This is a genomic window from Bacillus sp. KH172YL63 (genome assembly GCF_011398925.1).
Taxonomy (GTDB): Bacteria; Bacillota; Bacilli; order Bacillales; family Bacillaceae_B; genus Rossellomorea.
On the sequence record NZ_AP022842.1, the window covers coordinates 936,081 to 992,895 of the forward strand.

At 46.0% G+C, this 56,815-nt stretch carries 54 protein-coding genes, 16 tRNA genes and 3 rRNA genes (2 of these 73 only partly in view); 57 read left to right on the top strand and 16 right to left on the bottom strand.

Translation table 11 applies throughout. The annotated features are described in order from the left end of the window. The 3 genes from KH172YL63_RS04600 to KH172YL63_RS04610 all read left to right on the top strand — a co-directional run. Positions 1-1,858, top strand: partial view of a catalase gene (locus tag KH172YL63_RS04600; RefSeq protein ID WP_173105011.1) — the 3' portion only. Its footprint begins 194 nt before the window's first position; 1,858 of the gene's 2,052 nt are visible here — the last part of the coding sequence; the start codon falls outside the window, past its left edge; the stop codon is at positions 1,856-1,858. A 429-nt stretch (positions 1,859-2,287) separates the two neighbouring features. Next, positions 2,288-2,677 carry a hypothetical protein gene (locus KH172YL63_RS04605; RefSeq protein WP_173105012.1) on the top strand — a complete coding sequence of 130 codons (390 nt, stop codon included), beginning with the start codon at positions 2,288-2,290 and terminating at the stop codon, positions 2,675-2,677. 255 nt (positions 2,678-2,932) lie between these two features. Beyond that, positions 2,933-5,056, top strand: a complete 2,124-nt coding sequence (locus KH172YL63_RS04610; RefSeq protein WP_173105013.1) for an ATP-dependent Clp protease ATP-binding subunit — start codon at positions 2,933-2,935, stop codon at positions 5,054-5,056. 150 nt (positions 5,057-5,206) lie between these two features. On the opposite strand, the gene KH172YL63_RS04615 is transcribed toward KH172YL63_RS04610, so the two are convergent. Together KH172YL63_RS04615 and KH172YL63_RS04620 are read right to left on the bottom strand one after the other, a co-directional pair. Continuing rightward, on the bottom strand, positions 5,207-5,719 hold the full coding sequence (locus tag KH172YL63_RS04615; protein ID WP_173105014.1) for a CBO0543 family protein: 513 nt from the start codon (positions 5,717-5,719) through the stop codon (positions 5,207-5,209). Positions 5,720-5,833: 114 nt separating this feature from the next. Continuing rightward, on the bottom strand, positions 5,834-6,577 hold the full coding sequence (locus tag KH172YL63_RS04620) for a Cof-type HAD-IIB family hydrolase (RefSeq protein WP_173105015.1): 744 nt from the start codon (positions 6,575-6,577) through the stop codon (positions 5,834-5,836). Between the two features lie 149 nt (positions 6,578-6,726). Between KH172YL63_RS04620 and KH172YL63_RS04625 the strand changes: the two genes are divergently transcribed. After that, positions 6,727-8,490, top strand: a complete 1,764-nt coding sequence (locus tag KH172YL63_RS04625; RefSeq protein ID WP_173105016.1) for an ABC transporter ATP-binding protein — start codon at positions 6,727-6,729, stop codon at positions 8,488-8,490. Positions 8,491-8,492: 2 nt separating this feature from the next. Beyond that, the gene (locus KH172YL63_RS04630) at positions 8,493-8,825 is read left to right on the top strand and encodes an MGMT family protein (RefSeq protein ID WP_173105017.1); all 333 of its coding nucleotides are present in this window, start codon (positions 8,493-8,495) and stop codon (positions 8,823-8,825) included. Between the two features lie 466 nt (positions 8,826-9,291). On the opposite strand, the gene KH172YL63_RS04635 is transcribed toward KH172YL63_RS04630, so the two are convergent. Next, positions 9,292-10,914: an ABC1 kinase family protein gene (locus tag KH172YL63_RS04635; RefSeq protein WP_173105018.1), complete on the bottom strand. Its 1,623-nt coding sequence runs from the start codon at positions 10,912-10,914 to the stop codon at positions 9,292-9,294. 141 nt (positions 10,915-11,055) lie between these two features. Between KH172YL63_RS04635 and KH172YL63_RS04640 the strand changes: the two genes are divergently transcribed. Then, entirely contained in the window at positions 11,056-11,301 is a 246-nt protein-coding gene (locus KH172YL63_RS04640) for a hypothetical protein (RefSeq protein ID WP_173105019.1), read from the top strand. 72 nt (positions 11,302-11,373) lie between these two features. On the opposite strand, the gene KH172YL63_RS04645 is transcribed toward KH172YL63_RS04640, so the two are convergent. Beyond that, complete coding sequence (locus KH172YL63_RS04645) at positions 11,374-11,556, bottom strand: hypothetical protein (protein ID WP_173105020.1); 183 nt, start codon at positions 11,554-11,556, stop codon at positions 11,374-11,376. A 315-nt stretch (positions 11,557-11,871) separates the two neighbouring features. Here KH172YL63_RS04645 and KH172YL63_RS04650 point away from each other — a divergent pair, with 315 nt between their 5' ends. Then, complete coding sequence (locus KH172YL63_RS04650) at positions 11,872-12,363, top strand: DoxX family protein (protein WP_173105021.1); 492 nt, start codon at positions 11,872-11,874, stop codon at positions 12,361-12,363. A 90-nt stretch (positions 12,364-12,453) separates the two neighbouring features. On the opposite strand, the gene KH172YL63_RS04655 is transcribed toward KH172YL63_RS04650, so the two are convergent. The 3 genes from KH172YL63_RS04655 to KH172YL63_RS04665 form a co-directional block, all read right to left on the bottom strand. Next, positions 12,454-12,648 (bottom strand): YfhD family protein, encoded by a 195-nt coding sequence (locus tag KH172YL63_RS04655; RefSeq protein WP_442858771.1) that lies wholly within the window; start codon positions 12,646-12,648, stop codon positions 12,454-12,456. Between the two features lie 91 nt (positions 12,649-12,739). Beyond that, on the bottom strand, positions 12,740-12,865 hold the full coding sequence (locus KH172YL63_RS04660) for a YfhE family protein (RefSeq protein WP_173105023.1): 126 nt from the start codon (positions 12,863-12,865) through the stop codon (positions 12,740-12,742). 70 nt (positions 12,866-12,935) lie between these two features. Then, the gene (locus tag KH172YL63_RS04665; RefSeq protein ID WP_173105024.1) at positions 12,936-13,841 is read right to left on the bottom strand and encodes a TIGR01777 family oxidoreductase; all 906 of its coding nucleotides are present in this window, start codon (positions 13,839-13,841) and stop codon (positions 12,936-12,938) included. Between the two features lie 91 nt (positions 13,842-13,932). Here KH172YL63_RS04665 and recX point away from each other — a divergent pair, with 91 nt between their 5' ends. Continuing rightward, on the top strand, positions 13,933-14,739 hold the full coding sequence (recX, locus tag KH172YL63_RS04670; protein WP_173105025.1) for a recombination regulator RecX: 807 nt from the start codon (positions 13,933-13,935) through the stop codon (positions 14,737-14,739). Between the two features lie 40 nt (positions 14,740-14,779). Further along, complete coding sequence (locus KH172YL63_RS04675; RefSeq protein WP_173105026.1) at positions 14,780-15,193, top strand: hypothetical protein; 414 nt, start codon at positions 14,780-14,782, stop codon at positions 15,191-15,193. Between the two features lie 227 nt (positions 15,194-15,420). On the opposite strand, the gene KH172YL63_RS04680 is transcribed toward KH172YL63_RS04675, so the two are convergent. Both KH172YL63_RS04680 and KH172YL63_RS04685 read right to left on the bottom strand, forming a co-directional pair. Next, positions 15,421-16,389: a nuclease-related domain-containing protein gene (locus KH172YL63_RS04680; RefSeq protein ID WP_173105027.1), complete on the bottom strand. Its 969-nt coding sequence runs from the start codon at positions 16,387-16,389 to the stop codon at positions 15,421-15,423. Positions 16,390-16,794: 405 nt separating this feature from the next. Then, positions 16,795-17,466, bottom strand: a complete 672-nt coding sequence (locus tag KH172YL63_RS04685) for an SDR family NAD(P)-dependent oxidoreductase (protein WP_173105028.1) — start codon at positions 17,464-17,466, stop codon at positions 16,795-16,797. 303 nt (positions 17,467-17,769) lie between these two features. On the opposite strand from KH172YL63_RS04685, the gene KH172YL63_RS04690 reads away from it, so the two are divergent. Further along, on the top strand, positions 17,770-18,096 hold the full coding sequence (locus KH172YL63_RS04690) for a YfhH family protein (protein WP_173105029.1): 327 nt from the start codon (positions 17,770-17,772) through the stop codon (positions 18,094-18,096). Between the two features lie 37 nt (positions 18,097-18,133). Here the strand turns inward: KH172YL63_RS04690 and KH172YL63_RS04695 are convergent, their stop codons facing one another. After that, complete coding sequence (locus KH172YL63_RS04695; RefSeq protein ID WP_082051311.1) at positions 18,134-18,292, bottom strand: YpzG family protein; 159 nt, start codon at positions 18,290-18,292, stop codon at positions 18,134-18,136. Between the two features lie 31 nt (positions 18,293-18,323). Further along, positions 18,324-18,488, bottom strand: a complete 165-nt coding sequence (locus tag KH172YL63_RS04700) for a small, acid-soluble spore protein K (RefSeq protein WP_173105030.1) — start codon at positions 18,486-18,488, stop codon at positions 18,324-18,326. 151 nt (positions 18,489-18,639) lie between these two features. Between KH172YL63_RS04700 and KH172YL63_RS04705 the strand changes: the two genes are divergently transcribed. Beyond that, entirely contained in the window at positions 18,640-18,912 is a 273-nt protein-coding gene (locus KH172YL63_RS04705) for a YfhJ family protein (protein WP_173105031.1), read from the top strand. Between the two features lie 47 nt (positions 18,913-18,959). Here KH172YL63_RS04705 and KH172YL63_RS04710 read toward each other — a convergent pair whose 3' ends face one another. Further along, positions 18,960-19,946, bottom strand: a complete 987-nt coding sequence (locus KH172YL63_RS04710) for a metal-dependent hydrolase (RefSeq protein ID WP_173105032.1) — start codon at positions 19,944-19,946, stop codon at positions 18,960-18,962. A gap of 91 nt (positions 19,947-20,037) precedes the next feature. On the opposite strand from KH172YL63_RS04710, the gene KH172YL63_RS04715 reads away from it, so the two are divergent. Next, a complete protein-coding gene (locus tag KH172YL63_RS04715) occupies positions 20,038-20,346 on the top strand; it encodes a hypothetical protein (protein WP_173105033.1) in 309 nt (102 codons plus the stop codon). A gap of 49 nt (positions 20,347-20,395) precedes the next feature. Beyond that, positions 20,396-21,496, top strand: coding sequence for an A/G-specific adenine glycosylase (gene mutY, locus KH172YL63_RS04720; RefSeq protein WP_173105034.1), 1,101 nt, complete (start codon positions 20,396-20,398; stop codon positions 21,494-21,496). 49 nt (positions 21,497-21,545) lie between these two features. On the opposite strand, the gene KH172YL63_RS04725 is transcribed toward mutY, so the two are convergent. Then, positions 21,546-21,770, bottom strand: a complete 225-nt coding sequence (locus KH172YL63_RS04725) for a hypothetical protein (RefSeq protein WP_173105035.1) — start codon at positions 21,768-21,770, stop codon at positions 21,546-21,548. Positions 21,771-21,873: 103 nt separating this feature from the next. Here KH172YL63_RS04725 and fabL point away from each other — a divergent pair, with 103 nt between their 5' ends. The 10 genes from fabL (at position 21,874) to nikC (ending at position 32,267) form a co-directional block, all read left to right on the top strand. Beyond that, positions 21,874-22,617, top strand: a complete 744-nt coding sequence (gene fabL, locus KH172YL63_RS04730; protein ID WP_173105036.1) for an enoyl-[acyl-carrier-protein] reductase FabL — start codon at positions 21,874-21,876, stop codon at positions 22,615-22,617. 76 nt (positions 22,618-22,693) lie between these two features. Beyond that, positions 22,694-22,894 (top strand): gamma-type small acid-soluble spore protein, encoded by a 201-nt coding sequence (locus KH172YL63_RS04735; protein ID WP_173105037.1) that lies wholly within the window; start codon positions 22,694-22,696, stop codon positions 22,892-22,894. Positions 22,895-23,147: 253 nt separating this feature from the next. Continuing rightward, a complete protein-coding gene (locus tag KH172YL63_RS04740) occupies positions 23,148-23,408 on the top strand; it encodes a YgaB family protein (RefSeq protein WP_173105038.1) in 261 nt (86 codons plus the stop codon). A gap of 185 nt (positions 23,409-23,593) precedes the next feature. After that, complete coding sequence (ntdP, locus tag KH172YL63_RS04745; RefSeq protein WP_173108059.1) at positions 23,594-24,124, top strand: nucleoside tri-diphosphate phosphatase; 531 nt, start codon at positions 23,594-23,596, stop codon at positions 24,122-24,124. A gap of 144 nt (positions 24,125-24,268) precedes the next feature. Beyond that, positions 24,269-26,017, top strand: a complete 1,749-nt coding sequence (locus tag KH172YL63_RS04750) for an ABC transporter ATP-binding protein (RefSeq protein WP_173105039.1) — start codon at positions 24,269-24,271, stop codon at positions 26,015-26,017. A 308-nt stretch (positions 26,018-26,325) separates the two neighbouring features. Then, positions 26,326-27,342, top strand: a complete 1,017-nt coding sequence (locus KH172YL63_RS04755) for an ABC transporter ATP-binding protein (protein WP_173105040.1) — start codon at positions 26,326-26,328, stop codon at positions 27,340-27,342. Then, the gene (locus KH172YL63_RS04760; RefSeq protein ID WP_173105041.1) at positions 27,317-28,282 is read left to right on the top strand and encodes an ABC transporter ATP-binding protein; all 966 of its coding nucleotides are present in this window, start codon (positions 27,317-27,319) and stop codon (positions 28,280-28,282) included. The genes KH172YL63_RS04755 and KH172YL63_RS04760 overlap by 26 nt, the downstream gene beginning before the upstream one ends. A gap of 74 nt (positions 28,283-28,356) precedes the next feature. After that, positions 28,357-29,946 carry an ABC transporter substrate-binding protein gene (locus KH172YL63_RS04765; protein ID WP_173108060.1) on the top strand — a complete coding sequence of 530 codons (1,590 nt, stop codon included), beginning with the start codon at positions 28,357-28,359 and terminating at the stop codon, positions 29,944-29,946. A 391-nt stretch (positions 29,947-30,337) separates the two neighbouring features. Then, positions 30,338-31,342: an ABC transporter permease gene (locus KH172YL63_RS04770; protein WP_173108061.1), complete on the top strand. Its 1,005-nt coding sequence runs from the start codon at positions 30,338-30,340 to the stop codon at positions 31,340-31,342. Positions 31,343-31,370: 28 nt separating this feature from the next. After that, entirely contained in the window at positions 31,371-32,267 is an 897-nt protein-coding gene (gene nikC, locus KH172YL63_RS04775; RefSeq protein WP_173105042.1) for a nickel transporter permease, read from the top strand. Positions 32,268-32,319: 52 nt separating this feature from the next. Here the strand turns inward: nikC and KH172YL63_RS04780 are convergent, their stop codons facing one another. Further along, positions 32,320-33,402: an FUSC family protein gene (locus tag KH172YL63_RS04780; protein ID WP_173105043.1), complete on the bottom strand. Its 1,083-nt coding sequence runs from the start codon at positions 33,400-33,402 to the stop codon at positions 32,320-32,322. A 239-nt stretch (positions 33,403-33,641) separates the two neighbouring features. Next, entirely contained in the window at positions 33,642-34,928 is a 1,287-nt protein-coding gene (locus KH172YL63_RS04785) for a glutamate-1-semialdehyde 2,1-aminomutase (RefSeq protein WP_173105044.1), read from the bottom strand. A 199-nt stretch (positions 34,929-35,127) separates the two neighbouring features. Here KH172YL63_RS04785 and KH172YL63_RS04790 point away from each other — a divergent pair, with 199 nt between their 5' ends. From KH172YL63_RS04790 to perR, 8 genes are all read left to right on the top strand, one after another. Further along, a complete protein-coding gene (locus tag KH172YL63_RS04790; RefSeq protein WP_173105045.1) occupies positions 35,128-36,138 on the top strand; it encodes an ABC transporter ATP-binding protein in 1,011 nt (336 codons plus the stop codon). A gap of 48 nt (positions 36,139-36,186) precedes the next feature. Continuing rightward, the gene (locus tag KH172YL63_RS04795) at positions 36,187-36,978 is read left to right on the top strand and encodes an ABC transporter permease (protein ID WP_173105046.1); all 792 of its coding nucleotides are present in this window, start codon (positions 36,187-36,189) and stop codon (positions 36,976-36,978) included. A gap of 3 nt (positions 36,979-36,981) precedes the next feature. Then, positions 36,982-37,767, top strand: a complete 786-nt coding sequence (locus KH172YL63_RS04800) for an ABC transporter permease (RefSeq protein WP_173105047.1) — start codon at positions 36,982-36,984, stop codon at positions 37,765-37,767. A gap of 60 nt (positions 37,768-37,827) precedes the next feature. Further along, positions 37,828-38,232: a two pore domain potassium channel family protein gene (locus KH172YL63_RS04805; protein WP_173105048.1), complete on the top strand. Its 405-nt coding sequence runs from the start codon at positions 37,828-37,830 to the stop codon at positions 38,230-38,232. Between the two features lie 73 nt (positions 38,233-38,305). Beyond that, positions 38,306-38,770 carry a thioredoxin-dependent thiol peroxidase gene (gene bcp / locus KH172YL63_RS04810; protein WP_173105049.1) on the top strand — a complete coding sequence of 155 codons (465 nt, stop codon included), beginning with the start codon at positions 38,306-38,308 and terminating at the stop codon, positions 38,768-38,770. Between the two features lie 227 nt (positions 38,771-38,997). Further along, positions 38,998-39,948: a D-2-hydroxyacid dehydrogenase gene (locus KH172YL63_RS04815; RefSeq protein WP_173105050.1), complete on the top strand. Its 951-nt coding sequence runs from the start codon at positions 38,998-39,000 to the stop codon at positions 39,946-39,948. Position 39,949: 1 nt separating this feature from the next. Further along, positions 39,950-40,498 carry a cob(I)yrinic acid a,c-diamide adenosyltransferase gene (locus KH172YL63_RS04820; protein WP_173105051.1) on the top strand — a complete coding sequence of 183 codons (549 nt, stop codon included), beginning with the start codon at positions 39,950-39,952 and terminating at the stop codon, positions 40,496-40,498. 93 nt (positions 40,499-40,591) lie between these two features. Continuing rightward, entirely contained in the window at positions 40,592-41,032 is a 441-nt protein-coding gene (perR, locus tag KH172YL63_RS04825; RefSeq protein WP_269475192.1) for a peroxide-responsive transcriptional repressor PerR, read from the top strand. Positions 41,033-41,115: 83 nt separating this feature from the next. Here perR and KH172YL63_RS04830 read toward each other — a convergent pair whose 3' ends face one another. Then, complete coding sequence (locus tag KH172YL63_RS04830) at positions 41,116-41,466, bottom strand: YgzB family protein (RefSeq protein WP_173105053.1); 351 nt, start codon at positions 41,464-41,466, stop codon at positions 41,116-41,118. A gap of 154 nt (positions 41,467-41,620) precedes the next feature. Between KH172YL63_RS04830 and KH172YL63_RS04835 the strand changes: the two genes are divergently transcribed. The 26 genes from KH172YL63_RS04835 to KH172YL63_RS04960 all read left to right on the top strand — a co-directional run. Then, positions 41,621-42,487 carry a nucleotidyltransferase-like protein gene (locus KH172YL63_RS04835; RefSeq protein WP_173105054.1) on the top strand — a complete coding sequence of 289 codons (867 nt, stop codon included), beginning with the start codon at positions 41,621-41,623 and terminating at the stop codon, positions 42,485-42,487. A 261-nt stretch (positions 42,488-42,748) separates the two neighbouring features. Then, positions 42,749-44,297: ribosomal RNA gene (locus KH172YL63_RS04840) — 16S ribosomal RNA — on the top strand. A gap of 193 nt (positions 44,298-44,490) precedes the next feature. Next, positions 44,491-47,425, top strand: a 23S ribosomal RNA gene (locus KH172YL63_RS04845). 166 nt (positions 47,426-47,591) lie between these two features. Further along, positions 47,592-47,708, top strand: a 5S ribosomal RNA gene (gene rrf / locus KH172YL63_RS04850). Together the 16S, 23S and 5S rRNA genes with 16 tRNA genes alongside form the textbook arrangement of a ribosomal RNA operon. 7 nt (positions 47,709-47,715) lie before the next feature. Next, a tRNA-Asn gene (locus tag KH172YL63_RS04855) sits at positions 47,716-47,790 on the top strand. Positions 47,791-47,796: 6 nt separating this feature from the next. Further along, positions 47,797-47,888: transfer RNA gene (locus tag KH172YL63_RS04860), tRNA-Ser, on the top strand. Between the two features lie 24 nt (positions 47,889-47,912). Continuing rightward, positions 47,913-47,987 (top strand) — tRNA-Glu (locus KH172YL63_RS04865). A gap of 23 nt (positions 47,988-48,010) precedes the next feature. Then, a tRNA-Val gene (locus KH172YL63_RS04870) sits at positions 48,011-48,086 on the top strand. Between the two features lie 9 nt (positions 48,087-48,095). Beyond that, positions 48,096-48,169, top strand: a tRNA-Met gene (locus KH172YL63_RS04875). Between the two features lie 79 nt (positions 48,170-48,248). Next, a tRNA-Asp gene (locus KH172YL63_RS04880) sits at positions 48,249-48,325 on the top strand. Positions 48,326-48,367: 42 nt separating this feature from the next. Then, positions 48,368-48,443, top strand: a tRNA-Phe gene (locus KH172YL63_RS04885). 15 nt (positions 48,444-48,458) lie between these two features. After that, positions 48,459-48,534: transfer RNA gene (locus KH172YL63_RS04890), tRNA-Thr, on the top strand. A 17-nt stretch (positions 48,535-48,551) separates the two neighbouring features. After that, a tRNA-Tyr gene (locus KH172YL63_RS04895) sits at positions 48,552-48,635 on the top strand. A gap of 10 nt (positions 48,636-48,645) precedes the next feature. Further along, positions 48,646-48,719, top strand: a tRNA-Trp gene (locus KH172YL63_RS04900). Between the two features lie 11 nt (positions 48,720-48,730). Beyond that, positions 48,731-48,806, top strand: a tRNA-His gene (locus tag KH172YL63_RS04905). A gap of 39 nt (positions 48,807-48,845) precedes the next feature. Next, positions 48,846-48,917 (top strand) — tRNA-Gln (locus KH172YL63_RS04910). 4 nt (positions 48,918-48,921) lie between these two features. Beyond that, positions 48,922-48,996 (top strand) — tRNA-Gly (locus KH172YL63_RS04915). A 7-nt stretch (positions 48,997-49,003) separates the two neighbouring features. Further along, positions 49,004-49,077: transfer RNA gene (locus KH172YL63_RS04920), tRNA-Cys, on the top strand. Positions 49,078-49,085: 8 nt separating this feature from the next. Continuing rightward, a tRNA-Leu gene (locus KH172YL63_RS04925) sits at positions 49,086-49,169 on the top strand. Between the two features lie 4 nt (positions 49,170-49,173). Beyond that, positions 49,174-49,247: transfer RNA gene (locus tag KH172YL63_RS04930), tRNA-Gly, on the top strand. A 509-nt stretch (positions 49,248-49,756) separates the two neighbouring features. Beyond that, a complete protein-coding gene (locus tag KH172YL63_RS04935) occupies positions 49,757-50,698 on the top strand; it encodes a carbohydrate ABC transporter permease (RefSeq protein ID WP_173105055.1) in 942 nt (313 codons plus the stop codon). After that, the gene (locus KH172YL63_RS04940; RefSeq protein ID WP_173105056.1) at positions 50,698-51,525 is read left to right on the top strand and encodes a carbohydrate ABC transporter permease; all 828 of its coding nucleotides are present in this window, start codon (positions 50,698-50,700) and stop codon (positions 51,523-51,525) included. Before KH172YL63_RS04935 ends, KH172YL63_RS04940 begins: the two co-directional genes overlap by 1 nt. Before the next feature lie 80 nt (positions 51,526-51,605). After that, a complete protein-coding gene (locus KH172YL63_RS04945) occupies positions 51,606-52,883 on the top strand; it encodes an ABC transporter substrate-binding protein (protein ID WP_173105057.1) in 1,278 nt (425 codons plus the stop codon). Between the two features lie 142 nt (positions 52,884-53,025). Next, positions 53,026-54,837, top strand: a complete 1,812-nt coding sequence (locus KH172YL63_RS04950) for a sensor histidine kinase (RefSeq protein WP_173105058.1) — start codon at positions 53,026-53,028, stop codon at positions 54,835-54,837. Further along, positions 54,818-56,389 (top strand): response regulator transcription factor, encoded by a 1,572-nt coding sequence (locus KH172YL63_RS04955; protein ID WP_173105059.1) that lies wholly within the window; start codon positions 54,818-54,820, stop codon positions 56,387-56,389. The genes KH172YL63_RS04950 and KH172YL63_RS04955 overlap by 20 nt, the downstream gene beginning before the upstream one ends. A gap of 15 nt (positions 56,390-56,404) precedes the next feature. Next, positions 56,405-56,815, top strand: the 5' portion of a protein-coding gene (locus KH172YL63_RS04960; RefSeq protein WP_173105060.1) for a ThuA domain-containing protein. 315 nt of this gene lie beyond the right edge of the window; 411 of the gene's 726 nt are visible here — the first part of the coding sequence; its start codon is at positions 56,405-56,407; its stop codon lies off the right edge, out of view.

The following is a 56,815-nucleotide window of genomic DNA, read 5'->3' on the forward strand; positions in this document are numbered from 1 at the left end:
TCACTTTGACCATGAACGGATTCCTGAACGGATCGTCCATGCACGGGGATTTGCGGCTCATGGTGAATTCGAACTCTATGATTCAATGAAAGAATATACAAGGGCGAAATTTCTTCAGGATACGTCGAAGAAAACACCTGTGTTTGTCCGCTTTTCAACAGTGGCTGGATCCAAGGGTTCTGCTGAAACTGTTCGGGATGCCCGCGGATTCGCTACGAAGTTTTACACAGAAGAAGGGAATTATGACCTTGTAGGGAACAATATTCCGGTCTTCTTCATCCAGGATGCGATCAAGTTCCCGGACCTGATCCATGCTGTCAAACCTGAACCGCATAATGAAATGCCGCAGGCGGCTTCTGCACATGATACTTTCTGGGATTTCGTTGCAAACAACCAGGAGTCTGCACATATGGTGATGTGGGCCATGTCAGACCGTGCCATCCCACGGAGCTTCAGGATGATGGAAGGCTTCGGTGTTCACACATTCCGACTGGTGAACGAGGAAGGAAAGGCCCACTTTGTGAAATTCCATTGGAAGCCTGTACTGGGTACCCATTCACTTGTCTGGGATGAAGCACAGAAAATCAACGGTAAAGATCCTGACTTCCACCGCCGTGATCTGTATGAATCCATTGAAAACGGAGACTACCCTGAATATGAGCTTGGTATCCAACTGATCAAGGAAGAAGACGAGTTCAATTTTGATTTTGACGTCCTCGATCCAACCAAGCTGTGGCCGGAAGAAGAGGTACCGGTCAAGATCGTAGGAAAAATGACATTGAATCGTAATGTGGACAATGTGTTCGCTGAAACGGAGCAAGCGGCCTTCCATCCTGGATCTGTCGTACCAGGAATCGATTTTTCCAATGATCCGTTATTACAAGGAAGACTATTTTCTTATACCGATACCCAGTTGATCCGTCTTGGCGGACCGAACTTCCATGAACTCCCGATTAACCGTCCTGTGTGTCCATTCCATAACAATCAGCGTGATGGATATGGCCGTCATACGATTAATAAAGGCCAGGTAAGCTATCATAAAAACTCACTTGCCCACAATACACCTGCCCCAGCTTCCAAGGAAGAGGGAGGATACACCCACTATCAAGAAAAGATGGAAGGAAGGAAAGTACGGGCAAGAAGTGAAAGCTTCAAAGACCATTTCTCTCAAGCCACCCTTTTCTGGAACAGCATGAGCGAGCCGGAGAAAGAGCATATTATCCAAGCTTTCAGTTTTGAACTCGGGAAGGTAATGAGCAAATCGGTTCAAAAACAAGTGGTTGATATGTTCGCAAACGTCAGCATGGATCTGGCTAAAGGATTTGCAGAAGCAATCAACGTAGAAGTTCCGAATGGAGAAGATTCTAAAGTAACGAAATCTTCTCCCGCGTTAAGCCAGGAAAACACAGTCAAGAAGCCCGATACCCGTAAAGTAGGTGTCATCGTTGCTGACGGCTTCAACGGAGAAGAAGTGACGAAGGTCCTTTCCCTTCTGAAAGAGGAAGGTGCGCAGCCTGAAATCATCAGTAACAAGCTGGGAATGAGAAAAGGAAAGGACGGCTCGGAACTCGAAGTCGACCACACCTTCTTGACAGGAGAGTCGGTACTATTTGACAGCCTGTATGTTGTCGGCGGGGAGGATGTTGATAAAAAGTTCTCTCAAGACACTTCATACTTCGTGAAGGAAGCTTATTCACACTTTAAACCGATCGGCGCGACTCATGAAGGGATCAAATGGTTAGAAGAAGCTTCTATCAGCGGTCCTGGTGTCGTAACCGGAGATGACATGCATTCATTTGCGAAAGCATTCGCAGCTGCCATTGCAGAGCATCGCCATTGGAATCGGGAAATCGTATAAAACCTATATTGAATAGAAGAAATGCTAGGCCTGTCCAGACAGGTCTAGTATTTTTTTTGTAAGAGCCTTTTTTTACGAGGAATAGACGTTTCTATCAGACGAAACTATCAATTCATACATATGATAACGATGTAAAGTACTTTACGAGTACTGTATAAGTGAGGTGATATTAGATGAATAAATGTCATTCTCAAGACAAATTTGATTTTTTCAGTTTGTTATTGGTTCTATTGCTGTTAGTTTTTCTGATCTTTTTAGCACTAGGAAAATTTTTAGCTGCCATCTTCATTGCGATCGTGCTACTAATTTTATTAATCGTTTACGCGATTATGTAACAAATCATTAAAATGAAAGTCCTTGGAAACGTTTAGGCCTACCGTTTTCAGGGAGAATGAATGAGATTTTTTTACTAGGAATGGGGGGAAAACAATGAGTGAAAAAAATAATCCACTTGAAGGTATCATGGATTTAATCAAACAGTATACTGGTGAAGATTTAAGTAAATTTGAAGCTGCTAAAGATCAGTTAAGCTCCTTATTGGACACTGGTGTTCTTAAAGATTTTTTTGAGTCAGAAGGAAAAGGACTGGATAATCTTGATCAATTGGCGAACATGATGAATGTTCTTCCGATGGTTGAGAGAGTGGTGGGGCAACGGATGGATCGCAAACAACAAGGTTGCCACAAAAAAGACAAGCATGAACAAAAGGGTATCGAAAAATTATTGAAAGAGATCTTAGACGAACTAAAGCATATTAAAAAATGTACTTGCCACAAAAAACACCGTTGCCATAAAGAACACTGGGAGCACTGGTATTAAAAAAGGAAAGCTGGGATAACCCCGGCTTTTTTTGTGTTTATTATTTATATAAACTGTGAAATCCAAAGGCTATTATCCCAAACTCTTAGGAAAAATAACCAACATTTACCTTAATCATATAAGTTGAAAGTCAAAGAAGGTCAAAGTATACTGAGATTGTAAGGTCAAAGATAGTCAAAGTGTACTGCAAGAGACCTTACTAAAAAAACGAATAAATAAATGAAATATATATGAATCTACAGGAGGTTATGTTCAATGAAATGCCAAGTATGTCAGCACAACCAGGCAACAATCGAAGTATATACGCAAGTGAATGAAAAGAAGTCAAGAATGAAGATGTGTTCTGCTTGCTTTCAAAAACAGCAGACCCCTTCTGGCATCCACGGCGGATTTCCTTTCGATGAATGGTTAAAGGGAATGAGCATGGGTGCTGCTCAGGGAAATCAAGCAGGTCAACCTTCGCCCGCATCAGAAAGTGGCCGGGGGAACAACGGTGTTCTTGACCAGTTCGGCCGTAATGTGACAGCTGCTGCGAGAGCAGGGTTGATCGACCCGGTCATTGGCCGTGATAAGGAAGTTGAACGGGTCATTGAAATTCTCAACCGCCGCAATAAAAACAATCCGGTGCTGATCGGTGAGCCCGGTGTCGGTAAAACCGCCATTGCTGAAGGTCTCGCACGGAAAATCGTAGCTGGGGAAGTACCGTCGAAACTTCTGAATAAGGAAGTGTATGTGATTGATGTTGCCTCGTTGACTGCAGGTACCGGGGTAAGGGGATCCTTCGAAGAGCGTTTGAAGAGCATCATCAACGAATTGCAAAATCGAAAGAATGTCATGCTCTTCATAGACGAAATCCACCAGCTGGTAGGGGCCGGTTCGGCAGAAGGCTCCATGGATGCGGGGAACATCCTGAAGCCGTCACTTGCCCGCGGCGAGCTGCAGGTGATCGGTGCGACAACCCTGAAAGAATACAGACAAATCGAAAAGGATGCAGCCCTGGAACGTCGTTTTCAGCCGGTGATGGTCAATGAGCCGAGCCTTGAGGAAGCCGTCGAGATCCTGAAGGGATTGAAAGGCCGTTATGAGGAATATCATGGCGTGGAATTCACAGATGAAGCCATTGAGGCATGTGTGAAATTATCCCACAGATACATCCAGGACCGATTCTTACCGGATAAAGCGATCGATTTGATGGATGAAGCAGGCTCGAAAGTGAACCTGTTGGCCGAGGGGAAAGATAAAACAGCACTTCACAAGAAATTAAACGAAGTAAGATTGAAGAAAGAACAGGCAACGAAAGCAGAAGACTATGAACAGGCAGCGGTCCTTCGTGATGAGGAAGCGGCCATTGAAAAACAAATCAGCGAAAGTACGGCTGACAGCACATTATGGGTAGAAAAAGAGCTGATCCAAAAGATCATCGAATCGAAAACAGGCATTCCGGTCGGGAAGCTTCAAAGTGATGACAGAACAAGAATAAAATCTTTGCAGGAAAATCTGGCCGGCAAAGTAATCGGGCAGGAAGAAGCAGTGAAAAAAGTGGCGAAAGCGATCCGCCGGAGCCGTGCAGGACTGAAAGCAAAGCATCGTCCCATCGGTACCTTCCTATTCGTAGGACCTACCGGTGTCGGTAAGACGGAGTTGACGAAAACCCTGGCAGAAGAATTGTTCGGATCAAAGGATGCCATGCTGCGACTGGATATGAGTGAATATATGGAGAAGCACTCGGTGTCAAAACTAATCGGTTCTCCTCCAGGCTATGTTGGTCATGAAGAATCTGGCCAACTCACCGAGAAAGTGAGAAGAAATCCTTATTCCATCATCCTGCTCGATGAAATCGAGAAAGCACATCCGGATGTTCAGCACATGTTCCTGCAAATCCTTGAAGATGGACGCCTGACTGACAGTCAAGGAAGAACGGTCAGCTTTAAAGAGACAGTCATCATCATGACAAGTAACGCAGGTGTACCAGATAAGAAAGAAGCAGTAGTCGGTTTTGATACAGGAGGGACAGACGCCATCAAAGAGACGAATATCCTCCAATTACTCGGTGCTTATTTCAAACCTGAGTTCCTGAACCGATTTGACAGCATCATCGAATTTCAATCCCTTGAAAAAGAAGGGCTCCTTCAGATTCTCGATCTTATGCTCAATGAACTGAAAAATGATCTGAAAGAACAGGACATTCGCCTGACTGTTGACGAAGAAGCGAAGCAGAAACTCGTTGAGCTGGGTTATCATCCAGAATTCGGGGCCCGCCCATTGCGCCGGGTAATCCAGGAAAGAGTGGAAGACAAAATTGCCGATCTGCTTCTCGGTGAAGAAGCGGTGACCGATGTGAGTGTAACAGTGGAAAATGATGAGATCATTGTGAAATGAGAAAAAGAAGCATCCCCGGGTGCTTCTTTTTCTTTGTTCTGTCCTTATTTCTTCCGCTTCAGAATCAAGAGATAAATGAACATGATGGCATACACTGCTAATACTGCGGCAATAAAGTGTGGTGTGGAAAAGGAGCTCATAAACATGCCCTCACTTTAATTCAGAAAAAGTAGGATGGAAGATATACAGCAGGATGATGATCGTGGGCAGTGATAGCAAAAGTGCCAAAAGCGGCTTTTTATGGTGAAGCCCCAGGATGGAGAACATGATGACGTTGAAAATGGCAGACCATCCTAAGTTCCAGCCATGGTCATACAGAAACAACCCTTTTTTATAAAATAGGAATTCGAGAAAGGTAAAATAAAGGATCCAGCATAACAAGTACAGAGCCGTCTTTTTCCCGGATGGAAAGAAGCGGAGAAAAATCATGATGACGACGGGAATGATGAAAAAGGTGAAGACGAGCTCAATCAGCGTGTGATTCAGCCAGTCCACCGTGACCGCTTTATACGCCCATAATGTGTGATGATAGAATAAGAAGTTGTACAGAAGATTGCAGATGATGAAAAATTGTACTGTCGGATAGAACTCCTTCCATCTTTTCCAATCAACGAAGAACCAGGCAAATAATATATAAACCACTACAACAAGTATCAGGTACATACAGTGTTCAATCCTTGTTTTTGTTACTCAGTATAGACGGAACGTGAAGAGTATAGACGCCTTTCAAATGAGAAAAGCCTGATCCGCTGTGAATCAGGCTTCCCTTTCATGCATTTATTCCATTTCTTTCAGCACTTTATCGATCGCTTGTGCAACACCGTGGTCGGTATTGATACCCGTCACCCAGTCAGCAGCCTCTTTCACGGCGTCCTGGGCATTACCCATCGCAACCCCGAATCCGGCCTCACGGATCATGGCGATATCATTCATACTGTCCCCGACTGCCATGACCTGGTCCATGGAAAGATCAAGCCATTTGCATACCTTCACTAATGCCGCAGCCTTATTGACCCCGGCAGGATTGATTTCGATATTCGTTGGAGACGAATTGGTGATTTCAAGTGCTTCATTTTTCATGAGCTCATCCATCATCACTTTGCGGACATCGTCATCCTGAATATCGAATCCGAACTTCAGCCAATTATAGGATTCAATATCCTTCTCAAATGGTTTGCGACTATTAAATAAACCCTGGGAAGAAGTGGACCAGAAATACACATCATGTTCCTTCTTCAATGTCCAAAGCTGCTTCACCAGTTCCGTATCAAGAGGAATGCTGTCTACCAGATTGTATTCATGGTCATAGATTTCCCCGCCGTTCACGGTAACAAGATAAGAGGAACGGCCAAGCTCATCCGAAATGTCCCGGCAGGTAAAAAGCGAACGGCCGGTACTCAACACAACATGAATGCCCTTTTCCTTTGCACGCTGGATCGCCTGTTCATTCTCCGGGGAGACTTCCCCTTCATGATTGACGAGCGTCCCGTCCATATCAAGTGCTATCAATTTAATATCCATATTCAATCACGTCCTTCTATTTGGTCATCATTAGTTTAATATAAATGGAGTCAATCTTCTAGGAACCCGACTTGCTGAAGGTGTTATTTCCTATGCTTGAGACTTCATATTACAATGGTAAAAGGACATAATCGAAAGGAAGGAAACAAATGGATTCTACATATGAAAAAGGGAAATGGAAAAAGCTGATTTCCTTAATCAGGGAAACTGACCCTCCAAAGACCTTGTTTGGAATATCACTAGTCTTGAGCCTGCTCACTACAATCGCAGGACTTGCCATTCCATTATTAACAAGTAAGTTGATTGATGACTTCAGTTTGGATTCACTGAGTAAAGGGGTCATAATTGGAATGATTGCAGCCTTTTTGGTACAGGCAATTGCAGGAGGAGTATCTGTTTACATACTAGCGAGGGTGGGACAACATATCATTGCCTCTTTACGGGAAAAGCTTTGGAGAAAACTGTTGGTTCTCCCGGTGCCCTATTATGATTCCCATGAAACGGGTGATTCGGTGAGCCGGATGACAAGTGACACGGGAGTCATCAAAAATTTAATAACAGAACATCTGACAGGGTTCATTACTGGGATCATCTCAGTAACAGGTGCCATCATCGTATTATTTTACCTGGATTGGCCGCTTACTCTTGTGATGTTCTCTATCATACCACTGTCCCTCCTCTTCCTCATTCCGATTGGAAAAAAGATGGCTGACATTTCCCGGGGGCTACAATCGGAGACGGCAAGTTTTTCGGCGACTTTAACAAGGGTTCTTTCAGAAATCCGCCTTGTCAAATCTTCAAATGCAGAAGAAATCGAATTTCAAAAAGGGCAGACAGGTATCAAAAAATTATATAGCCTGGGGTTGAAAGAGGGGATCATTCAATCATTCATGTCGCCGGTTGTTTCTTCCATGATCATCATCGTACTCGTATTGATCATCGGTTTCGGCGGGGTCCGGGTTACGTCGGGTGCCATGACCCCGGGAGAGCTTGTTGCGTTCTTCATCTATCTTTTTCAAATCATCATGCCGATCACCCAGATCATCGTCTTTGTAACACAGTTTCAAAAAACGGTCGGGGCAACAGAGAAAGTGCTTTCTATCCTATCAATAGAAGAAGAGGATCTAGATGGCGGAAGCTCTGTCCCTCAAACGGAGCAGGGGCTGTTCCTTGATGGAGTAACGTTCGGATATGAAGAAGGGGAAATGGTATTAGAGGATGTGACGATCGCCGCAGAGAAAGGGAAAGTGACGGCAGTCGTCGGTCCTAGCGGGAGCGGGAAGACAACATTGTTTTCATTAATTGAACAATTCTATCAACCGCTTCAAGGAAGGATTCTTCTTGGGGAGAGTCCGATCGGAACATACTCATTAAGATCCTGGCGGAAGATGCTCGGATATGTATCCCAGGATAGCCCGGTCTATTCTGGAACGATACGGGACAATATCGCATATGGTCTCCAGGAAGAAATGTGTGAAGAGAAGATGATTGCCGCTGCTAAGATGGCTTATGCCGATGAGTTCATTAAGGACCTCCCTAACGGATACGAAACTGAAGTAGGTGAAAGAGGAATCAAGCTTTCAGGAGGACAGCGTCAACGCCTTGCCATCGCACGTGCACTACTGAGGAATCCGGATATATTAATGCTGGATGAAGCGACCTCTAGTCTGGATAGTCAGTCAGAAATAGTCGTCCAGGAAGCATTAAAGAATTTAATGAGAGGACGGACCACCCTTGTGATCGCTCATCGTCTTTCCACAATCGTAGATGCTGACCAAATCGTCTTTCTTGAAAAAGGAAAGGTCACAGGAGTCGGTACTCATGAGGAATTGTTCAAGAGCCATTCATTATATCGTGATTTTGCAAGGCAGCAATTAAGAATAGGTGAGCAACCGGAAAAGAAGAGTGAATAAACATGAAACCTTTTACCGAAAGAGCAGTAAACATCATACAGAACATACCGGCCGGGCAAGTGATGACCTACGGCCAAGTCGCCGCCTGTGCAGGAAGTCCCAGGGCGGCAAGGCAGGTCGTAAGAATCCTTCATTCCATGAGTGGAAAATACAATCTCCCATGGCACAGGGTCCTCAACAGCAAAGGGGAAATCGGATTCCGGGATGAAGAACAAATGATGACCCAAAGACTTTCCCTGGAAGCGGAGGGGGTTGCGTTTATTGGAAAGAATAAAATTGATCTTGGGGAGTATCAGTATCGGGGCGGAGCGTTGTGCGGGGAGAGTGGGGTTTAAACTGGTGCTGACGCATAACTGGGAAAAGTGACGCATAAACCTGGGACAACGACGCATAAACGGAAAAAGTGACGCATAAATAAGGAAACTGACGCATAAATGAAAATTGTGACGCATAACCGAGTGAACACAAACCAATCATCAAAACCGGCCCCCGGAATCCAGCGGCATGCCACGGATTCTTCAAACAGAAGGTCCTCCAACTGGCCAACACTTAATCGAAAAGGGCAAAAATAATCCCCATTAGAGTCATCGTGACAGTAAATCCGATGATCACATAGCCGATGATACGGATTCATAAAGGCATCCCGTTCATATCTGGTGAATTCAGCGGGCCTCCTTCTATTTTTGACATGTGATCAATGGCGTCATTGAATGGTTTCTTGTGATCAGTCATGGCGGCACCTCCTTTTTACATATTTTAACACAAAAGAGGTAACCTCGCTGGAAGGTTACCTCTTTTGAATTAATGAAGCTGCCCATTCCTCAGTTTCTTCAACCATTTCTTTTGTCTGGAATCGGTCACAATATATACGGTGAAGCCGAGGACGGCAAGTGCGAAGCTTCCTTGATAAATGAGCTCAATGTCAAATCCCATTCCTGTGAAGCCACCTGCCAGACCCCCGATCCCCAATGTGAAAGCCTGCTTCTTGCGGCTTTCAAAGATTTCAAAATGAAAAGCGTTTTGTTGTTGCAACTCTTTTTGCTGGAGCATATTTTCAGGGAAGTCCACGAGCTGGCGTACCTTTTGAATGGTTTGAAATAACGGCTGGGCACTGATCCATTTCATGAGCAGGTCCCACTTATTCGTGTTGCTGTGCTTCACCCAATCAAGAAAGGCCGGTTTGACCACGTCAAGGGTTTCTTTCTCAGGGCTCAGTGTATGGACCAGTCCCTCGATTGTCGCGAAGGAACGGCCCAGAAATATGAACCGTGTAGGGACTTGTACCGGTAATGATTTCACCAGATCATTAATTTCTTTCTTCACAGCAATCAGGTCCATTTCTTTGAACTGCTCCATATCAAGGGTGATAAATTCCTTTAATACGGGTTCGATTGATTTCGGGCTTGCATCTGGAAGCAGGAATCCCAACTGAGCGAGCGATTCAGCCGCCTTCCGGTAGTTCTTCAGCAGCACGCCTTCGAGCAGATCCTGGAAGTGAGCCGCGTCACGCTTCGAAATTTCCCCGATCATGCCGTAGTCCAAGAGTACAAAGGTGCCGTCGGGCTGAAGGAGGATATTCCCGGCATGGGGGTCGGCATGGAAGATGCCAGGCTCAAGCCACTGTGGAAGGAAAAGCCGGAACAATCCTTCTGCAAGCTTCCCGCCGTCCAAGCCATAAGATTCGATGGCATCCCGGTCATTCAGGCGGACACCATCCACCCATTCCATCACGAGCACTTTATTCGTGCAAAGTTCAGGGAACATCGCTGGGATTTTTACGTTAGGATGTTCCTTGAAGCGTTGTTTGAAGGAAGTGGCCGTCATCATCTCTTTGGAAAAATCAAGCTCCTGTTCAATCACCTGCTTTAATTCTTTATAAAGCATTTTAAAATCGATGAATCCTTTCGGAACTGGAGCGAAGCGTCTCGCAAACCAGATGATGATGGAAAGGGACCTGAAATCAATTTTCACAAGTGATGGTATTTCCGGACGCTGTACTTTGATGGCCACCTGTGTGCCGTCGTGCAGCCGTGCACGATACACTTCACCTATGGAAGCAGATGCGATTGCATCCTTTTCGATATTAGCTACTTTGGAAGAAACAGGCGCATCCCATTCCTTTTCCAGTACCTCCTCAATTTTTTTCCACGGTGAAGGAGGTACGTGGTCAACAAGATCCTGAATTTGGGTGATGAACCCCTTAGGTAGGAGGTCCTCACGAATGCTCAACAATTGACCAACCTTTATCAATACACCATTCAATTCGAACAGCGTTTCTTTGAATTCTTTTCCGATTCTTTCCCACAGCAGATCTGTGTCCCATTGGGATTTCCCGCGGAGCCGGTACCAGTAAACTCTAATGACAATTGATAATGCCAATGATAATATTTTCCACATTCTCCAAAGCTTTTTTTCTGAATTCATTGTTTCATCCCCCGTAACCGGATTCGTAACTCTATTATGTAGTACGTTTGAGAAATAAGAAAGTTTCTAACGCTGATATAATCAGAAAATTATGGTTTTTATGGTAAAATGAATGGTATCAACAATGGGGAGTGAGGGCTTTTGAAAAAAGGCTGGATTTCCGTTATTGGCGGTATTGTGGTTGGGCTGATTCTTTCTTTTCGATTTTTGGAGTACAACGGATGGATCATTTACAAAATGGATGAAGAGGGGCAAGTTGAAAGCACTGTGAAAGAAATGGATTTTAATTTAATCACGAATTCGTTCCTGCTCATAGTGGCTTCTGCTTTGATCATTTATTTTGTATTGAGGATGATCGAAAGGGTATGGCCGGGTAAATCAGGTTAAATGATCTTGAATGGCTGAACCCAAATGAAGAAATTGGCTTTACTTTGTCATCCTGTAAAAGACTTAACAGCGTCACTCAGTCACTGGAATTTGAAGAAGCCTGGCGTGAAGGCGATCATACGATTGGCCGTACACTTCCTGGCATAGATGTTCCATTACCGATAGAAAATGATGAACCTGGTTTGCCCGCTGGCGGCATATCTTTGTAGTGGACAGCGTCAACATCGTGAACTGCCCGATTTCATCAAACTCCAATGCGATTTTCCACCAGGAAGATACAGCATTTTACAAGACGACAATGGAAATGTCATGGGGATCCTCGATATGAGCGCCTACAAGGATTAACTTTACCGGCCAGGAGCTGATTATTCAGCTCCAAACCTCTTTTTGACACCTTTGTGAATGATATCAATACCCATTGAATTGAGGAGGGAGAAGAGGTATAGTATAAGTGTAAAGTAAATGTGAAACAATTCACAAACAACTCCAACAATCAAAAGGAAATACCGGTTTAATACGCCATTACTTGTGAATAATTTCACAATATATAACCGAAGGAGATGATCCATCATGAAATGGTGGGAAAATGAAAAGGTTAGCGTGTTATGGACAGTGGTAAGAATTTGGCTGGGGGTTCAATGGATGGAGGCGGGCTGGCATAAAGTAACCGGCGGCTTCGATGCAGGCGGTTTTTTGCAAGGGGCTTTAGGGAAAGCTGGAGGTGAGCATCCGGCAGTCCAAGGCTGGTATGCAGCATTCCTCGAAGGATTTGCGATTCCGAATATTGAACTGTTCAATGTTTTGATTCCATGGGGAGAGCTATTCGTAGGAATCGGCCTCATACTTGGGTTCATGACAATCCCGGCACTCCTGGCAGGTGCATTCATGAATCTCAACTTCTTATTGGCAGGAACCGTGAGCACCAACCCAATCCTGTATACTGCTGCCGTCATTCTGCTATTTGCAGGGGGAGGAGCATATTATTGGGGGGCAGACCGCTTGCTGATCCCATTCATGAAGCAGCTTGTCCATCATAAAGGCAAACATCACGTTGTCGTATAGAAGGATATGAAACGCCCCATGATGCACATCATGGGGCGTTTTTCAGGTGAATTCCTCATGCACCTATCTTTTTTAACTGCCGGGATCAAACTATCGGTTTTTCTTCACACGTGTGCGCTGATTGGCAGCGTTGGCACGGGCTTGAGCTTCCATATCAGCCTGGTTGGCAAGTTCACGGGAGAACTCTTCATCAACACCGTCAAATTTGAGCTGAGCGGGTGTTTGAGGCAGGCTGTTTTTGTTACCGCGTTTGCTGTTTCCACGAGATCTGCCCAAGAAAAACATCCCCTTTTCGTTAAAAAATAAAGGCACAGGCCGCGTGGACCTGTACCTTTATTCTTCGTCAAAATCCTATTTCTAGTAAGGAAAATGCTGCCTATCGATGTGCTTTGGGGCTGAAGCCTGCTGCCCTGTCAGCCGCTTTAAACTCCCTGGAATACGTCACTTCCTGTGCGCTCGACAGACCCGATTTGTTTTTGTCTTTCTTTTTCTTGTTATCCATTCGTATGTACATCCCTTCTCTTCAAGATACATTCTATTTTAGCCTTGAAAAAGAAGGGGCATACCTGCTTTTACTGGTAGATGTCAATCAGGGCAGAATGTAATTCCGGATATTCGAATTGATAACCGTGCTCTAAAAGGACGCTCGGCAACACTTTTTGACCTTCCAAAACAAGCGCGCTCATTTCACCCATGGCCACCTTTAAAGCAAATGCAGGGACGGGAAGCCAGTGGGGCCTTCCTAGGACGGAGCCAAGCGTCTTTCCGAATTCCTTCATGGTGACTGGAGACGGTGCCGTGACGTTTACAGGACCGGATATGGATTCTGTTTCAGCAATGAAGCGCAGCGCACGTGCAATATCCTTGATATGAACCCATGACATCCACTGCTCCCCGGATCCGACAGTCCCTCCTACAAACATTTTATAAGGCAGCGCAATCCGGGGGAGGGCACCTTCATCTTTCCCAAGGATGATCCCGAAGCGTGAGAAGGCGACCCTGATGCCGAGCCCGCTCACCTTTTCCGCTTCCTTCTCCCAAATTTGAACCGTCTCTCCAAGGAAGTCCTCAGCTCTTTCATCTGAAGCTTCCGTATAGGTGTTTGTTTTGGAAGAAGGGTAGGTGCCGATTGCACTGGCATTGATGAGGCATGACGGCTTCTGTTTCAATGCCTTACACACATTCAACACCTCCTGGGTGGAAGTGATCCGGCTATTTAAGATCCGCTTCTTCCGTTCATCCGTCCATCGACCGCTGTTGATCGACTCCCCTGCAAGATTGATGAACGCGTGGATCCCTTCAAGGCTTTCTTCCGGCTTTGCTCCGTCAGACAGCCATTTAATATAGGAAACCCCTGGCCGTTCCTCATGCTTATCGGGATTACGCGTCAGAATCAATACTTCGTGATGGTGAGCAAGAAGCTCCTCTGTCAGGGCACGGCCGACAAACCCCGTTCCCCCTGTTACAGCAATCTTCATCATCATCCCTCCTCTTATACTTCTTATTTTACCTATCTTCAGAATAAAAAACCTAAGCTGAATGTGTTAGGATAATAATGAGGTGGAAAAAATGGGTAAGATCACGAAAATAACGAAGCAAGTAAAAAACGATGAACGCTACAATTTATTTATAGATGGAAAATATTCCTTCAGTGTCGACGAGGCTGTCCTGGTCAAGTTTAATCTCAGCAAAGGGATGGAAATCGATGAACTTGAAATATCAGAAATGCAGTATGAAGATGATGTGAAGAAAGCATTCAATAAAGCGATACAATATCTCGCCTATCGAATGAGGACGGAAAAGGAAATCCGCGATCACCTGCAAGAAGGAGATCCCGAGGATGGCATCATCCAGGAAGTGATCCATAAATTATATGGCATCAAATATATCGATGACTTGGAATTTGCCCATGCATTTGTCGGGACCCACATGAACACAGGAGACAAAGGACCGAATTGGATCCGTGGCGAATTGAGGAGAAAAGGCGTGGGGGAATCCCATATCGATGAAGCCCTCGCTGCCTTTACACAGGAAAAACAAGTAGACAAAGCGGTCGCCCTGACAGAAAAACTTCTCCGTAAATACCGAAAAGACTCGAACATGATCGCCAAGCAGAAAATAGAGCAAAACCTCTTGAGAAAAGGTTACCCAGGTTCCGTCATCAAAATCGTATGGGAAACCGTTGAATCAGAACGGGATGACGATGAAAGATGGGATGCCGTCTACCATCAGGGATTGAAGGCCCACCGAAAGTTGAGCTCAAAGTATGAGGGCTATGAATATGTACAAAAAATGAAACAAACCCTGTACCGAAAAGGCTTCTCTATTGAAGATATTGAGAGGCTCCTGGAAGAAATAAAACATAATGAAGAATGATACGAGTGCTTTGGCATAAGGTGTCATATGGAGGGATACTATGGAGATCGTCTCGGTTCTGTATATATGCATGACACTGCCCCTGCTCATCGGTACAACCAAAAAGTTTAAAATGTATGCCGGGGGCCTCGTGATCGGATCGGCCCTTATATTTCTGGTGGGCGAAATCATCATCAAAGTCCAGACCGATTTTTATACATTAGGGAAGATGGAATGGATCAATCAAGGACACGCAGAAACGATGGGGAAATGGGTGGTCCCATTTTTTCTTATCGGTGTGGCCATCATCCTGATCCTCGTCAACATCCGCTTAATCCGAGAATTTCTCAAAAGAACCGGCCGTATCCGTTGGGCATTTGCCGCCGCAGTCGTGGCAGTCGATGCAATCTCCCTATTCCTTGTGCCATTCATGTTGTTCGTTGTGGCACTCATGTTTTTTCCGTTTGCTCCTTAGTGGGGAAGGGACGGGGATTTTTCTGGATGATAGACAAAGGACTCTCTGGGGTTTACAGGAGGGGTCTTTGTATTTGTATTTTGTGGAATCCTTGGAATAACGGTTGGATTTTTGGTATAACGGCGAAGTCCAGCATTTATCGGCGAACGAAAATTTAACTACACTAAAAGGCAGTCTCCAAGAAGGATGGCTGCCTTTTATAATGGAAAGTCCCTCCCCATTTCAAATCAAACCATTTCTGTGAAAGTCAGCGTGTAAATTGTCCCTTTTTTCGTCCCTGCCTTCGGAAACTTGAGGGATTGAAGGAGCCTCTTTGCAACATAAGGTGATTGGATCCCGAGATAGCTTCTTAGACCTGTATTGGTGATCGTCGGGGAAATCAACAGCTCGTAGTCTTTCATTGCTTGAATATGGGCTGAATGATCTAGATTCTCACACTTCGAACACACCCAGGTACCATGTTTTCTGATCATGGGAAGATGACTGCATGTTTCGCAGATGACTCCTTTCTGTAACTCGTCTTCATTGATACTGAATTTTTGAAGAATAGAGGGAGTTGCTTCCCGGTGGTGTTTTTTTAGGGTACGGATTAACTTTTTAACATTCATGGCCTGATGCTCTGGAGCAGCTTCTTCTAAAAAGGATAGCTTGTCCAACAGAGAATGACGATGAATGACCAAGCCATTGAGGGAGTGGTTATCAGGAGAGGTTTTGATGATGGTCCGGTCGTTGCTCATGACGACATAAGAATGGATGGGTATGGTCGGGAACCCTTGCTGTCTGATCCAGTCAGACAGATGACGTTCTTGTCTCTTAATCTGAAGGGTCGGGTCAGGCAGGGCAGATTCACTCCCATCCTTGGTTTGGATTAATTGATTGAAGACAGGATCGAAATACGCCACGCCTGCTAGATACTTCACTTCGATGATCAGGATGAATCTGGTGGTGATAAGAAGAGTGTCTATCTGGAAGAAGCTATCTTTGTAAGGAATCCTAAGGTCGTGGAGAATGAAATAGCGTTTGGGGTCTAAAAAGGATAACGTATAATCCATCGCGAGTTCACCTTTGTATCCGGCCATTCTTCTTCCAAGTTCGTCCGATATGAATGGAAGTTTCGGGTGATGGAGGGGGAGCCGGCGGAGTAAAGCCTGTAACATGAGGATGATTCGGGGTATCCTTCGTTCTTTTTCGATCATTTGATCACTCCAATCTGAATTTGTACTAGCTATATTCGTCTTTTAAAGGTGAAATCCCTGCTGGAAATTGTTTAACGGCGAAATTTTAGATTTAACGGCGAAATCCTGGATATAACGGCGAAATTTTCATTATAACGGCGAAATCCAGAATATATCGGCGAAATCACAATTATAACGGCGATCGCGAATTTTCCACGTAAAAGGATAGGGCCACCCTAGAAAGATTCCTTCTTCCAAGTAAGATCTCATCAAAGGTCCGTCCCCACTCGCAGCCACCCAAATCTCAACAACGACCACATTCTTCACGACAATTACCCTTAAAATAAAGGTCCGTCCCCCACCCCAACGTCCCCCCTCCCAAACACACAAAAAAAGCAGCCCCTCTCACAGAGCTGCTTTCCCATATTATTTCTTTGATTCAATCACAATTTCGTCTTCCTCCTCATACGAACGGAGGATCAATTCAGCGACTTCTTTAGGCGAGCGGAGTCTTGATGGATCGCTGATGTGATCACTGTTTTCCCAGAAAGGGGTATCCATGCCGCCCATGTATGCATTGACAACCCGGGGACCGGACCCTTCGAATTCTTTCTGCAGGCTTTCACCGAATCCTCTTAATGCAAATTTACTTGCAACATAGAGGGATTCGTTTTTCTTTCCACGCAGGCCTGCGGTAGAGATGATGTTCAAGACAGTGCTGCCTTGTTCCAACTTGGGAAGTAGCGCCTTCGTTAATCGGATCGGACCGAGGGCGTTCGTTTCGAACATGCTGACGAGTTCATCGTCGGTGGAATCTTGGAATGGACCGAAATGCCCTACACCTGCGTTATGTATGAGTAAAGAAAGTTCATGATCTTGAAGATGGTTTTCTGCGAATCGCTCAATATCTTCGTTGGAACGGATATCGAGTGTAGTATAAGTGACTTTGCCGCCGATGCTTTCAATGTCGGCTGCTGCTTCTTGTAAGCGTTCAGGGGTTCTTCCTAGAAGGAAAATATGAAACCCCTGCCCGCTGAGAAGTTTTCCTAATTCTTTTCCTAGGCCTGAGCCTCCGCCTGTGATGATGGCTGTTTTCATAGAGTTGACATCCTTTCTTGTATGTTGTTAGCGCCTGAATGCTTCACCGCTATCCTAAGGTGACATCCAGCCGAGTCATGAAGGGCAGGTTCAAAGTCCCTGCAGTGCACTTTTAAAAAACTAAATGCCCGGCTTTTTGTCCAGCTCCGACTCCCAGCCCCTCGAGCATATAACCCGTGATGGCCAAAAGGCAAAGGACGCCTTTCTTGCCACCCCGTCTTATGCTCATCAGGGCTGAACAGTCGTCTCCGCTTTTCTTATTGTATCATTTTCTCTATACTACTATTAGTAGAGGTGATGAGGATGGAACAAGAGAGAAGATATAGTGAGATGACGGAACATGAGTTGAAGCAGGAAATTGCTTCATTGAAAGAAAAGGCAAGAAAAGCAGAACAGCTTGGGATTGTGAATGAATTTGCGGTGTTGGAGCGCAAGGCTCTTATGGCACAGGCGTATTTGATGGATCCTTCTGCTTACAAGCCTGGGGGTATTTATGCGATTGAAGGTGATCCAGGTACATACTTTAAAGTGGACTACCTGAACGGTGTATTCGCCTGGGGTTACCGCCTTGCTGGTGACGGAAAGGAAGAAGCCCTTCCGATTTCCCTTTTGGCAGGAGAGAAGAAATAGGGAAGAGGTCCGCCATGGGGACGGACCTCTAAGGGATCTAGGAACGTTTACGTGTCTGGTTCTCTAGAATGATTAAGTCTTGAGTTTGTGTGGTTTGTCCATTTGCCTGTGAATGGGCATGCTTCGGATTGTAGAATGCCTTATTAAATGGACTGCTGTACTTATTTCGGTAAAAGTTGTTTTTCATGTTTGCCATCATGACTACCCCCTAATCGGATTTCACTGATTTAAAGCGAATCGTGATCTCTTTGGCCAGAAGCTTTCATGCGTTCTTGCGGGTGGGTATTGATGGTGCCGTTAGCCCTTTTAGATGCATATTCCGCTTTGGCACGCGGTTCACCTTCAAATTTATTGTTGTTCATGTTGGGGAACCCTGTCGATTTGTTTCGCATAATGTGCCTCCTAAAAGGTGAAATGGACTGACTCATACCGTGAAAAAGCAAAGGTTCACAACTAAGCTTAACCACGTACCTTTAGTATGGGTGAAATGGTCGACATTATCATGAAAGCACACACTAAATATTTGGAAATGGAGGAGACAATATGGAGTCAACATTTCATGAATTGACACAATTGTTAATTGAAAAGAATAACAAGCTTTCTTATGAAAAAGCGAGAACCTGGATCGAACTGATCTGGGAGGATTTCGAGGCCACTTACGCAAAAGCCGGCTATGATTATAAAGGGAAAGCTGTGACAGAAAAAGTAGTTCGCCAATGGGTGATGACATACGGGGAGCGAATCCATGAATTTGCCGCCCAAAACCCTAAATACAAGCATCTGATTGATGAAAAAAACGACGATCAAGTGCATTGAGATATGAAAAGAGGGACGGACCTGTCAAAGGTCCGTCCCTCACTGCTTTAATCGATTAAAATGTCGATGTCGACTTTGGAGCGGAGTTTTTCTTCGCTGAAGACCCAGCCGGTGTAGGAGCTGACGATGGTCAGGTCTTTGTCGAGCTGTACGAGTGCGACGAATGGGTAGTGTCCGTTGTTTCTGTATCTGAGATCAATGAAGCGGACTTCATAGTGATCATCGTATTCATCCACTTCCCACCGGTAAACGGGGGAGAAGGAGAGGAAGGCTGCCAGGTTTTTATCGTGTTTGGCTGCATTGATGACGGGATTATCCGGTATCGGGATCCGCTTGAATTTATCAAAGATGGTGATGGACCGCCTGTAAGCCCGTGCCACATAATAATGTTCTTTCGTCACAACCGCGAGTCTCCATTGGAAGAAACGGATCGTCGGGGAGACGATGATTTTTTCCGCATCAGGAATCCGCCGTTTCACCGCATTCTTCACTGCTTTTTGTACCTGAAATCTCAATACATAATAGGCGAAGATGACGAGGTACATGACGAGAAAGGTCTTGCCGGGCGGGAATCCGAGTCCCCATAAAATCAAGCCGGCCACATGGATCGCGAAAATCGTTACATCAAACGTGTTGATCACACCCAATGCGACCCATTTCGACGAGATCGGCCTGAGGGCCTGTGTCCCATAAGCATTGAATATGTCGACAAATACATGAAGGAAAACCGCTACAAATGTCCAAATCCATAAATGAAGCAAATCTGCCCCAGGGAAAAGCGGATATAAGCAAGCCGTGATCAAGAGCGGCCAGAGAATGACGGCGGGGATGCTGTGGGTGATCCCCCTGTGATGGCGTATATAAACGGCGTTGTTTCGTAATTTCAAAACGGTATCGATATCGGGAATTTGCGAGCCGATGACTGCTGCGAACAACACACTTTGTGAAGTGGCTGCGCTTTCGGCGACGACTGGATCTAACGTGGCTAAGCCCCCAAGAGCAAAGCCCATGACGATATGAGTGCCTGTATCCAAAAAAAGTCCTCCCTTGGCTCTTCTTTTATAAGTTAAGTATATGACTTGTATTCATTGTTGAACATGATATGGTTAAAAGGAGATTATTTCAATGACTCATTCATTCCACATTTATCTGGAGTATGAAATAAAACAGCATTGTCGACCGCGCTATAAGCAGATTATGAAAGCGATCGTCGATACATTACCTGAATATGACGCGTGTGATATCCGTTGGGAAAGGGCGGAAGAACGATCCAACACCTACATCGAAAGATTCGTTGTCCCGACTGAATCCCACGTTCATGTGTTGAAGCGTCTGCGGACATCCCGGTGTCATTTATTATTCGGTTTATTGGACGAATGTATTTGCGGTGGGCTGAAAGAAATCAACCTGATCGGCTTAAAGACACAGCCTTAATTATTTATTCCCTATTCAATGTAACATTTAACATCCTGGAGGTACAAAATTGAAAGAAGAACCATTAAAACATATAAAGACCATTAACCGTGAAGGGTTTCAGGAAGATCTGATTTCATGGTTTGAAAAAGAACAGCGGGACCTGCCGTGGCGGAAGGATCAGGATCCTTATAAAGTATGGGTTTCGGAAATCATGCTCCAACAAACGAGGGTCGATACGGTCATTCCTTATTTTAACCGGTTCATCGAAAAGTTTCCCACGATTGAGGCTCTTGCCTCGGCACCTGAAGACGATGTACTGAAAGCATGGGAAGGTCTCGGCTATTATTCAAGGGTCAGAAACCTTCAGACTGCGGCAAAGGAAGTGCATGAAAAGTATGAAGGGATCGTTCCTGATTCGCCGAAAGAAATTTCATCTTTAAAAGGGGTCGGCCCCTATACAGCCGGTGCGATTTTGAGCATTGCATACGGCAAGCCTGAGCCTGCAGTGGATGGAAACGTCATGAGGGTGTTTTCCCGCATTCTCTCGATTTGGCTCGATATCGCCAAACCGTCATCCCGGAAAGTATTCGAAGAAGCGGTCCGAAACTTGATTTCACATGAAAATCCTTCTTACTTCAATCAGGCGCTGATGGAACTTGGTGCGCTCATTTGTACGCCGACTTCCCCGTCGTGCCTGCTCTGTCCCGTCCGGGAACATTGTCAGGCTTTTGAAGAAGGGGTGCAGACTGAGCTTCCGATCAAATCGAAAAAGAAAGCTGCCCGGAAATTGAACATGGCAGCAGCCGTTCTGTTAACTGAGGATGACCGGGTCGTGATCCACAAACGTCCTGGTGAGGGACTCCTTGCGAATCTTTGGGAATTCCCGAATTTCGAAGTGGGGACGTCAAGCAGCGGCCGAAAGCAGCTGCTTGAACACATCGAAGAAGAGTATCGTGCCCCATGCTCCTTAAAGACTGGTGTCGTGACGAGAATTCAGCACATCTTCACCCATATTGTATGGGATATTGAAGTATATGTCGGTTCCATCGACAGTGCCTCACTCGTTGACGGTGACCTGGTTGCCGTTACAAAAGAAGAAATGGAACAGTATGCTTTTCCTGTTTCCCATCAGAAGATCTGGAAGGAAGCAGGGGAGGGAATCCTGTAAGAAAAGGGAAGGAGCAGCGTCATCGGCTGCTCCTTTCCTCATGGTATAATCAGTCATAGCTGATCTTTGTGCCGTGGGTGTAATCGGCTTCGTGACGATTCAATCCACCACGGCTTTCGATTTCTTCGACAATTTCCCGATGGATCGATTGTCCTTCTGTATTCAAATAGGGTACTATTTGTTGTAGTGAATGATGAAAGAAAGCAAGCTCGCTTTCCTTCCATTCATTTTTCGGGATCATTGAAAGTTCGGTCATATCTCTGCCTACATACATCACTCATTCCTCCATTATACTGATATGCCTTATTAGTTTGCATGTTCAAGATGTGTTTATGCCTTGGAGGGATTGGAAATTGAATTTGAAAGGATGAAGAAACATGAGTCAAAAAGTAGCATTGGTCACAGGAAGCAGCCGCGGTCTTGGAAGGGAAATCGCCATACAGCTTGCTGAAAAAGGGTACGATATCGTCATCAACTATGCGAGAAGTAAAAAAGGTGCCCTTGAAACGGCCGAACAGGTTGAAAAACTTGGACGAAAAGCATTTGTCGTACGTGCGAATGTCGGTGACGTGGAAAAAATCAAATCTATGTTCGAACAGATCAAGGAAGAATTCGGCCGTCTGGATGTTTTGGTCAGCAATGCAGCATCAGGCGTGCTCCGCCCTGTGATGGAACTTGAAGAATCCCATTGGGACTGGACAATGAACATCAATAGCAAGGCGTTATTGTTCTGTGCACAAGAAGCGGCAAAATTGATGGATGAAGGTGGACGGATCGTAAGCATCAGCTCGCTGGGATCAATCCGCTATCTTGATAACTACACGACAGTCGGAGTGTCGAAGGCTGCAGTGGAAGCTCTTACCCGTTACCTTGCCGTCGAGCTTGCTCCGAGGGGCATCATTGTGAACGCCGTCTCAGGCGGTGCGATCGATACCGATGCCCTGAAGCACTTCCCTAACCGTGAAGAGCTCCTTGAAGATGCACGGAGTAAAACACCTGCAGGGCGCATGGTTGAAATCGATGACCTTGTGAAGTCTGTCATGTTCCTTGTTTCAGACGATTCATCCATGATCAGGGGACAAACGATCATCGTCGACGGGGGCCGTTCCCTGCTCGTTTAATGGAATTCATTTCCGGAAAATGGTCGAATACTCAAATCCACGCTTGGTTATCTTAATAAGCGTGGAGGTGATTACAATGGCAAAACAACCAAACAAAACACAAGCTGGCACAAACGTTCAACACGTGAAACAACAAAACGCGCAAGCTAACGCTCAACAACAATTCGGTACTGAGTTCGCTTCAGAAACAACAGCGGCTCAACAAGTAAAGCAACAAAACCAACAAGCAGAAGCTAACAAAGCGAAAGCTTCTGGTAAATACGGTCAACAACAATAACCGTTATTGACAAAAAAAGCACCCATTCAGTTGGGTGCTTTTTTGTGTGAGGGACGGACCTCCATTTTACCCGCTTCTGGAACCAGGAATCCTATATTTCCGGGATTCCCAGCACAGGAATGGAGGTCCGTCCCTCACATAGCATTCCTTGCTCGACAAAACTGGTGGGATTGTGACAGAAGTTGTCAAAGGGTTTGGCGGGGGGAGGGAGAATGTATAGGGAGAGCTTGTTTAGAGGAGTTGGTTGGGGTTGATGCAGCAACGATTTAATGAGTTGGTGACGGAGCAGTTGGAGACGATGGATAAGCTGTTGTATCTTCAGTCAGAGATAGAGCGGTGTCAGGATCTGGAGGGAGAGCTGATTGAGCTCCAGGAGATGACGAAGGCCGAGTCGATTCAGGAAGAGATTGCTTCAAAGAAAAGGGAACTTAGGGAGATTCAGCGGATCTTTCAGGAGAAAACGGACGAAGTGATCCGTTCCTATCAGAAAGAACAAGCAGGGGTTACGCCTTAAAGGGCAGTGATAGCAAGAGGTTAAAAGGTCTGTAGAAATTCACAGGATATGTGTTATAGGGCCGTTCTTAAAGGATATTTTCTTTAAGGACAGGCCTTTTGTTTTAAATTTTCTGAGGAAACGTTATAATGATGGTATAGATAAGTATATATAAGGGTAATTTTGAAATGAAAGAAGGGGATACGATGGCGGTTCCCACTGAAGGTAAATCTGTACAAATACATAGCTTTAAGCATGATGGCAACATCCACAGAATCTGGAATGAGACAACGGTCCTGAAAGGGACGTCGAATGTGATCATCGGAGGGAATGACCGGACGATGGTGACGGAATCAGACGGAAGGACATGGATGACCCGTGAGCCGGCCATATGCTATTTTCATTCGGAGTTATGGTTCAACATTATTTGTATGATTCGTGAGGACGGTATTTATTATTATTGTAATTTAAGCTCACCATTTGTGTATGATCATGAAGCGATCAAGTATATCGATTATGACTTGGACATCAAAGTGTTTCCTGACATGACGTACACATTACTGGATGAGGATGAGTATGAAACTCATCGGAAACTATACGGTTACCCGGATGTGATCGATCATATCCTGAAGCGGAATGTGGATAAGCTTGTTCGCTGGATCAGGCAAAGAAAGGGACCGTTCGCACCTGACTTTATTGATATTTGGTACGAGCGTTACTTGACTCATCGGGGATAACGCATAGGGATAATTGTATAGGTGTCATAGGGCTGACCCCGTAAGGAGCAACCTTTTCAAATCATTTCCAAGGATTTGACAGCGTTGTTCCTGACAGGGTCACCCCTTTTTATTGGAGTTTGCAACTTTGAAAGGAGTAATCGCTTGGATAGTATTAAACGGTATCTTCAATTTGTTAAACCGTACAGGTGGCAGATTATAGGTACATTAATCATAGGAATCATCAAATTTACCATTCCCTTACTGATCCCGATATTGATCAAATATGTCATTGATGACATCGTAGGGGCAACAGACTTAACGGCTGATGAAAAGACGAGTCAATTATGGATGATCATGGGCGTCATGCTCGGTCTATTCCTCCTCGTCAGGCCGCCTGTTGAGTATTATCGTCAATACTTCGCCCAGTGGACGGGAAATAAGATCCTGTATGATCTGCGTGATCATTTGTATTCACATATTCAGCGGCTCAGCTTTAAATATTATTCAAACACAAGGGCAGGAGAGGTCATATCGAGGGTCATCAATGATGTGGAGCAGACGAAGAATTTTGTTATCACCGGCCTCATGAATCTTTGGCTGGATGCAGCGACGATTGTGATCGCCCTTTGCATCATGTTCACGATGGATGTATCCCTCACCCTTGTGTCCCTGATTGCTTTTCCGTTCTACGCCTTTTCTGTCCGTTATTTCTTCGGGCGCCTGAGGGGGCTGACACGGGAACGCTCCCAGGCACTGGCGGAAGTGCAAAGTCATCTGCATGAGAGGGTCCAGGGGATGGCTGTCATCAAAAGCTTTGCCGTGGAAGATTATGAGCAAAAGCAATTTCAAACGCAAAACAGCAATTTCTTATCGAAAGCACTAAAGCAGACGAGCTGGAATGCAAAAGCGTTTGCGGTCGTGAATACGATCACTGATATTTCACCGTTGATCATCATCGGCTATGCCGGGTTGCAGGTCATCGATGAAAGTCTGACGATCGGGACCATGGCAGCTTTCATCGCCTATATCGATCGCCTTTACAGTCCGCTTAGAAGATTGGTGAATTCTTCAACGACCCTTACCCAATCGATTGCTTCGATGGACCGTGTTTTTGAGTTCATGGACGAGAAGTATGATATAGATGATATGCCAGGAGCGGTCCCGTGCAGAAATGTGCGTGGAGACATTCAATTCAAGGACGTTTCCTTCCAATATGATGAGGAGGAAGAACGGGTGCTCCGCAACCTCAGTCTCGATATCAAATCAGGTGAAACCGTCGCCCTTGTTGGAATGAGCGGAGGGGGGAAATCTTCCCTTGTGAGTCTGATTCCCCGTTTTTATGATGTATCAGAAGGGGAGATCCGGCTGGATGGAACCGATATCCGACACTTCCAGGTAAGGTCGCTCCGTGACAATATCGGGATGGTGCTTCAGGACAATATCCTGTTCAGTGAATCGGTCAAGATGAACATCAAGTTCGGCAATCCGGAAGCAACCGATGAAGAGGTCATGGACGCTGCAAAAGCGGCAAATGCCCATGACTTCATCATGAAACTGCCACAAGGCTATGATACCCGAGTTGGTGAACGTGGTGTGAAGCTTTCCGGCGGCCAGAAGCAGCGGGTGGCGATTGCAAGGGTATTCCTGAAGAATCCCCCGATCTTGATCCTAGATGAAGCCACGTCGGCCCTGGATCTTGAGAGTGAACACCTGATCCAGGAATCCCTTGAGGCACTTGCCAAGGACCGGACGACGTTCATTGTCGCCCACCGTTTATCAACGATCACCCACGCAGACAGAATCATCCACATGGAACACGGTGAAATCGTTGAAATGGGCACCCATGAAGAACTGATGAAGAAACAAGGACATTACTATAGACTATTTCAAGTACAACAGCTTGATCAATAAATCAGAAGCCATGAACTCAAACCGGAGTTCATGGCTTTTTTATTGCGCTTTTCACTAAAAACACTGCAATAAAAAAATTAAATTTTCCGGAATTCCGTTGCGTGAAATAGGTCTAAATAACTTGATGGGACCGGAATGAAAAGGGTACTTGGACATATACTGAAATGTAGTCGGATTTGTCTCTGTTTATAAAAAATTCTGAAAATGGATTGCAACATTTGTAACATCTTGTATAATAATAAACATATTGATTTTAGAAAATAACGACTATTGAGAAAAGAGAGATAGTTTTTAAGAGGAGGATTTGAATGAGCAAAGCGCGTCCTTTACTACAAGTGGAAGATTTAAGGACCTCCTTTTTTACTGATGATGGAGAAGTTCCTGCAGTCGATGGAGTCAGTTTTCATGTGAACGAAGGGGAAGTATTGGGAGTCGTGGGAGAGAGTGGATGCGGGAAAAGTGTCACCTCACTATCAATCATGGGCCTAATACCGAAACCGCCGGGGAAAATTGTCGGTGGAAAGATCCTTTATAAAGATGAAGATCTGACACAAGCTTCAGAAAAGCGAATGAGAGATATCCGGGGCAATGATATTGCGATGATCTTCCAAGAACCGATGACATCTTTAAACCCTGTTTTTACCATAGGTGATCAATTAACGGAAGCAATACGAATACATACGAAAGTCGGCAAGAAACAAGCGAGGGAAAAGGCAGTCGACATCATGAAGATGGTCGGTCTCCCGCGGGCAGAGGAATTGATCAAAGAGTATCCCCATCAATTATCAGGGGGGATGAGGCAAAGGGTCATGATCGCAATGGCGATGGTATGCGATCCCCGTGTGCTGATTGCAGACGAGCCTACAACGGCTCTTGACGTCACGATCCAGGCGCAGATTCTGAAACTGATGAAGCGGTTGAATAAAGAACTGAATACTGCGGTGCTGCTGATCACACATGATCTTGGGGTGGTTGCAGAAACGTGTGAACGCGTGGTCGTGATGTACTCTGGAAAAGTAGTGGAAGAGGGTTCGGTGGATGAAATCTTCAAAAATCCTCAACACCCTTATACAAAAGGTCTGATCAAGTCAGTGCCGGATATGCGGATCAAGCAGCAGCGGCTGCACTCGATCCAGGGGAATGTACCGAAGCCGGGGTCGATCAAGACGGGCTGCCGTTTCGCCGCCCGCTGTGAATCTGCGTTCGACCGATGCCTCGTAGAGACGCCTGAATTATATGAAACATCACAAGGACATTGCACAAGATGCTTCCTGTTCGATGGAGTGGAGGAGGGAGTTTATGACGGAACCGTTGCTAAAGGTTGAGAACTTAAAGAAACATTTTCCGATCACCGGGGGAATCCTTGGACGACCCGTCAGTTCGGTGAAAGCGGTAGATGGAGTGTCGTTTACGGTCAATAAGGGGGAAACCCTCGGGATCGTAGGGGAAAGTGGATGTGGAAAGTCGACGACGGGCAGGATGCTCATGAGGCTCATTGATCCATCGGAAGGGAAAGTGACTTTCGAGGACAGGGAGCTTACAAGTCTATCAAACTCTGAAATGAGGAAGATCCGCAGGGAGATGCAGATGGTGTTCCAGGATCCGTTTGCTTCATTGAACCCGAGGCATACAGTCGAGAAAATCCTCGAAGAACCTCTCAAGGTTCATGGAATGGGATCTGCGAAAGAGAGAAAAGAGAGGGTTCATGAGCTCCTTAATATCGTGGGCTTAAGCAGCTATCATGCCAAGCGCTATCCTCACCAATTCAGTGGGGGGCAAAGGCAGCGGATCGGCATCGCCAGGGCATTGATGACAAAACCCAAGCTCATCATTGCCGATGAACCGGTTTCAGCTCTTGACGTGTCGATTCAGTCACAGGTACTGAACCTGATGCAGGACTTACAAAAAGAATTCGGACTCACCTATATCTTCATTGCGCATGATTTGGGTGTGGTCAGGCATATAAGTGACCGGGTGGGCGTCATGTACCTCGGGAAAATGGTGGAGCTCAGCACTAGTGAGAATCTTTACGACAACCCGCTTCACCCATATACCCAGGCGCTCCTGTCAGCCGTGCCGGTGCCGGATCCGGATTTCAAAAGGGAAACGATCCTCCTGCAAGGGGACATCCCGAGTCCGTCCAATCCGCCTAGTGGGTGCACATTCCACACAAGGTGTCCGCATGCGACGGAAATCTGCAAACAAAAAGTTCCTGAGTTCAAGGAACACCAACCAGGGCATTATGTCGCTTGCCATCTTTATTAGAAGGTAAGCCTCATAAGTATATAAACATTATTCAGGAGGGGATTTAGTTGAGGAAAAAAAGTTGGTCAATTTTAATGCTGCTCATCCTTCTCGTATCATCAGTGCTTTATGGATGCGGCGGAGATGAAAAATCTTCAGGTAACGGCGGCGAAAGCGGAGATAAAGGAGACCCTAAAGTCTTGATCTTTGGTCGCGGGGGAGACTCTGTAGGACTTGATCCAGGAACTGTGACAGACGGTGAATCATTCAAAGTGACTGTGAACATTTTCGAAACAATTGTAAAATTCGGTGAACAGGATACAGAAGTCAATCCTGGGCTTGCTGAAGAATGGGAAGTATCCGAAGACGGATTAACGTATACATTCATGCTTCGTGACGGAGTGAAATTCCAAGACGGCACAGACTTCAATGCTGATGCAGTCGTGAAAAACTTCGATCGTTGGATGAACGGGAATGCAGATCAATTCCCTTATTACGGTTCAATGTTCGGCGGATTTAAAGCCGATGAAGGCCATGTGATCAAAGAAGTGAAAGCTGTTGATGAGAAGACGGTTGAATTCGTATTGAAGCGTCCTCAAGCACCATTCCTTAAGAATGTAGCAATGAGCCCGTTCGCAATCGTAAGTCCGAAAGCGATTGATGAATTAGGTGACAAGATTGCAGAAACACCGACAGATGCAGGGACTGGTCCTTTCAAATTTGTTGAGTGGAAGCGTAATGACAAAATCGTTCTTGAGAAAAACGAAGACTACTGGAACAAAGATCTGCCTAAATTAGATCAAATCGTATTCAAGTCAATCCCTGAGAACTCAGCCCGTCTGAACGCGTTGATCTCAGGTGAAATCGATCTTGCTGATGGCGTGAATCCAAGTGATGCAAGCAAAGTCGAGGGTGATGAAAACCTTCAATTATTCGAACGTCCATCCATGAACGTTGGATACTTAGGTTTAACATCTACTCGCGAGCCTTTCGATGACCCTAAAGTACGTCAAGCGATTAACTATGCAATCAACAAGCAGGAGATCATCGATGCTTTCTTCGAAGGTAAGGCAGAAATGGCGAAGAACCCGATGCCTCCAGTAATCGGCGGTTACAATGATGATGTGGAAGCGTATGAATACAATCCTGAAAAAGCGAAAGAACTTCTTGCTGAAGCAGGTCATAAGGATGGATTTGAAATGGAACTATGGGCTATGCCTGTACCTCGTCCGTATATGCCTGACGGTCAAAAAGTAGCAGAAGCAATTCAAGCTGATTTAGCTGAAGTAGGAGTTAAAGCCAAAATCGTATCTTACGAGTGGGCGACTTACCTTGAAAAGGCGAAAAACGGAGAAGCAGACGCATTCTTACTTGGCTGGACAGGGGATAATGGAGACGCAGACAACTTCCTATACGTCCTTCTTGACCAAGACAATATCGGAAGCAACAACTATGCTTACTACAAAAACGATGAGGTTCACAAAATCCTGATCGATGCTCAAACAGAAGTAGATCCTGCAAAACGTGAAGAGCTGTACAAGAAAGCACAAGAAATCATCCATGAAGATGCTCCATGGGTACCTCTTGCTCACTCTACACCGTTACTGGCAGGTAGCGCTGCACTTAAAAACTTCAAGCCGCATCCAACCGGTTCAGACTGGTTAGGCGCAGTAGATATGGAGTAATAAGCAACAACCAAAGGGGAGACATCATAGATTTCTCCCCTTTGTACATAGAAAAGCGGAGCCGACTGTTCAGCCCCGACAAGCATTTCCGAGCAAGCAGATGAGGGCGCACTTTGCCCTCAACTGATTGATTGGAAATGACCTCGAGGGGCTAGGAGGCGCAGCTGGACAAAAGAAAAGCGGAGGGGCTTCGCCCAGAGGCGACAAGCATAAGGTTAGTCCGCCGGAAAGGCGTTCTTTGCCTTTTTGGTGGGCTGGCCTTATGACCTCGAGCCTCTAAGCCCCGCAGCTGGACAAAAGAAAAGCGGAGCCGACTGTTCAGCCCCGACAAGCATTACCGTATCTTACTATACTAGCTAATTTAGAATCTCCACTTAGAGAGGTGAACATGATGTTCCAATACACCATACGTCGATTACTGCAACTTATCCCAGTTTTATTGGGAATGACGCTTATCGTCTTTTCAATCATCCGGGCCATTCCAGGGGATCCGGCTCAGGTCATCCTTGGGCAGCAGGCTACGAAAGAAGCCGTTGCAGCCTTGAGGGCCCAGCTCGGTTTAGATCATGCATGGTACATCCAGTATATTGATTATTTAAAAGGTTTACTGACAGGGGATTTAGGCAGTTCCCTGCGTACGAAAACAGAAGTATCCACGGAAATCTGGCCATATTTGGCGGCTACTGCTGAACTTGCAATCGTGGCGATCATCATTGCGATTGTCATCGGTGTGAATGCAGGGATCATCAGTGCCTGGTTCCAGAATTCATGGTTTGATTACACGGCTATGATCCTGGCGCTGGTCGGGGTATCCGTTCCGATTTTCTGGTTAGGCTTGATGGAGCAGTGGACTTTCGGGATCCAGCTTGATCTGCTTCCTACTACGGGAAGGGAGAATATCCGGAACCCTGTCGATTCCATCACCAACTTCTATATTCTTGATACGATCATGCAGGGGCGCTTTGATCAGTTGGGAGATGTACTGAAACACATCATCCTGCCTGGGGTTGCACTGGCGACCATCCCGATGGCGATCATTGCCCGTATGACACGCTCAAGCATGCTCGAAGTAATGCGTTCCGATTACATCCGCACAGCACGTGCGAAAGGTTTGAAGATGTTCTGGGTGGTATACAAGCATTCTTTGAAAAATGCAATCATCCCTGTACTGACTGTCATTGGTCTACAAATGGGATTATTGCTTGGAGGAGCGATACTGACAGAGACCATCTTCGGCTGGCCTGGGATCGGACGTTATATTTATGAAGCGATCGGCTACCGTGATTATCCTGTCGTTCAATCGGGCATCCTTGTGGTCGCAACGATTTTCGTCACGATTAATCTCATTGTCGACCTACTTTATGCGGCTGTCGACCCTCGTATAAAATACAACTAACATCAATAGAAGAAAGAGGTGAACTCCCATGGCAGAAATAGCAGAACTGCAAAAAGAGCTTCAGCCTTCCGTAGAGGCAGAAACGGTCTCTCCCTGGAAGGAAGCATGGAAAAGCTTCACGAAAAATAAGATTGCCCTGGTCGGATTTTGTATCGTCCTTTTCTTTGTGATCCTGGCAATTGCAGCCCCGGTCATTGCCCCGCAGGGAATCAATGAGCAGGATTTATCCAAGCGGCTGCAGGCACCGTCTTCTGAACACTGGTTGGGGACGGATGACTTTGGACGGGATATCTTATCACGGATCATCCATGGCGCGCGAATCTCCCTTTGGGTCGGATTCTTCGCTGTCATCGGATCTTCGGTCATCGGCAGCTTACTCGGGGGTGTAGCGGGATATTATGGACGATGGGTCGATACCATCATCTCCCGTTTGTTTGATATCATGCTTGCATTCCCGAGCATCCTGTTGGCGATTGCTGTTGTGGCGGCACTTGGGCCATCCCTTAGAAATGCCCTGATTGCGATTGCGATCATCAACATTCCTAACTTCGGGCGTTTGATCCGATCGAAGGTACTGAGTGTGAAGCAGGAAGAATATGTGATGGCTGCAAAAGCGATCGGCATGAGCGACAGCCGAATCCTTTTCAGTCATGTACTGCCGAACAGTATGGCACCGATCATCGTGCAAGGAACACTTGCGATTGCGACTGCCATCATTGAAGCGGCGGCACTCGGATTCCTTGGGCTCGGCGCCCAGGCACCTGAACCTGAGTGGGGGAAGATGTTATCTGATGCAAGGCAGTATATGCTGCAGGCCCCTTGGACGATGATCTTCCCGGGACTTGCCATCATGCTGACCGTATTAGGATTTAACTTGATGGGGGACGGACTTAGAGATGCCCTGGACCCTAAAATGAAAAACTGATCCATACAAAAACGGAGCCAGAGGTTTTCGACCCTGGCTCCGTTTTTTTGATTTATTCTTCTTCTTCCCCGATCATCACTTCGTTATCTTCCTTATGGTACGATTGGAAGCTTGTGATCAGCTTCTCCAAATGTTCAAGCTGTTCATCGTATTCAAAGATGGCTGAATAGATGTGAAGCATGTGAAAGGTATGGATGTTATCGTCTTTTTTATGCTGATTGACTTCCTCGAGCATGATTTTCATCAGCTCTTTCCGGTGGAGGCAAACATCCTGCTGCGCCTCTGATTCAGCGTATGGATGCATTTTACCCAGAAACTTCAAGAGAAGCTGTTCGTGGTACGTCAGCAGACAATCAAGCTGATTTTTAATGACTCCCCGCAATTCATCAGGTAATTGGAAAATTTCATTTTCATACCGGTTCAACCGCTTCAGGATTTCAAAGCTTCGGTTTGTGGTTGAAATCATCTGTCTGAAGATGACGAGCTTTCGGCTTTTCACAATAGAATTTTTCTTGAAATAATCCCTTTCTTCTTTGTAAAGAAGGTACAGCTGGTCGACCTTGATCAGCTTTTCTTTGATGCGTTCCAGGTCTTTTTTCAAGAGATGGAATTCAGTCGCATGGCGTGTACTTAACCGGATCCACTTTAAGATTTCCTCCGTTGAATCCGCCACTTTATGATAAAGCTTTGTTTCATATTTCGGCGGCAGGAAAATCAGATTCACAAAGAAAGACGAGAAAACCCCGATCATGATCGTCGAGAAACGGATGAGTGCGAACTGGATGAAGTCCTGATCCGTCACTTCCATGATCGCGATCATCGTCACTAGGGCAAGACCGATTGTATTTTGTAATTTCATTTTCAAAATGATGGCGATGGCAATCACGGCTGCCAGACCGACGATCAAAGGATTGCTCCCGAATAACAGGACGAATAAAACGGCAATCCCGGCACCGATCAGATTGGCTTGAATTTGTTCGATAATGGATAAATAAGAACGGTAAATCGTGGGCTGGACGGCAAAGACCGCGGCGATTCCAGCGAACACCGGAGACGGTATGCCCAACAGCTGAGATACAAGTAAAGCTATTACAATCGCAATTCCTGTCTTAAGGATGCGAGCACCAAGTTTCATGGAAGTAGAATCCTTTCTTGAATCACTTATTTATAAACAATACTGTACTATACATGTACTTACAAGCAATAGCAATAGGCAAATTTAAATAACTTTTTACAAAATATGTACCTTTTCTGGGAGGGGGATAAACCTCCAGATAAGAACCATTTCACATGTGCCGATCAGGAATGAAGGAAGTGAAAAAGACCGCTTCACCATGGATATCAAGTGGTGAAGCGGTCTATTTTTATAAAATATTAAAGCTGTGAAAAAGCATAGTCGACAGCTTGAAGTGTTTCCTTGATATCTTCCTCTGTATGAGCGGTTGTCAGGAACCATGCTTCATATTTGGAAGGAGCAAGATTGATGCCTTGATTCAGCATCAGCTTGAAGAAACGGGCAAACATTTCGCCGTCGGTTGCTTCCGCCTGTTCGTAGTTTTCTACTGTTTCGGTAGTGAAGTAGAGTGTCAGGGCACCTTTCAATCTGTTGATGGAGATCGGGGTATCATGCTTTTTGGCAACAGCAAGGATCCCTTCTTCAAGGATTTTACCAAGTCTGTCCATTTCTTCATATACGCCGTCTTCTTTCAACACTTCGAGGCAGGCGATGCCTGATAGGATCGAAGCAGGATTTCCTGCCATTGTGCCTGCTTGATATGCAGGTCCAAGAGGTGCCACTTGTTCCATGATTTCTTTCTTACCGCCGTACGCACCGATCGGAAGGCCTCCCCCGATGATCTTTCCGAGCGCAGTCAGATCCGGCTTCACTTTTAACATATCCTGGGCACCGCCGTACATGAAACGGAATGCGGTGATGACTTCATCATAGATGACAAGGGAGCCTGCGTCATGGGCGATGTCGTTCACCTGCTCAAGGAACCCTTCTTTCGGTTCAACGATCCCGAAGTTCCCGACGATCGGCTCGACAAGGACTGCTGCGATTTGGTCGCCCCATTTTTCCATTGCTGCCTTGAATGGCTCGATGTCATTGAACGGGACAGTGATGACTTCCTGTGCGATGCTCTTTGGTACACCGGCTGAATCAGGGGTGCCGAGTGTTGAAGGACCTGATCCTGCTGCAACAAGCACGAGGTCAGAGTGGCCGTGGTAGCAGCCGGCAAACTTGATGACTTTGTCTTTCCCTGTATATGCCCGTGCGACACGGATGGTCGTCATGACTGCTTCAGTACCTGAATTGACGAAACGCACCTTGTCCATATAAGGCATCGCTTCTTTGATCATTTTCGCGAACTTCACTTCATGGCGGGTCGGTGTTCCGTACAGGACACCGTTTTCTGCAGCCTGTGTGATCGCTTTGGTGATGTGAGGGTGTGCATGGCCCGTAATGATCGGCCCGTAAGCTGCCAGGTAATCGATGTATTTGTTTCCATCCACATCCCAGAAATATGCACCCTGTCCTCTTTCCATCGCAACAGGGGAGCCGCCGCCGACCGCTTTATAAGAGCGGGACGGACTGTTCACACCTCCGACGATATGTTCCAGTGCTTCTGTATGTAAAGATTCTGATTGAGTGAATTTCATATATGTCCTCCCGGAAAATGTATTTTGATATGCAGTTCCTTTCTATTGTAGTACGGTCTTTTCCACTTTAGCAAATCGGGGGATGAATGCACCCGGTGTTTTTCAAGCAGACTGTTCAAGGGGAGGGGGCTCACTGTGGTACACTATTTCTTGTTTATGAAAGCTACAACAATACTTAACCATTCTAGGAGGACGCAACATGAATGCAATTGAAGTGAATCATTTGCGTAAAGAATTCAAGGCCTTTTCCAGTCGTTCCGGACTGAAGGGTGCCTTCAGGGATTTATTTACCCGTCAATATAAAATCGTTCCTGCTGTGAACGATATTTCTTTTCATGTGAAGCAGGGAGAGATGGTCGGTTATATAGGAGAGAACGGGGCAGGGAAATCGACAACGATCAAAATGCTGACCGGGATCCTGACCCCGACCGGCGGAGAACTGACCGTCAATGGAATGAATCCCCATCGTGATCGGGAAAAGTTCGTCCAGACGATCGGCGTAGTATTCGGTCAACGTTCCCAGCTCTGGTGGGATATTGCCGTCCAGGAGTCCTTTCAATTATTGAAGAAAGTATACAAAGTATCTGACGAGCAATACAAGGAACATATGGATCATGTGATCGAGACCCTTGACATCGGTCCGCTATTGGATAAACCGGTCCGCAAACTGTCCCTCGGCCAGCGGATGAGATGTGAACTGGCTGCAGCCCTCGTTCACAATCCGCCTCTGCTTTTCCTTGATGAACCGACAATCGGGCTGGACGTACTCGTGAAGCTGAAGATTCGCCAGTTCTTAAAAGAAATCAATGAGAAGTACAATACGACGATCCTGCTCACGACCCATGATTTAACCGATATCGAAGCGCTATGTGAGCGGGTCGTGATGCTTGATGAAGGGAGTATCATTTATGACGGTGAGCTGAGCCGTCTGAAAGAAAATTGGGGAGATCAGAAAGAAGTCGTCTTTCAATTCCTTGATGATACGACCCTATCTCAATTATCCGGACTCACGAAAGAAGAAGGCATTTCCTGGACATTCGATGAGAAAAAGCAGTTCTTTTCAGCTGTCACCGAGGCGGATGAAGAAGTGATTTCCCAACTCATCACGAAAGTCGTGGCAAACTTCAAGGTGAAGGATATGAAGATAGAAGAAACGACCACAGAGGAAATTATCCGGAACATCTACGAAAAAGGGGCTGTGGAAAGATGAAGCGAGGAATAGAAGCAGCCGTTATGATTCGTGGGAGAGGAGGTCATCATGGCTAAATATATTGAAATGATCCGCATCCGGTTCCTGATGATGCTTGCCTACCGAACGAATTATTATAGTGGCATCCTGATCTATAGTATCAACATCGGCGCCTATTATTTTCTGTGGCAGGCCATTTACGGGGGCAAACAGGATATCGAAGGACTGTCGGTCATCCAGATGACCACATATGTCGCCGTCTCCTGGATGGCGAGGGCCTTTTACTTTAACAATATCGACAGGGAAATCGCACAGGAAATCAAGGAGGGGAAGGTAGCCGTCGAATTGATCCGGCCCTATAACTACCTTGGCATGAAAACGATGCAAGGTCTCGGGGAAGGAGTCTTTCGATTGGTGTTTTTCTCATTCCCGGGCATGATCATCGTCAGCTTAATTTTCCCGCTCCAAATCGGTACAGGGTTTGATACGCTGGGCTTATTCGCCATTTCGATTCTTTTCAGCTTCATCATTAATACGCAGATCAACTTATTGACCGGTATTACGACTTTCTTTCTATTCAACAATGCCGGATTGATCCGGGCGAAGCGTGTGGTGATCGATTTGTTCTCAGGCTTATTGCTCCCGATCCATTTCTTTCCGATGTGGGCACAGGACGTGATGGGATACCTGCCGTTTCAAAGCATCAGCTATGTTCCGAGCATGATCTTCACCAACGGGTTTCAAACCTCGGAAGCTTTCAATGCCATCATGATGCAGGGAGTATGGTCTTTGATCCTCTTGATTCCGATTAAAGTGCTTTGGATCATTGCGAAAAAACAAATGATTATTCAAGGAGGGTGACCGATGTTTTATATGAAAATGTTCTTTCAATACGTCGCCCAATATATGAAAACAAGATTACAGTATAGAGCCGATCTAATCGTCGAGATCCTGTCAGACCTTCTCTTTCAGGCAGTGAACCTCATATTCATCCTCGTCGTATTCGGCCACACCCAGCTGTTGAGCGGCTGGACGAGGGATGAAATCATATTCATATACGGATTCTTCCTCGTGCCGTTTGCATTATTCAGTTCGTTCTTCAACATATGGGATTTCAACGATCGTTACGTGGTAAAAGGGGAATTCGACCGGATCCTGACAAGGCCGATCCACAGCTTGTTCCAGGTGATCTTAGAGCGGATGGAGTTGGAATCGCTTTTCGGCGTGATCACCGGAATGGCCGTCATGTTTTATGCAGGGGGCAGGCTTGATATCACATTCGATTGGTACGAACCGATCCTGTTCATCATCTTCGTGTTCGGCGGTGCGCTTGTTTATGCGGGAATCTTCATTTCCCTCGCAAGCATCGCCTTCTGGTCGGATGCGAAAACGTCCATCATGCCGATGATGTACAATATCGGGAATTACGGAAGATACCCGGTTGATATTTACAACACTGTCATCAGGTTTGTTCTCACCTGGATCCTTCCATTTGCCTTCGTCGGTGTGTACCCATCTGCATTTTTCCTTGAAAAGGCTGAATGGTACCATTATTCGTTTTTAACCCCATTCGTAGGCATCGGGTTTTTCATCTTTTCGATTGTGCTGTGGAATGAAGGTGTTAAAAGGTACCGGGGTGCAGGTAATTAGAATGATTCCATAAAGATGCGCGTACATATACTATGACAAGCAGAAAAAGAGGGTATGCGCATGCTTTATATCATTGTGTTCTTCATTTTGTTTTGCATGGTCATGAGCCTTCGGGCATTATTCTATCCTTCAAGGTGGAAAGAACATCACGTTTCACTGCATCACTTTTTATTTCTGGGGATGAGTTACATCACGATTATGATCGGATTTGGTCTCCTGTTCACGCTCCTTGAACTGGAGGGGATCCCGATACTCGTTGAAGGAGGGACCCCTGTGACAGGGGATTTCCTCGATCATTTTTTCACGACGATGTATTTTAGCGGAATCACCCTTTTCTCGGTAGGTTACGGGGATGTGACGCCTGTCGGGATCGGAAGGGGGATCGCCCTCATCGAATCGTGGCTCGGTTATACAATCCCTGCAGCCTTCGTTGTGAAATCGTTCCTCAACTATGAAAACAAGTAGCGTATGGTTTGAGTTTTTCCCTTCTATTGGGTAGTCTAAAATCAGAGCGAATTTTCCAATGGAGGGATGAACCATGACAGTAGGTCAAAAAGCACCACAATTCGAACTGCTTGCAAGCAATGGAGAAAAAGTAAAGCTATCAGATTATCAAGGGAAAAACGTCGTCCTTTATTTCTACCCGAAGGACATGACGCCCGGCTGTACGACACAGGCATGTGATTTCAGGGATCAGCATGAGAACTTCGAAGATCTTGATGCGGTCATCCTTGGGGTGAGCCCGGATCCGATTGAAAGACATGAAAAATTCAGAGACAAGCACGGCCTCCCTTTTTTACTGCTTGTGGACGAAGATCACCAAGTGGCAGAGAAGTACGGCGTGTGGAAGCTGAAGAAAAACTTCGGGAAAGAATATATGGGAATCGAACGTTCGACTTTCATCATCGATAAAGAAGGCAACCTTGTGAAAGAATGGAGAAAGGTAAGAGTGAAGGGACACGTGGAAGAAGCACTGGAGTATATCCAGGAGAACCTTTCATAAGCCTATTTTCAAGCCTAATTTGAAACCGGTGAGGCTTTTGTCCATTCACAAGATGGATAAGGACATATAGTAAGAGTAGGGCAACCTCCTCAAATAAGTCAGTCTCATCCGTATAACAGGATCGACCAGGTCGGTCCTCTTTTTTATGGAGCAAACCGTTTTCCAACTAGGGGCCAGGCTGCTGTCTATGGTAAAATAAGGAGCAATAACAGATGGAGGAGATCCTCATGAAAATACTCTTTACATTTCAACCGAGGGAAGAGCAAATTCAGGACTTAAAGAGCGGCTTTCCGGGCATGGAGTTCCTCTTCTTCCGTCGCATCACTGAAGCAGGAAGCGAACTGCCGGGTGCAGAGGTAATTGTGACGATGGGGGAAGATTTAACCGGTGACATCATTGATAAATGTGTAAGCTGTAAATGGATCATGGTCACCTCGGCAGGACTGGAGAAGATGCCGTTCGAAGCCATCCGTAAAAAGGGCATACTTGTGACCAATGCGAGGGGCATTCATAAAATTCCGATGGCGGAATTCACTTTCGGGTTAATTCTTCAGCATGCAAAACAATTACAGTCTGTGTGGGAACAGGAAAAGGAAGGACTGTGGAGCAGAAGGCTCGCAACCTCTGAAATTCACGGAAAGAACCTCCTCATCTTGGGTGCCGGAGCAATCGGAGGTGAAATTGCCCGGTTGGCAAAAGCCTTTCACATGAACGTAAGCGGAGTGAATTCTTCGGGCACGGACAGGGACCATTTTGACAGTATGTTCACACTCGATACCTTCAGCGGCGTCCTTCCCGATGCCGATTATATCGTATCTGTTTTACCGAGCACGGATGAAACGAAGTGCCTCCTCACTGTTGACCACTTTGACCGCATGAAGGACAGGGTAGTGTTTATCAATATCGGCCGTGGAGATCTGTTAGAAGATTCCGTCCTCCTCGAAGTGCTTCAAAGGAAGTTGATCGGACATTTCTATCTGGATGTATTCAATCATGAACCGCTTCCGAAAGAGCATCCGTTCTGGAAGGCGGAGGGGATCACCGTGACGCCTCATCTGTCCAGCATCACAGGCAACTACATGCCAAGGGCGCTGGATATATTTAAAAAGAATTTACGTACATACAGTGAGAATGGGGAAAACTTTACTAACGTGATTGATCTGGAAAGGGGTTATTAAGATGAAAATTTATACAAAAACCGGGGATAAGGGTACAACGTCATTGGTATATGGAACGCGTGTGTCTAAAAAAGATCAGCGCGTGGAAGCCTACGGAACATGTGATGAAGCGAATTCAATGATCGGGTTGGGTCTAAGTTATATCAAATCCGAATACTTTGAAGGAAAAGAAGCATTCGAAGCTTTCTTCCATAAAGTACAAACCATCCTTTTTCACGTCGGAGCAGAACTTGCCACACCACAGGGAAAAGAAGTGAAGTGGAAGCTCGAAGAATCTCATATCAAGGAATTGGAAGAACAGATTGATTTCCTGGACGGAGCGCTGCAGCCGCTCAGTAATTTCATCCTTCCCGGGGGACATCCATCAGGAGCTGCTCTTCATACGGCCAGAACGATCGTGAGAAGAGCTGAAAGAGAAGCGGTCGGAATCGATGAAGAGATCAATCCATTGGTCATGGCCTACCTGAACCGCCTTTCCGATTATTTATTTGTTGCGGGGCGCTACATCAATCTGCAGCTGGGGGAACAGGAAAAGAACTTACATGAGTGATCCGGGAGAAAGATTGACAAAAGGGACTGTTGGTTAGTACACTATTTATAAAGATTATAAACTAATAATTCTTATGAAAAGAGGTGCATGACGATGTCTGAAGAAGGACAATTAAAAGAAGCGATTTCGACATTAAAGGAAACGGGAGTCCGTATCACTCCTCAACGTCATGCGATTTTAGAGTTTCTCATTGATTCAATGGCCCATCCAACTGCCGATGACATATATAAAGCACTTGAAGGGAAATTCCCTAATATGAGTGTAGCGACTGTTTATAATAACTTGCGTGTTTTCCGGGAAGTAGGATTGGTTAAAGAGCTGACTTACGGTGATGCCTCCAGCCGCTTTGACTTTGTGACGACTGATCACTATCATGTCATCTGTGACGGCTGCGGGAAAATGGTCGACTTTCATTATCCGGGTCTTGACGAAGTGGAGCAGCTTGCATCACATGTCACTGGATTCAAAGTGAGCAACCATCGCATGGAGATCTACGGAACCTGTGCTGAATGTTCAGCAAAAGAAACACACTAGTTGAGAATGGTTCTGTCATCAGAACCATTTTTTTTGTTCAAATGAGAAAAGACCTTCCGCGGAAGGTCTTTTCTCATTTAAACTTATCGTTTCTTTTTATTATAGTCCTCATCAAATTCTTCACCTTCAAGATCCGGATCAAGTGTGAGGGGTTCATTGCAATACATGCACATATCTACACGCCCAAGAACTTTCGTCACTTTCCCGCAATTCGGGCAGGTCACCTGAACCGCCTTCGTGGAAAGCATCCCGATCCAGAAATAGACGACTGTGCTCCCGATGATTCCGAGAAAACCGAGCATCATAAAAATGGTCATGACCCATGGGTGGCTTTTGAAGTAAATACCTATGTACATAATGATGAATCCGATGAACACTAAGCTTAAGGCAAACGTACGGATTTTATTGATTTTACTCGAATAGTTCTTAGCCATTTGTTTGTCCCTCCTAAAAAAATACTATACCATATTTACTGAAGGAAGAGGGATAGGAAACCATTTTGTCGAAAAATGACTATAATAGGAGAAGGAAATACCCTGTGAGTGTCGAAATAGTTACCAACCAATGAGTGATGTGGAGGAGTATGAAATGGAAGATATATTACGACCGATATACCAAGAGCGTACAAGTCACCCGAATACTTTAGGAGCGCTTTTAATAGAACAAAGCAAGAAATCAAGTCCCTTGACCGATACATTTGACATCGTCCTGTTCCTTGTCGTAAAGGAATCCGACGAACCGGTTTTCATCAAACATTATTCTTATAAAGAACAAAAGGCAGCGTTACATATCGTAACAGAAGCGAAACTGAATGAGTGGATTTTACTCGGGTCGAACCGTAAAGTGATCGACTGGCTGTTAAACGGGAAAGTACTGTTCGACCGAAATGAATATATTCATCATCTTAAAACCGAGCTGCGGGATTTCCCTTTCTATGGAAGGAAGATAAAGATGGGTATGGAATTTGCCAAGCTTATCCGCCGGTACATGGACGGAAAAGAATTCTTCGAAAGCAGGCATTATCTGGATGCCTATAATCATATCGTCCATTCCCTGCATCATCTGGCGAGGCTTGCAGTGATTGAAAATGGCTTCCATCCAGAAGTGACCGTCTGGAACCAAGTCAAACAAATAGAGCCTGAGATTTATAAACTATATGAAGAACTGGTGACGAGTGATGAAGAAATCGATAAAAGACTAGAACTGCTGTTCCTGGCAAGTGAGTTCCTCATTCATTCAAGAACAAAGGTTTCAGCGGAGCATCTATTGAATATCCTGGACCAGAAAGAACATTGGACATTCCAGGATCTGCTCAATCATTCAGAGGCGAAGCATTACTCGGTTGACCTCAGCATGCTCATTGAATATTTAACTGATAAAGGCTTTGTTGAAATCGTGGATGTAGAAACGAAAGGGCAGGGCATCTACCACCGCTACTACCGGGTGGCAAAATAATTATAGTAAAATATTAAATTACCGTTGACTTCACTATCAAACCTTGATATATTATTATTTGTCGCTGCTGAACGACAGCAAAGAGCGGTCAGTGGCGACTTAAAAAAACACTTAAAAAGTTGTTGACAATATTACAACGGCTTGATAAGATAATAAAGTCGCTTCAACGAAGCGCTTTCACATTGAACCTTGAAAACTGAACAAAACAAGACAATACGTCAACGTTAATTCTAGATTTATTTTAAAGAGCTATTCAAACTTTTATCGGAGAGTTTGATCCTGGCTCAGGACGAACGCTGGCGGCGTGCCTAATACATGCAAGTCGAGCGGATTGATGGGAGCTTGCTCCCTGATATCAGCGGCGGACGGGTGAGTAACACGTGGGTAACCTGCCTGTAAGATCGGGATAACTCCGGGAAACCGGGGCTAATACCGGATAATTCATTCCCTCGCATGAGGGAATGTTGAAAGGTGGCTTTTAGCTACCACTTACAGATGGACCCGCGGCGCATTAGCTAGTTGGTGAGGTAACGGCTCACCAAGGCGACGATGCGTAGCCGACCTGAGAGGGTGATCGGCCACACTGGGACTGAGACACGGCCCAGACTCCTACGGGAGGCAGCAGTAGGGAATCTTCCGCAATGGACGAAAGTCTGACGGAGCAACGCCGCGTGAGTGATGAAGGTTTTCGGATCGTAAAGCTCTGTTGTTAGGGAAGAACAAGTGCCGTTCGAATAGGGCGGCACCTTGACGGTACCTAACCAGAAAGCCACGGCTAACTACGTGCCAGCAGCCGCGGTAATACGTAGGTGGCAAGCGTTGTCCGGAATTATTGGGCGTAAAGCGCGCGCAGGTGGTTCCTTAAGTCTGATGTGAAAGCCCACGGCTCAACCGTGGAGGGTCATTGGAAACTGGGGAACTTGAGTGCAGAAGAGGAAAGTGGAATTCCAAGTGTAGCGGTGAAATGCGTAGATATTTGGAGGAACACCAGTGGCGAAGGCGACTTTCTGGTCTGTAACTGACACTGAGGCGCGAAAGCGTGGGGAGCAAACAGGATTAGATACCCTGGTAGTCCACGCCGTAAACGATGAGTGCTAAGTGTTAGGGGTTTCCGCCCCTTAGTGCTGCAGCTAACGCATTAAGCACTCCGCCTGGGGAGTACGGTCGCAAGACTGAAACTCAAAGGAATTGACGGGGGCCCGCACAAGCGGTGGAGCATGTGGTTTAATTCGAAGCAACGCGAAGAACCTTACCAGGTCTTGACATCCTCTGACAACCCTAGAGATAGGGCTTTCCCCTTCGGGGGACAGAGTGACAGGTGGTGCATGGTTGTCGTCAGCTCGTGTCGTGAGATGTTGGGTTAAGTCCCGCAACGAGCGCAACCCTTGATCTTAGTTGCCAGCATTCAGTTGGGCACTCTAGGATGACTGCCGGTGACAAACCGGAGGAAGGTGGGGATGACGTCAAATCATCATGCCCCTTATGACCTGGGCTACACGTGCTACAATGGACGGTACAAAGGGCTGCAAGACCGCGAGGTTTAGCCAATCCCATAAAACCGTTCTCAGTTCGGATTGCAGGCTGCAACTCGCCTGCATGAAGCTGGAATCGCTAGTAATCGCGGATCAGCATGCCGCGGTGAATACGTTCCCGGGCCTTGTACACACCGCCCGTCACACCACGAGAGTTTGTAACACCCGAAGTCGGTGAGGTAACCTTTTGGAGCCAGCCGCCTAAGGTGGGACAGATGATTGGGGTGAAGTCGTAACAAGGTAGCCGTATCGGAAGGTGCGGCTGGATCACCTCCCTTCTAAGGAAGATTTAACTAAAACGTTTGACAGTCGAAGTTTTGTTCAGTTTTGATGGTTTAATGATCATCAAAACTTTTTGTCTCTTCTGAGACAGAAATTTGTTCTTTGAAAACTAGATAAAGATAAATTGATAGTCAAGAAATTACCAAGTATCGCCATTTTAGGTTTTAAACCTTATGTAACAACCAATTCGGTTAAGTTATGAAGGGCGCACGGTGGATGCCTTGGCACTAGGAGCCGACGAAGGACGGGACTAACACCGATATGCTTTGGGGAGCTGTAAGTGAGCTTTGATCCAGAGATTTCCGAATGGGGGAACCCATTGTTCGTAATGGAACAATATCCATATTTGAATACATAGAGTATGGAAGGCAGACCCAGGGAACTGAAACATCTAAGTACCTGGAGGAAGAGAAAGCAATTGCGATTCCCTGAGTAGCGGCGAGCGAAACGGGATGTAGCCCAAACCAAGAGGCTTGCCTCTTGGGGTTGTAGGACACTCTATACGGAGTTACAAAGGAATGAAGTAGACGAAGAAGTCTGGAAAGGCTCGTCAAAGAAGGTAACAACCCTGTAGTTGAAACTTCATTCTCTCTTGAGTGGATCCTGAGTACGGCGGAACACGTGAAATTCCGTCGGAATCTGGGAGGACCATCTCCCAAGGCTAAATACTACCTAGTGACCGATAGTGAACCAGTACCGTGAGGGAAAGGTGAAAAGCACCCCGGAAGGGGGAGTGAAATAGAACCTGAAACCGTGTGCCTACAAGTAGTCAGAGCCCGTTAACGGGTGATGGCGTGCCTTTTGTAGAATGAACCGGCGAGTTACGATCCCATGCAAGGTTAAGTTGATAAGACGGAGCCGCAGCGAAAGCGAGTCTGAATAGGGCGATTTGAGTATGTGGTCGTAGACCCGAAACCAGGTGATCTACCCATGTCCAGGATGAAGTTCAGGTAACACTGAATGGAGGTCCGAACCCACGCACGTTGAAAAGTGCGGGGATGAGGTGTGGGTAGCGGAGAAATTCCAATCGAACTTGGAGATAGCTGGTTCTCTCCGAAATAGCTTTAGGGCTAGCCTCATGTGTAAGAGTCTTGGAGGTAGAGCACTGTTTGGACTAGGGGCCCTCATCGGGTTACCGAATTCAGACAAACTCCGAATGCCAAAGACTTATCCATGGGAGTCAGACTGCGAGTGATAAGATCCGTAGTCGAAAGGGAAACAGCCCAGACCACCAGCTAAGGTCCCAAAGTATACGTTAAGTGGAAAAGGATGTGGAGTTGCTTAGACAACCAGGATGTTGGCTTAGAAGCAGCCACCATTTAAAGAGTGCGTAATAGCTCACTGGTCGAGTGACTCTGCGCCGAAAATGTACCGGGGCTAAACGTATCACCGAAGCTGTGGATTGACACCTTTAGGTGTCAGTGGTAGGAGAGCGTTCTAAGGACTGCGAAGCTAGACCGTAAGGACTGGTGGAGTGCTTAGAAGTGAGAATGCCGGTATGAGTAGCGAAAGATGGGTGAGAATCCCATCCACCGAATGCCTAAGGTTTCCTGAGGAAGGCTCGTCCGCTCAGGGTTAGTCAGGACCTAAGTCGAGGCCGATAGGCGTAGACGATGGACAACAGGTTGATATTCCTGTACCACCTCTTTTCCGTTTGAGCAATGGGGGACGCAGGAGGATAAGGTAAGCGCACTGCTGGATATGTGCGTCTAAGCAGTTAGGCTGATGATGAGGCAAATCCCGTCATCGTGAAGGCTGAGCTGTGATAGCGAGCGAATTATAGTAGCGAAGTTCCTGATTCCACACTGCCAAGAAAAGCCTCTAGCGAGGGAAAAGGTGCCTGTACCGCAAACCGACACAGGTAGGCGAGGAGAGAATCCTAAGGTGAGCGAGAGAACTCTCGTTAAGGAACTCGGCAAAATGACCCCGTAACTTCGGGAGAAGGGGTGCTCTGGTAGGGTGCAAGCCCGAGAGAGCCGCAGTGAATAGGCCCAGGCGACTGTTTAGCAAAAACACAGGTCTCTGCGAAGCCGTAAGGCGAAGTATAGGGGCTGACGCCTGCCCGGTGCTGGAAGGTTAAGAGGAGTGCTTAGCGCAAGCGAAGGTGCGAATCGAAGCCCCAGTAAACGGCGGCCGTAACTATAACGGTCCTAAGGTAGCGAAATTCCTTGTCGGGTAAGTTCCGACCCGCACGAAAGGCGTAACGATCTGGGCACTGTCTCAACGAGAGACTCGGTGAAATTATAGTACCTGTGAAGATGCAGGTTACCCGCGACAGGACGGAAAGACCCCGTGGAGCTTTACTGTAGCCTGATATTGAATTTTGGTACAGCTTGTACAGGATAGGTAGGAGCCTTGGAAACCGGAGCGCCAGCTTCGGTGGAGGCATCGGTGGGATACTACCCTGGCTGTATTGAAATTCTAACCCGCGCCCCTTATCGGGGTGGGAGACAGTGTCAGGTGGGCAGTTTGACTGGGGCGGTCGCCTCCTAAAGAGTAACGGAGGCGCCCAAAGGTTCCCTCAGAATGGTTGGAAATCATTCGCAGAGTGTAAAGGCACAAGGGAGCTTGACTGCGAGACCTACAAGTCGAGCAGGGACGAAAGTCGGGCTTAGTGATCCGGTGGTTCCGCATGGAAGGGCCATCGCTCAACGGATAAAAGCTACCCCGGGGATAACAGGCTTATCTCCCCCAAGAGTCCACATCGACGGGGAGGTTTGGCACCTCGATGTCGGCTCATCGCATCCTGGGGCTGTAGTCGGTCCCAAGGGTTGGGCTGTTCGCCCATTAAAGCGGTACGCGAGCTGGGTTCAGAACGTCGTGAGACAGTTCGGTCCCTATCCGTCGTGGGCGCAGGAAATTTGAGAGGAGCTGTCCTTAGTACGAGAGGACCGGGATGGACGCACCGCTGGTGTACCAGTTGTCTTGCCAAAGGCATCGCTGGGTAGCTATGTGCGGAAGGGATAAGTGCTGAAAGCATCTAAGCATGAAGCCCCCTCGAGATGAGATTTCCCATCACGTAAGTGAGTAAGATCCCTAGAAGATGACTAGGTAGATAGGTCAGAGATGGAAGCATGGCGACATGTGGAGTTGACTGATACTAATCGATCGAGGACTTAACCACAAAGAGTCATATTTATATGAACAATCGGCTGATATTCGGCTTTCTTGACATCAATTCTTTATCTAGTTTTCAGGGAATAAATTTTATGCGAAAGTATAAAAAAACCTTGAAAAATATCATATAAACGATATAATAGTACTTGTCCTCAAAAAAGGACATACAATAGTCTGGTGACTATGGCGAAGAGGTCACACCCGTTCCCATGCCGAACACGGAAGTTAAGCTCTTCAGCGCCGATGGTAGTTGGGGGATCTCCCCCTGTGAGAGTAGGACGTCGCCAGGCATATCGTTCCGCAGTAGCTCAGTGGTAGAGCTATCGGCTGTTAACCGATCGGTCGCAAGTTCGAATCTTGCCTGCGGAGCCATTTTATGGAGAGCTGTCCGAGTGGCCGAAGGAGCACGATTGGAAATCGTGTAGACGGTTAACGCTGTCTCAAGGGTTCAAATCCCTTGCTCTCCGCCATAACATTTCCATAAAGATAAATATGGCCCATTGGTCAAGCGGTTAAGACACCGCCCTTTCACGGCGGTAACACGGGTTCGAATCCCGTATGGGTCACCATTTTTATAAATGATATACATACTGGAGGATTAGCTCAGCTGGGAGAGCATCTGCCTTACAAGCAGAGGGTCGGCGGTTCGATCCCGTCATCCTCCACCATTTTATCGACGCGGGGTGGAGCAGTTCGGTAGCTCGTCGGGCTCATAACCCGAAGGTCGCAGGTTCAAATCCTGTCCCCGCAATACCATTTTTGATTCAGTAGGAGATTTTCCTTGATGAGTCACCTATGGATAGTTATTTTTGCTGGCGCAAAAAAACTCTGGTCCGGTAGTTCAGTTGGTTAGAATGCCTGCCTGTCACGCAGGAGGTCGCGGGTTCGAGTCCCGTCCGGACCGCCATTTTCTTTTAAAGCATAATGGCTGATTTGATTTAAATATTATGGCTCAGTAGCTCAGTTGGTAGAGCAATGGACTGAAAATCCATGTGTCGGCGGTTCGATTCCGTCCTGAGCCACCATTTGTTTCACTGGATGCCGGTGTAGCTCAACTGGTAGAGCAACTGACTTGTAATCAGTAGGTTGGGGGTTCAAGTCCTCTTGCCGGCACCATCCGAGTGATCTCATATGGAGGGGTAGCGAAGTGGCTAAACGCGGCGGACTGTAAATCCGCTCCTTCGGGTTCGGCAGTTCGAATCTGCCCCCCTCCACCATTTTTTTTATAGGGGTATAGTTTAAAGGTAGAACGAAGGTCTCCAAAACCTTTGGTGTGGGTTCGATTCCTACTACCCCTGCCAATTTTATTATGGCGATTGTGGCGAAGTGGTTAACGCACCTGATTGTGGTTCAGGCATTCGTGGGTTCGATTCCCATCAGTCGCCCCATTAAAGTCACATTTTCAATTCAGTGACATATACTAACAGTGGGCTATAGCCAAGCGGTAAGGCATCGCACTTTGACTGCGACATGCGTTGGTTCGAATCCAGCTAGCCCAGTAGTGCGGAAGTAGTTCAGTGGTAGAACACCACCTTGCCAAGGTGGGGGTCGCGGGTTCGAATCCCGTCTTCCGCTCCAATCATATGGCGGCATAGCCAAGTGGTAAGGCATGGGTCTGCAAAACCCTGATCACCGGTTCAAATCCGGTTGCCGCCTCCATATGTAATGCCGGTGTGGCGGAATTGGCAGACGCGCACGACTCAAAATCGTGTTCCTCTGGAGTGCCGGTTCGATCCCGGCCACCGGTACCACATCGCGGGTGTAGTTTAGTGGTAAAACCTCAGCCTTCCAAGCTGATGATGAGGGTTCGATTCCCTTCACCCGCTCCAACTTACATACGACAGGCTTTCTCATTATGAGGAAGCTTTTTTTGTTGTTTATTAAATAGATAGCGGTGGGGATTTAGAGCGGGATCGAGCGTGTTAGCTTTAAAATGGCGCTCATTTATCTTCAATACTGGGATTATATGTTCAAAGTGACTGTGTATATATTTCATCTCTGGCTTATACCTTCAAAATACCCGTCTTGAGAGTTAATCCGGAGCACATATTTTCAAAACACTTCAACTTATTTTCAAATCTGTGATTTTATTTTCAAAAATGCCCCCCTTATTTTCAATTCCACGATTTTATTTTCAAAAGTGCTGCCCAACGCTTCACACCCCACTCGTGCCACCATGAGTTGCTTAATCAAGCATCTTATTTACCCCCATCACCACAACCTAAAACCTATCTAGTCAAAATAGTGCACCTTCTTCGTCAATTGAGTCTCCCTTAATGAGAAAGCGCTGCCATTATAATGTAAGAAAGCGATTACATATTTAGGGGTGGTGATACGGGTGGAAACGAAGATTCAGACTGGAGCAGTAAGCACAGATGCTCAATTAAAGGCTGTGACGAAGAAGAAGTTTAAGTATAAGGGCTTGCTGACGTATGCTGCCTTTGTAGGACCGGCACTTTTGTTTTTCTTAGTGATACAGATCTTGCCTTTCTTGATGGGGGTCTATTATTCTTTTACTTCATGGAATGGTGTCAGCTCGGTTGTCGAGTGGGTTGGATTTGATAACTACAAGAAGATATTCACGGACGATAAGACTTTCTTTAATTCATTTATGTTCACGACGAAGTTTATGTTTGCAGCTGTGATCATCAGTAACTTGATCGGATTTGGGTTTGCGCTGCTTCTGAATGCAGCGTTGAAGACGCGGAACATTCTGCGTACGGTGTTTTTCATTCCAAACGTTATTGGCGGATTGCTGCTTGGGTTCATCTGGCAGTTCATCTTCGTTAAAGGGTTCGCGTCTCTTGGCAATATGACGGATATCGGATTCTTTAAAATGCCGTGGCTGGGTGATGAAACGACGGCTTTCTGGGGGATTGTCATCGTATTTGCATGGCAGATCTCAGGTTACATGATGGTCATCTATGTGGCAGCTCTGCAAGGGGTGGATAATTCACTGTTAGAAGCAGCGAAGATGGATGGTGCATCCAATTGGACGCTTTTGACCAAGATCATCATCCCATTGATTCTGCCGGCATTTACGATTTGTTTCTTCCTGACGATTTCAATGGCCTTTAAAATATTCGATCTGAATATTTCCCTGACAGGCGGAGGGCCTTTCAATTCTACACAATCTGTTGCGATCAATATTTATCAGGAAGCATTCCAGAATAACCGCTATGGTCTTGGAACAGCAAAATCAATTCTGTTCTTTGTGGTAGTGGCCGTGTTTACGACGATTCAGGTCATGATAACGAAGAAGAAAGAGGTTGAGGCATAATGGGCAATCGCTATACGAAGACAACATTTGTATTAGAGATCATCGGGATTGTGATCGGGCTCATTTTCCTTATCCCTTTCTACTTCGTATTGATCAACTCTGTGAAGCCTTTCGCTGCCATCTTGATCGATGCGGCGGCCTGGCCGAAGGAATTTGTGTTTTCTAACTATGCGAAGGTGTGGGAAGTCATCAATTTCCCCCGTGCCTTCTGGAACTCCCTTGTCATCACGGTGTTCAGTAACATTGGCCTGGTGATCATCAGTTCGATGGCAGCCTGGAAAATGGTCCGTACACCAGGGAAATTCAGCAAGATCCTGTTTGTAGTATTTGTTTCTGCAATGGTCATCCCGTTCCAGACGGTGATGATTCCACTGATGAAGGTCGGAGGGACGCTTGGACTTACGAACAGCATTCCCGGATTGATTATCATGTACTTCGGTTTCGGGGTACCGCTGTCCTTGTTCTTGTATCACGGATTTGTGAAAACAGTTCCGATTGAAATTGAAGAATCAGCAATGATCGATGGATGCAGTCAGTTTGGTGTGTTTTGGAGAATCGTGTTCCCGTTATTGAAACCGATTACGGTGACAGTCATCATTCTGAATACACTGTGGATCTGGAATGACTACCTGCTGCCACTTCTTGTGTTACAGGATGCGGAACTGCGTACGATCCCGCTTGCAGCAAGTTCATTCTTTGCACAGTATACGAAACAGTGGGATATGGGTCTTGCGGCGCTGGTGCTCGGCATTACGCCAATCATCATATTCTTCCTATTCTTACAGAAGCATATCATCAAAGGAATTGCTTCAGGTTCCATCAAGTAGATAGTAAATTTCTGTCACGATGCTATCATTGAAACAGAAATTTATATAAAATATTTTATATCAGGGAGGTCAAACCATTTATGAAACGTATTTTGTTACTTTGTATGTCTTTAGTATTGGTGTTTGGAATCATTGCAGGTTGTTCATCTAAAGATAAGTCAAACAGTTCTGGTGGAGAGTCAGGATCAGGTGATGATGTTGTCACACTTAATTTCTTCCAATTCAAGGTAGAGATTGCTGATCAATTGCAAGAAATGATCAACGAATTCGAAGCTGAACATCCGAATATCAAGGTCAAGCTTGAAACAGTTGGTGGAGGTGCCGATTACGGTGCAGCACTGAAAGCGAAATTCGCTTCTGGGGAAGAGCCTGATATTTTCAACAATGGTGGTTTCAAAGAGCTAGAGCTTTGGAAAGAGAAGCTTGCTGATCTTTCAGGTGAGCCTTGGGTTGAGCATGTTCTTCCTATCGGTAAAGTTCCGATGACAGATGAAGACGGTAAGCTGTATGGTATGCCTGTCAACCTTGAAGGATATGGATTTGTTTACAACAAAGATTTATTCGAAAAAGCAGGAATCACTGAGGCTCCTGCAACGATTGATGAGTTAAAAGATGCTGCGAAGAAACTTGAAGCAAAGAAAATCACTCCGTTCTCAGCTGGTTACGGTGAGTGGTGGGTAATCGGTCAGCATTTACTGAACATTCCTTTTGCTCAACAGGAAGATCCTGAAGCGTTCATCGCCGGTCTATATGATGGATCTGAGAAAATCGTCGGTAATGAAAAGTTTAAGCAGTTCAAAGAAGTTCTGGACACAGAGCTTAAATATGCAAACGATAATCCTTTAACAACGGATTACAACACGCAAGTCACGCTATTCGCTTCTGGTGAAACAGCGATGCTTCAACAAGGTAACTGGACTGAGAACATGATCACTGAAATCAATCCTGAGATCAACATGGGCTTCCTTCCAATCCCTGTAAGCAATGACGACAGTGCAGACCGCCTGCCGGTCGGTGTACCGAATAACTGGGTACTGAACAAGAACTCTGAGCACCTTGAAGAAGCGAAAACATTCTTAAACTGGATGGTATCTTCTGAAACAGGCAAGCGCTACATCACGGAAGAATTCGCGTTCATCCCGGCATTTGATAATATCGAGCCGAACGGTCTTGGTGACCTTGGAGAGTCAATCCTTGAGTACTCTAAAGCGGAGAAAACGATTCCTTGGACTTGGTTCAGATGGCCGGATGGAGCAAACAAAGAGTTTGCTGCGACAATCCAGGAGTATGCCGCTGGAAAAATCGATTACGACACTGTACTTGAGCGATTCCAACAAACTTGGGATAACTTGAAGTAAACAGAATAATGGAAAGCATGTCTATTAAAGGCATGCTTTCTATTTTATAAGTTTAGTAGGAATATTTAGAAAAACTCCTTCAAGAGCCGGGGAAAACACTTTATACTGATTGTATAAGTGAGACCTGGGAGGTCCGTCCCTCATGTTTAAGAAAAGCATTCGCAATAAGTTGATTGTGCTGTTGATGATTACGACGATTGTGCCATTCGGCAGTTCGATCATTATTACATATTTGTATACGAAGGATTCGATGGAGGAGCAGGTGGTGAAGGAGAGCAGCAATCTCCTTTATCAGGGGAAGGTGAATCTTGAGAGCTATATCAATGAGCTCAACGGCCTGACGCTCACACTCTATAATAATCCTGATTTTATTAACTATATGAGGTCACCGGGTGAGGGTGACAATTACTTGACGATCGGCATCGTGAAGAACATTGTGCAAACGATTCTCTACACAGGTGACACGATCAACGGGGTACGCATTTCATTTGCTGATGGTGACCGTGTCATTACGGCCACGAAACGATCGACCGTTGTGTTCTCCAACAAAATCAAGGAGTCGGAATGGAAGAACTTCAGAAGTGCGGAGCGCAGCCCCTATAACATGTATATAGAACCGGCGTACAGCCAGGAAGAGAAGAATATCAACCGTTCGAAGGATATCATCACGATCCACCGGGCTTTCCGGAACGTTCCGGGAGAGGAAGTGCTCGCCTATATCTCACTAGATATTTCCCCGGATAAAATCATTGATCTGAGCAGGAATCTATATAACTCGGATTCTGAGGAATTCTACCTTCTGTCATCGGAGGGGGAAATGATATACAGCTCGGATAAGGACGTTTCCGATGACGGGAATAATCAGAAATGGATCAAGCGGATCCTTGAGTCAAATCATGAATCAGGGACGCTTGAATGGAAGGAAGACTCATTCAACGGCGTGATGATGTATGACCAGCTGCCTGCTTCTGCAGGCGGATGGCTGCTTGTGAAAAGGGTTTCTTATGGGAACCTGTATGAAAGCGCCTTTAGCGTGGCGAAGATCAACATTTTATTCGGGGTACTGGGGTTGAGCCTGGTGGTGCTTGCGACACTGTTCGTTTCCTTTAAGATTACGTCGCCGATCCGTATCCTGCTAACCCATATCCAGGAGGTGGAGAAAGGGAATATGAAGGTTCAGGCCCAGTCATTCGGTCCAGATGAGATCGGGATCCTCGGTTATCGTTTTCAGCAGATGATCGAGAGGATCAATCAACTGATCAACCGTGAGTATAAGCTTGAGCTTGAGAACAAGACGAATCAATTAAAAGTCCTTCAGTCCCAGATCAATCCTCATTTTCTCTATAATGCCCTGCAATCGATCGGAACGATTGCATTGAAGAACAAAGTGCCGCAAATCTACTCCCTGATCACCCACCTTTCGAAAATCATGAGGTACGGGATGAATATGGAGGAGGATGTTGTTCCGTTAAGGCAGGAGATCAATTACACGAACGCCTACCTTCTTTTACAAAAAGAGCGCTTCGGGGAGAACCTCGATTATCACGTCGAAATGGAAGAAGGGGTAAGTGATATCCATGTACCAAAGATGATCCTTCAGCCGCTGATCGAAAATTATTTCAAGCATGGGTTCGATATCCGGGAAGGGGTCGGGCGCATCTCGCTGACAGGCTATCAGGAAGGGGACGAATTGGTTCTGATCGTACGTGATAATGGAGTGGGTGTTACAGAGGACAGGCTACAGGAGATCAGGGAGCATTTTAAAGCGGCTGCATGGAATAAGACCGGTGAAGAGACGAACATCGGTCTGAAGAACGTGTATGTGCGCTTGAAGCTCTATTATGATGAACGGGCCCGCCTCACCCTTGAAAATCATGAAGACGGAGGCTTTATGGTCACCATGAGGCTGCCAATACGAATGGAGAGTGAAGCAAATGAAAGCAATCATCATTGATGACGAAAAGCATGTACGTGAAGGGTTACTTTTATTGGCTGATTGGGAAAAGCACGCCATCCACACGATCCTGGAGGCAGAAGACGGGGACCAGGCCATCGAATTGATCACCGCGCACAGGCCGGAGATTATCTTCACCGATATGAGGATGCCGAGGCGTGACGGGATATCACTCCTGAAGTGGCTGTACGATTCAGATCTTAAAAGCAAAACGATCGTCGTCAGCGGATATGATGATTTTGAATATATGAGAAACGCGATTTTCTATAAAAGCTTCGATTATATCCTGAAGCCGATCGAGCCGGATGTGTTGAATGAAACGTTGGATAAAGCGGTGAAGGAATGGAACGACCAGGCCCGTTCAAGGAAATCTCTTGTTGAGGATACACAGGTGATGAACGAAGCCAAGCCCCTTTATTGGGAAAGGCTGTTTTCAAGCCTTTGCGAGAAGGAAGGCATTTCAGCAGAGATGGTGGAGAAGGTTGAGCACGAGTTCGGCGTAAACATCACCAAGATGCAAAAGACCATCGCCCTCCTGCCGATCAAGCCGATCATGATGAAGTCTTTCCAGGGAGACCGGGATCTTGCCTTTTTCACACTCATCAATATATGCAATGAACTGCTCAGAAAGCAGAATGACGGGGTCTGCTTCAGGAATGGAAACAAGGAAGAAGAGCTGGTGATTCTTTTCTGGAAAGATAAGAACCTCGCGTATTTGTTGGAAGAGATATATACATTGATCTATCAGTATAGCAAAGTCTTCATGGTCATGGCATTGGGACAGAAGTCGAAAATGGTGAATGAGGCATACAGTTCTGCGCTTGAAGTATATTCGAAGCACAGTTTGCTCGTAGAGAAGAAGATTGTCACACATGAAGATCTCGAGAAAGGACCGATGCTTCATTTATTGGATCACTCCAATGAACTGAAATGGGCGATCCGCTCAGGGAGCATGAATCAGGTCCGGGAGCAGCTGGAAGAAATCTTCTCCCTGTTGGACAGTAGGCATACACTGTCCCTTGAACAGGTTCAGGTATGGGAGGATCAGTTCGAGCAATTAAGGAATAACTGGCTGAAAGAATATGAAATCAGGCGTCAGGATCCCTTCTACCAAGGCCTGGATTATTGGCGGGAGGACGGGTCGTTTTCATTCCGGAAATTCAAAGAGGAAAAAACGAAGGAATTTCAAGAGCTTGTCGAGATGCTGAGTCAGTCGAAGTATCAAAAGGAAAAGAATAATATGCAGCGGATTGAAGAATATCTGCAGCAGCATTATCAGGAGGAAATCAACCTTCAGGATATCGCCGACCGGTTCTACTTGAGCAGGGAATATATCTCCCGGAAGTTCAAGCAGGATTATGGGGCGACGATCACCGATTATGTGACGGGTATCCGGATGGATAAGGCCAGAAAGCTGCTGGCAAATCCATATTTGAAAATATATGAAGTGGCTTACGGTGTGGGATATGGAAATGAAAAATATTTCAGTAAAGTATTCAAGAAATATACCGGACATACGCCAAATGAATACAGGCAAAAAGCAAACATATGACTTGGAGGGTTTAACATGTTAAACGTAACTGTATGGAATGAAAATCGTCATGAACAAAAGAATCCAAAGGTGAGAGAAGTGTATCCAGAAGGCATTCACGGAGCCATCGCATCTTTTCTTGGAGAAGCGTCATTCAATGTGAAAACGGCTACACTGGACGAAAATGAGCATGGTTTGACAGATGACGTGCTGAATGGGACTGACGTATTGATCTGGTGGGGGCATATCGCCCATGAAGAAGTTTCAGACGAAGTCGTTGAGCGGGTAAAGCAGCGCGTACTGGACGGGATGGGGTTGATTGTTCTTCATTCAGGCCACTTCTCAAAAATCTTCAAAACGCTGATGGGTACTTCATGCGACCTGAAATGGCGTGAAGCAGATGAGAAGGAGCGGATCTGGATTGTTGACCCAAGTCATCCGATCACT

Bases quoted from the DNA above. Each gene is read 5' to 3' on its own strand.
- KH172YL63_RS04795 (WP_173105046.1), top strand. From the start codon at position 36,187: ATGGCTAAATATATTGAAATGATCCGCATCCGGTTCCTGATGATGCTT.
- KH172YL63_RS04830 (WP_173105053.1), bottom strand. From the start codon at position 41,466: ATGGCTAAGAACTATTCGAGTAAAATCAATAAAATCCGTACGTTTGCC.
- bcp (WP_173105049.1), top strand. From the start codon at position 38,306: ATGACAGTAGGTCAAAAAGCACCACAATTCGAACTGCTTGCAAGCAAT.
- KH172YL63_RS04620 (WP_173105015.1), bottom strand. From the start codon at position 6,577: ATGGATATTAAATTGATAGCACTTGATATGGACGGGACGCTCGTCAAT.
- KH172YL63_RS04605 (WP_173105012.1), top strand. From the start codon at position 2,288: ATGAGTGAAAAAAATAATCCACTTGAAGGTATCATGGATTTAATCAAA.
- KH172YL63_RS04680 (WP_173105027.1), bottom strand. From the start codon at position 16,389: ATGATCGAAAAAGAACGAAGGATACCCCGAATCATCCTCATGTTACAG.
- ntdP (WP_173108059.1), top strand. From the start codon at position 23,594: ATGGCGGTTCCCACTGAAGGTAAATCTGTACAAATACATAGCTTTAAG.
- KH172YL63_RS04820 (WP_173105051.1), top strand. From the start codon at position 39,950: ATGAAAATTTATACAAAAACCGGGGATAAGGGTACAACGTCATTGGTA.
- KH172YL63_RS04725 (WP_173105035.1), bottom strand. From the start codon at position 21,770: ATGTATGTAGGCAGAGATATGACCGAACTTTCAATGATCCCGAAAAAT.
- KH172YL63_RS04790 (WP_173105045.1), top strand. From the start codon at position 35,128: ATGAATGCAATTGAAGTGAATCATTTGCGTAAAGAATTCAAGGCCTTT.
- KH172YL63_RS04945 (WP_173105057.1), top strand. From the start codon at position 51,606: ATGAAACGTATTTTGTTACTTTGTATGTCTTTAGTATTGGTGTTTGGA.
- KH172YL63_RS04655 (WP_442858771.1), bottom strand. From the start codon at position 12,648: ATGTTTTTCTTGGGCAGATCTCGTGGAAACAGCAAACGCGGTAACAAA.
- KH172YL63_RS04760 (WP_173105041.1), top strand. From the start codon at position 27,317: ATGACGGAACCGTTGCTAAAGGTTGAGAACTTAAAGAAACATTTTCCG.
- KH172YL63_RS04660 (WP_173105023.1), bottom strand. From the start codon at position 12,865: ATGGATAACAAGAAAAAGAAAGACAAAAACAAATCGGGTCTGTCGAGC.
- KH172YL63_RS04610 (WP_173105013.1), top strand. From the start codon at position 2,933: ATGAAATGCCAAGTATGTCAGCACAACCAGGCAACAATCGAAGTATAT.
- KH172YL63_RS04955 (WP_173105059.1), top strand. From the start codon at position 54,818: ATGAAAGCAATCATCATTGATGACGAAAAGCATGTACGTGAAGGGTTA.
- KH172YL63_RS04740 (WP_173105038.1), top strand. From the start codon at position 23,148: ATGCAGCAACGATTTAATGAGTTGGTGACGGAGCAGTTGGAGACGATG.
- KH172YL63_RS04625 (WP_173105016.1), top strand. From the start codon at position 6,727: ATGGATTCTACATATGAAAAAGGGAAATGGAAAAAGCTGATTTCCTTA.
- KH172YL63_RS04715 (WP_173105033.1), top strand. From the start codon at position 20,038: ATGACTCATTCATTCCACATTTATCTGGAGTATGAAATAAAACAGCAT.
- KH172YL63_RS04635 (WP_173105018.1), bottom strand. From the start codon at position 10,914: ATGAATTCAGAAAAAAAGCTTTGGAGAATGTGGAAAATATTATCATTG.
- KH172YL63_RS04765 (WP_173108060.1), top strand. From the start codon at position 28,357: ATGCTGCTCATCCTTCTCGTATCATCAGTGCTTTATGGATGCGGCGGA.
- KH172YL63_RS04755 (WP_173105040.1), top strand. From the start codon at position 26,326: ATGAGCAAAGCGCGTCCTTTACTACAAGTGGAAGATTTAAGGACCTCC.
- KH172YL63_RS04630 (WP_173105017.1), top strand. From the start codon at position 8,493: ATGAAACCTTTTACCGAAAGAGCAGTAAACATCATACAGAACATACCG.
- nikC (WP_173105042.1), top strand. From the start codon at position 31,371: ATGGCAGAAATAGCAGAACTGCAAAAAGAGCTTCAGCCTTCCGTAGAG.
- KH172YL63_RS04800 (WP_173105047.1), top strand. From the start codon at position 36,982: ATGTTTTATATGAAAATGTTCTTTCAATACGTCGCCCAATATATGAAA.
- KH172YL63_RS04815 (WP_173105050.1), top strand. From the start codon at position 38,998: ATGAAAATACTCTTTACATTTCAACCGAGGGAAGAGCAAATTCAGGAC.
- KH172YL63_RS04705 (WP_173105031.1), top strand. From the start codon at position 18,640: ATGGAGTCAACATTTCATGAATTGACACAATTGTTAATTGAAAAGAAT.
- KH172YL63_RS04695 (WP_082051311.1), bottom strand. From the start codon at position 18,292: ATGGCAAACATGAAAAACAACTTTTACCGAAATAAGTACAGCAGTCCA.
- recX (WP_173105025.1), top strand. From the start codon at position 13,933: ATGGGTAAGATCACGAAAATAACGAAGCAAGTAAAAAACGATGAACGC.
- KH172YL63_RS04950 (WP_173105058.1), top strand. From the start codon at position 53,026: ATGTTTAAGAAAAGCATTCGCAATAAGTTGATTGTGCTGTTGATGATT.
- KH172YL63_RS04700 (WP_173105030.1), bottom strand. From the start codon at position 18,488: ATGCGAAACAAATCGACAGGGTTCCCCAACATGAACAACAATAAATTT.
- KH172YL63_RS04665 (WP_173105024.1), bottom strand. From the start codon at position 13,841: ATGAAGATTGCTGTAACAGGGGGAACGGGGTTTGTCGGCCGTGCCCTG.
- KH172YL63_RS04770 (WP_173108061.1), top strand. From the start codon at position 30,338: ATGTTCCAATACACCATACGTCGATTACTGCAACTTATCCCAGTTTTA.
- KH172YL63_RS04940 (WP_173105056.1), top strand. From the start codon at position 50,698: ATGGGCAATCGCTATACGAAGACAACATTTGTATTAGAGATCATCGGG.
- KH172YL63_RS04805 (WP_173105048.1), top strand. From the start codon at position 37,828: ATGCTTTATATCATTGTGTTCTTCATTTTGTTTTGCATGGTCATGAGC.
- KH172YL63_RS04675 (WP_173105026.1), top strand. From the start codon at position 14,780: ATGGAGATCGTCTCGGTTCTGTATATATGCATGACACTGCCCCTGCTC.
- KH172YL63_RS04650 (WP_173105021.1), top strand. From the start codon at position 11,872: ATGAAATGGTGGGAAAATGAAAAGGTTAGCGTGTTATGGACAGTGGTA.
- KH172YL63_RS04785 (WP_173105044.1), bottom strand. From the start codon at position 34,928: ATGAAATTCACTCAATCAGAATCTTTACATACAGAAGCACTGGAACAT.
- KH172YL63_RS04685 (WP_173105028.1), bottom strand. From the start codon at position 17,466: ATGAAAACAGCCATCATCACAGGCGGAGGCTCAGGCCTAGGAAAAGAA.
- KH172YL63_RS04690 (WP_173105029.1), top strand. From the start codon at position 17,770: ATGGAACAAGAGAGAAGATATAGTGAGATGACGGAACATGAGTTGAAG.
- perR (WP_269475192.1), top strand. From the start codon at position 40,592: ATGTCTGAAGAAGGACAATTAAAAGAAGCGATTTCGACATTAAAGGAA.
- fabL (WP_173105036.1), top strand. From the start codon at position 21,874: ATGAGTCAAAAAGTAGCATTGGTCACAGGAAGCAGCCGCGGTCTTGGA.
- KH172YL63_RS04780 (WP_173105043.1), bottom strand. From the start codon at position 33,402: ATGAAACTTGGTGCTCGCATCCTTAAGACAGGAATTGCGATTGTAATA.
- KH172YL63_RS04835 (WP_173105054.1), top strand. From the start codon at position 41,621: ATGGAAGATATATTACGACCGATATACCAAGAGCGTACAAGTCACCCG.
- KH172YL63_RS04615 (WP_173105014.1), bottom strand. From the start codon at position 5,719: ATGTACCTGATACTTGTTGTAGTGGTTTATATATTATTTGCCTGGTTC.
- KH172YL63_RS04735 (WP_173105037.1), top strand. From the start codon at position 22,694: ATGGCAAAACAACCAAACAAAACACAAGCTGGCACAAACGTTCAACAC.